This window comes from Chitinophaga niastensis (genome assembly GCF_003014755.1).
GTDB classification, from domain to species: Bacteria; Bacteroidota; Bacteroidia; order Chitinophagales; family Chitinophagaceae; genus Chitinophaga; species Chitinophaga niastensis.
In genome coordinates this window covers 1,268,771-1,326,441 of sequence record NZ_PYAW01000001.1, presented here as the reverse complement: position 1 = coordinate 1,326,441, position 57,671 = coordinate 1,268,771, and the positions used below count along the sequence as shown (strand labels likewise).

Below are 57,671 nucleotides of genomic sequence, written 5' to 3'. Positions count from 1 at the left end.
GTAATGGCTACGCTGGAAAGTTTGCTGCAACACAACATGCAGGTGAAAATAAATGCAGTGGTAATGGAAAATGTGAATACTGATGAGCTCACCGCTTTTACCGCACTCACACGTGAAAATGCCCTATCAGTAAGGTTTATAGAAGAGATGCCGTTTAACGGACAGGGACATGCCTTTTCAGGCATTACCTGGAACTATCATAAAATCCTGGAAACGATCAGCTCACAATATGCCTTGCAAAAGATCAGTGATGCACCACACTCCACATCACTTAATTACCATATTCCCGGCCACAAAGGCAATATAGGTGTGATTCCTGCCTACAGCCGGACTTTTTGCGGCACCTGCAACCGTCTTCGTATATCCGCCACCGGTAGTATGAAAACATGCCTGTATGGCAATGATGTATTAAATGTGAAAGAGATGATGAGAGATGAATTACATCACAACGAATTACTACCTGCCATACAATCCGCTATACACGCGCGTTTTGCTAACGGCTTTGAAGCCGAGCAACATCATACTGCAAAAAATATGGAGAGCATGTCAGTGATAGGAGGATGAGATAAGCCTTTAGCTATTAGCACTTAGCCATTAGTGCCTAAAAGCTAATAGCTAAATACTAATAGCTATTTCACCAGCATTCTTACCCCTGCATATAAAATCAACACCGCTGTAGCGCCCGCCACCCACCTGGGTTTCAGTACCTTCGCACTGAGACGTGCGCCTATTTGTCCGCCTGCAATAACGGCTATCAGTAACGGCCCTGCAAATGACATATCAAATACAATAGCGTGTTTGGCTGCTTGTCCTAATAAGCCGGCGATAGAATTTACCAGGATAAAAAAGCTGCTCAGTCCTGCGATGTTCTTGGCAGTATCATACTTACCCAAACGCAGTACCGGCGACAGATAGATGCCGCCACCAATACCGGTCATACCGGATAATAATCCAATAGCCCCACCAATTACCCCATACACCAGTCCACTGCCTTTCCTGACAGGATCAGCCTCTTCCTCCCGCTCAAAAAACAGGCGATAACACATTACTACTGCTGCCAGTGTTAAAGCAATGCCCAGCAACAGAAAAAAAGTAGCTTGTTTCAGCGGCAGATAGCTGCCCGCAAAGGCCAGTGGCACACTGATAAGCGATAGCTGCCACGCTTTTTTCATGGGCAGGTGCCCGCTTTTATAAAAATGATAGACACCACCAATCACAACAGCCACATTACACAACAAAGCAGTAGACTTCATCAATTGAAAGTCCACGCTCCACAAAGCCAGTATAGCCAGATAGCTGGACCCGCCACCAAATCCGGCGGCAGAATATGCCAATGCCACCAGGAAAAAAAGGATACAGAGTTCTAAGATCACGGTTAATAGGTTTGCATCTGATCATCTATTACACAGGCCCAGGCATGAATACCACCTTCTACATTATATATCTTATTAAAGCCAAGTTCCGTTAAACGCTGTCCTACAGCGCGGCTCCGCATACCATGATGACAAAGCACCGCAATAGGAACATCCTCCTGCAATGCAGCCACCTGCTGCAATACACGTCCCATGGGGATATGTACGGCCTGTGGTATATGGCATATTTCCCACTCATCATCTTCTCTTACATCGAGCAACATAAAGGGCGTATCTTTTTGCAGCCACTCCTGTAATTCCTTTACTGATAAAGATTTGACGCCTTCCATTTCGCAAACGGTTTGTTGATAGTTTTTCTGCAATGTTTTAATTTGCTGATTGGCCGCCACCGGCTTGATGTTAAAAATCAGGTGGGTATTATTTAAAGTATCGATGGTCATTAACTGATTACTGAGTGGTGTGCCGATGCCCGTAATTACTTTCACGGTTTCGTTGGCCTGGTAACAACCAATAATACCAGGCAATACACCCAACACGCCAATATCGCTACAGTTCAGCATTTCACCGCTTTCGGGTGGCTCAGGAAATATACAACGGTAAGTAGCACCGCCCTGGTAATTGAACACGCTTACCTGTCCTTCATATTTATAAATAGCTCCATATACCAACGGTTTGCCTGCTATTACACAAGCATCATTGATCAGGTAACGGGTGCCAAAATTATCGGAACAATCCACTACTACATCGTAATCACTGATGATCTGCAACGCGTTATCTGTGGTGAGCCATGTATCGTGTATTACCAGTTTCACCTCCGGATTCAGCTGCTGCAGGCGTTTTGCAGCCAGTTGCACTTTTGATTCACCCTGATCTGCAGTGGTATAGAGTACTTGTCTTTGCAGGTTGGTAACGGATACGGTATCATGTTCTGCAATGCCTATTTGCCCGATGCCCATAGCCGTAAGATATTGTAATACAGGTACCCCCAGGCCGCCGGCTCCTACTACCAGTACCTTCGCCTGTTGCAATAAGGCCTGTTTTTCCGGCCCAAATCCTTCGAGTCTGGTCTGACGGTCATATCGCTGCATGATGATTCATTTAAGGCCTTAAAATTAGTCGTATTCCGGAGACTTTTATACAGCAGGTTTTACCCGCTTGTACATGGTTACCAGGTCGGTATAGGTACCATTTCTTTGTATGATGCCCTGTGGTAGCCGTCCGCACTCCATAAAACCGAAGTTACGGTACAGTTGCATCGCCTTTTCATTGGTAGAAAAAACGTTCAGGTAAATAATCTGTAAATCAGGATGATGTTCTGCCCAGCGTAGCATGGCCGTCATCAGGCGGCGACCAATACCCATGTTATTCCATGCGCTTTCAATGGCAATACCCATTTCGCCGGTATGGGATTTTTTGTGATGCCCGCTCTGGTTTAAATTAACCGAGCCTATTATCTTTCCTTGTACAACAGCTACTAACAGCAGCTGATTGGGATGATCCAGGTAGGATTGAATGTAATCTTCCTCTGATTCTACCTCCAGATCCAATGACTCCCCATAGGTAAACAACAGGTAATCTGTTTCCCTGGTCAGGCGCTGAAAACTGGCAAGCAAGCCTGCAGCATCGGTGGGCTCAGGAGAACGAATGATGAGCTCGTCTCCGTTTGGCAAGAAATGCTTCATGGAAGAATTATGAATTGCGGATTATGGATTTTAGCGGAGGGGAAGGCCTTCGGCCTTTGTCTTTTCTTTAGCAGGATTAGACTGATTTAGATGATTACCCTGATTTTATTTTCTTTTAAAAGGTACCTATATCGTTTTATAATATGCTTTAGAAAATTAGTCAGCATATTGATAAGAAAGAAATGAAATCAGAAAAATCATCTAAATCAGTCTAATCCTGCTAAAGAAAAGACAAAGGCCGAAGGCCTTCCCTTCCGCCAAAATCCCTTTATAATCCGCAATTATTTATATCATATGGCTGCCAAAATAGCTCTGCAGCACAGTAGGTATCTGAATACCTTCTGCGGTCTGGTTATTTTCCAGTAAGCAGGCCATAATGCGCGGCAATGCCAAAGAGCTGCCGTTCAGGGAATGCACCAGTTGTGGTTTCCCGTTATTTTCTTTAAAACGTATTTTCATACGGTTAGACTGAAATGTTTCAAAGTTAGTAACAGAGCTCACTTCCAGCCATTTTTGCTGTGCGGCGCTATATACTTCAAAATCGTAAGTAAGTGCAGAAGCAAAGCTCATATCACCGGCGCATAAACGAAGAATGCGATAAGGCAGCTCCAGCTGATTCAACAATCCTTCTACGTGTGCTACCATTTCATCCAACACTTCATAAGATTTGTCGGGATGTACCAGTTGCACCAGCTCCACTTTATCAAACTGGTGCACGCGGTTCAGTCCACGTACATCTTTACCGTAAGATCCTGCTTCACGGCGGAAACAAGGCGTATAGGCAGTCATTTTGATAGGCAGATCTGTATCTTTTACAATCTCATCGCGGTAGATATTGGTTACCGGTACTTCTGCAGTAGGGATGAGGAAGTAGTTATCTTCTGTAGCATGATACATCTGTCCTTCTTTATCCGGCAACTGGCCGGTACCATAGGCAGATGCTTCATTTACCAGGTATGGCGGCGCATATTCCGTATAGCCGTTACTGATATTATAATCCAGGAAATACTGTATCAGCGCACGTTGTAAGCGGGCACCCTTATTTTTAAAAACAGGGAAACCGCTACCGGTAATTTTATTACCCAGCTCAAAGTCAATCAGGTCGTACTGTTTAGCCAGGTCCCAGTGAGGAACCGCACCGTCGTAAAGTGTAGGAATTTTACCACCACCACGTACTTCCAGGTTCTCTTCCGGTGTTTTGCCGGCAGGAACAATGGGAGCAGGCAGGTTAGGTAATTTCACCAATGTATCATGCAGTGCTTTTTCAGTAGCATTCAGTTCCTCATTTACAGGGCCTAAACGATCTTTCAAAGCCGCTACAGCAGCACGTTGTGCCTCACCTTCTTCTTTTTTCCCCTGCGCCATCAGTTTGCCTATTTCTTTAGACAAATTATTTATCTGCGCCTGTGTTTCATCATATTCCAGGGTTAATTTCTTGCGCTTGTCGTCCAGCGCCAGCACTTCTTCTACTACACCTGTCTCTTTAAAATATTTAAAAGCCAGGCGCTCCAATACCAATTCTTTATTTTGACGTATAAACGGTACTTGTAACATGTTGTATGATCAAATTTTAGCAAATATATTAAAATAGCTATTAGCGTTTAGCTTTTAGCCCTTAGTGTTTCAACAAGAAGTCTCTATCGGTAACACTAACAGCTAAACGCTAATAGCTAATAGCTCTAACTTAGATATTTGCCCACTATCGGCACCCGGCGGCCTACACCAAAGGCTTTGGACGATACGCGTATAATGGGACAAAACTGATTTCTCTTGTATTCATTGGTGTTGACCATCTTTAAGGCCCGCGAAACCAAAGCGGAGTCGAAGCCCTGTGCAACAATCTCGCGTGGTCCCTGACGGCGCTCTATATACTGATACAGAATCCTGTCCAGGATAGCGTAATCTGGCAGGCTATCGCTGTCTTTCTGATCCGGCCGTAGCTCTGCTGACGGCGCTTTGTCGATAATATTTACCGGAATAATTTCTTTATCACGGTTGATATACCGGGCCAGAGAATACACCTGCATCTTGTACACATCTCCCAAAACAGATAATCCGCCGGCCATATCACCATAAAGGGTACCGTAGCCGGTAGATAATTCGCTTTTATTAGAGGTATTCAGCAAAATATAGCCGAACTTATTGGATAAGCCCATCAACAGGTTACCACGAATACGGGACTGCGTATTTTCTTCCGCCACGTTAAAGGGCAATCCTTTGAAAAATGGATCCAGCGTGGTTAAGAAGGTTTCATAAATATTATTAATACGAATGATATCGTAAGGGTTATCCAGATTTTTGGATAATGCCACCGCATCATCTACAGAATGTTCAGTAGAGTAGGGAGAAGGCATAAGTATTGCGCGCACATTATCTTTTCCAAGCGCATCGCAGGCAATAGCAAGGGTTACAGCGCTATCAATACCCCCGGAAGAGCCCAGAATGGCTTTGGTAAAGCCCATCTTTCCGAAATAATCACGGATACCCATCACTAATGCATCATATATGCGGTCGATATTATACTCAAAATCCAGTGCTGTTAATGGCGTAAATACTGCTGGCGAAACAGGCTTCAAGTGGCTACCGGTAAGCTTTTCCAACTCCATTCCATCCATCGCTTCTACGAAGTAGGGCAGCTCTTTAACAATATTGCCTGCAGCATCATAAATGAGGGATCCACCATCAAATACAATCTCTGTTTGAGATCCCACCGTATTGCTGTAATACATGGGCAATTTGTACTTCAATACATTTGCGCGGATAATTTCTTTTCTATCTTCATCATGATCATAATCAAAAGGAGAAGCAGAGAGATTGATCATCACATCCGGTTCCTGCGCCATCAGCTTATCCATAGGGCAGATGCGGTACAGCGGGTTATCACCCAGGTTCCAGATATCCTCACAAATGGTTACCGCGAGCTTCTTCCCTTTGAAAGGAATTACATTCCATTCGTAAGCAGGCTCAAAATAACGGTACTCATCAAATACATCGTAGGTTGGCAACAGTGTTTTATGCACTACCTGTTTTACCTCACCTTCGTATAAAAACCAGGCAGCATTAAACAGGTCTTTGCCTTCCCTTTGGGGGTTACGCGCAGGTGCTCCTACCAGTACAGCTATATCTTTTGTATGCGCCTTTATCACATCGATGGCGTGATAGCTCTGCGCAATAAAATCTTCAAATTCCAGAAAATCGCGGGGCGGATATCCACATACACATAATTCCGAAAACACTACCAGGTCTGCTCCCTGCGCCTTCGCAGCTTCAATGCCGGCAATGATCTTTCCAATATTGTGTTCAAAGTTCCCTATATGATAATTCTGTTGTGCCAGTATAATCTTCATAACAAAAGAATAAACAAATAAAAATATAAAGCTTTTAGCGATTAGGCTTTAGTGCTAATAGCTAAATGCTAATAGCTTAAAAATATACACCCAGTCTTAATGCAAAGCTATTCATATTTACTCTGCCATCATTCCATTTGGCATTACGGGTTACATCTACAAAACCATTCTGATAGGTAATACCAATCAGGCCGGTGAGGGTTTCGCCCAGCGGGTATTCCACACCGCCGCCCAGGAGCATACCTACATTAATACGGTTCATTTCCGGTAGTATGTTCACCCTGTCGTAGGTTTGATTCATGGAGATGATATTTGCACGTCCACTCACCGGAAAGTCCAGATAGGTACCAAACTGGCCCCAGTAGCCTATTCCACCATCCGATCGGGTTTTGAGCTTTAATGCTAATGGTATTTCAATGTAGGTGAGCTTCATATTATATTCAGCGGGGTTTTGATTATAACCGCTCAACCCTTTACCCGCATCATATTTCAACTTACTACCACCCAATACTACCTGGAATCCCGAAGCCAGGGCATAATTACCGGTTGGATTCAAATTAAAGTCGGCCATCAGCCCGAAATTCAATCCTGCTTTGGCTCCGGTACGATTCACACCGGATTCCTGCGGTTTCAGCACCGATATCATCGGATTTACCGTGAACCCTAATCTTACCTTATTCCGGAATGTGTTATATCCTCCCTGACCCATGCTAACATTCACGATGCCCATGATTGCCAGCAAAAAGAAAATCCGCTTCATATAAATTATCTTTTTTAAAATACAAGGTATATAATAAATTTACCCTTTCATGAGTTTTTAAGAGCGATGCAAAGTTACATTAATAAATATACCCTGCTGACAAGCTGCCTGATTGCCCTGCTGGGCGCAGCAGCCTGTAAATCCGGTAATAAAGCGCCAGATGTAAGTCATATACCCATGACCGTTAGTCTGTTACGCTTTGACTCCGCCCTGTTTACCATTGATACCAGTAACATGCAACCCGGACTGGAAAAGGTACACGCCGCCTATCCTAAGTTCCTGCCCCTGTATGTGACGGATATTATGAATCTTGGCGCGTATACAGACAGCAGTAAGGAAATTCAGCGGCAGCTCCATATGTTCCTGACTACCCCTGATTTCCGGCAGCTGGAAAAAGCGGTATCCACAAAATATGGCAACAATAACCAGCTAAAAGACCAGCTGGCACAGTGTTTCCGGTATGTCAAATACTACATTCCTGCATTTCAGCCACCCCGGGTAATTACTTTCATTTCCGGTATTGCCAATTATGGTGCCATAACAATGGATTCTACACTGGGTATCGGGCTGGATATGTATATGGGAGAAGACTTTCCACCTTATGCACAAATTCCCGATTATCCGGATTATATGATCCACCGGTTTGCACCGGAATATATTACGACTAATTGTATGCAGGTAATACAGCAGCAGTTGTATCCTACGCCCCGCAGCACGGGTGCTTTGCTGGACCAGGTAATGGAAGCCGGTAAACAACAATATTTCCTGGACAAAGTATTACCTGAAACACCCGATACTATCAAGTTTGGCTATACGAAAGACCAGCTCCAATGGTGCCGGGATAATGAACAGATGGTGTGGCAGTTTTTTGTGCAAAACAACCTGCTGTATTCTACCGACTGGCAACAGATCAATCATTTTATTGGTGATGGGCCCTCTACGCAGGGCATGCCCGAGGGAGCTCCTGGCAAAATCGGCAACTTTGTTGGCTGGCGGATCATAAAAAAATATATGGAAGAGCACCCGGAGGTTTCCCTACAGCAGCTAATGGAATCAAAGGATATGATGGAAATCTTTAAGGCCGCGAAGTATAGGCCTAAATAAAATTACAGGTTAAAACGAAGACAGGCAATTAATTCAACTTAAAGGGAACAACCATCTGGAATTCAGGAATCTTTACCTCGAGTATTTTCTTATCCAGTTGGTTTTCCATTTGATAAGTTCCGTACATCTTGCCTATTTCAGTGCGAAGATTGGATCCCGAGACATACTGATATGTTTCACCGGGGGCCAGCAGCGGCTGTACGCCCACTACGCCTTCGCCTTCCACCTCACGGTGGGTACCGTTGGAATCAATTATATACCAGTGCCGGCGGAGTAATTTAATAGGGAATGTGTTATTATTTTCAATGGTAATACGGTAAGCAAACATGAATTCGCTTCCAATAGGATTTGAATAATCCGGCTGGTAGAATGTTTCCACGCTGATGGTGATGCCCTCTGTTACCTTCTTAACCATAAAATCAACCTTTAGGGTAAAAATAAGAAAAATAAAGCCAGTGGTTGTAAAAAATATGTTATCGTGTACACTTTAACGATTCTTTAGACTATTTCAATATCATCCAACATAGCGGGGTCCTCCTCCGATCCCCTTGCTGCTACTTCAAACCGGTTGTGGTAGTACCCTTTGCGTAAATATTCTAAAAAATATCTCCACAAAAACCCTACGCGCCCATATTGCAGGTATTGTTTTACATGACAGGCCTCATGTCTTACCCAGGCTATATCAGACAAAAAAAATTCGCGGGATGCACCATGCAAATGAATGGTACATCCCACTACCATGGCCACTGATTGCACTCGCATAAAGCGTGCAGCCCTTTTAGCAAGCCAGGAATTTTCGTATATGCGGCATTTTATTTTTTCCAATCTTTTTTCCCGAATAATGTAAATCTACGGGAAATATTGAATCCCCAGCGGAACTGCCCCTGCAGCCAGGAAGAAACCGTTTCAGGAATAAACTGATTTTCCAGAATGGCCGTGGAGTTGGTAAAAGTAATGCTGAATACGTGGCCCCCGGTTTCTATTTCCAGGCCTACTCCCAGCGGGTTGTAGAAGGTAACCCCTTTATTGGCCTTGTAATAATCTTTGCTTTCCTGTGTACGGAATGGGTAATAGTATTCCGCCAGAAGGCCCATCCGGTGCGATAATTTGAGCCTGCCCGCTGCACCCAGTGCAAACATATTGTTCATATCCATATACGCCACATGATTACGATGCACATAGGTAGGCATTAAGGTCAATGATAATTTATCGGCAAATTTTCTTGATACGATGGCCTGCGCTACATACATAATCCTGTCGGAACCATTTGCAAAATGACTGGCAGTAGTTACATCAGGAGTGGAAGGCATACCACTGATCACCATATTACCAAATAACGCCAACGATACAGGAATGTAGTTATCGGTTGTTTGCTGCAAGGGACGGTATTTTATCAACCCCTCATACAACTGCTGCAAAGCCCCGCTGCCTTTGCTGCGGCCAATGCCCACCATCAGGTTATCTGAAATACCATATTCAAATGCAATACGGATATCTGTAGAATTATCTGTACCAAAAAATGTTTTTGATCCGCCAAACTGCCCGCCAGCATCGCCAAAGCGATGTGCTACACGAAAATCCAGCTCATGTTTACGGAGCATTTCTGTGGACTGTCCCTGTACAATACGGGTAGATTTATAAGTATCCAGCACTTTAGTGTGCGTGATGGCTGTAGAGTCAAATATTTTACCCAGGTCCTTTTGTGCCTGGGAGTATGTGCTGATACCGCAGCACAGCAACATGGTTGATATGATCTTCATGTAGTAATAAGATTAATTATTGATAGATATATACGCAGCATTCACTGTTACAGCAACTACTTCTGCCACATTTTGCACTACCAGTGAAGGTATTTTGATGCCGTGATCTGCCACACGCACATTAAATGTTGAACTGACAGTTATTACATTTCCCCTCGTAGTAATGGTGCCTTTTGCCGTGTACATTTTACTGACGCCGTGAATGTTCAGTGCGCCCGTTACCGTTACCGGATAAGTGCCGTCTTTATTGAGTTCCGGCGATTCATTGATTTTCCCCCTGAACTCAGCAAATGGAAATTTATCGCTCTCCAGGTAGTTCTCATTAAAATGTTCCTGCATCAGTTTCTTTCGAAACTGGAACGTATTGATGGCTACCTTAAAGTAAATGTCCCTTGTTTTTTTATTAACAGCGGAGACCCCTTTATCAGTTTTAGCTTCTATATCTTCCAATGGCGATGAGGAAAAGAAGGATAAATGTGTACTCCGGCAGGAGTAAACATCCTGCGCATATATACTGACGCCTAACAGTAAAGCCCCAACGAAAACCAGGAAAAATTTCATGTGTCTCATTTTTAGATTATTGATCCGGCAATCCATGCGCAATCCAGCAGGCAATAGAGTCTTTCATTCCCTGGCTAAGTGGCGGCAGCTGTTGCGACTGCGGCATATCTGCCTGTGCACTGGTAACGCGCAATTCAAAAATGGCCCGTTTAGTATTGATGTACGCCTTCAGTTTATCGGGTGTGGAAAAGTCGGCCACAGTAGGTGAGTTCCCTCCGGGATGACAATTGCGGCTGGTACAATTTGCCTGAATGGCAGCAAATACATATGCTGTACTAATTTTGGCCACATCGCAATTGACGCCACCACTAGTAGGAGCGGGTGCTTTGTCATTTTTGCAGGCAGTTATCAGGAAACATCCCAATAAAAAAAGCGTGATTTTCTTCATAGGTTCTTCAATATTATTTGATTGCTAATAGCGATTACGAGGGTGCAAGGGATTTGGTTGCTTTAAAACGCAGATAAAATTCGTTTATATTACATTATTAACCGCTTATTTTTGCAACAAACATTATTGACTGTGAATATTGAACAACTATATAGCATCTACCAGCAACATCGCTCGGTACAAACGGATACACGTAAGCTGAAAACCAATGATATTTTCTTTGCGCTGAAAGGAGATAACTTCAATGGTAATGAGTTCGCAGCCAAAGCATTGGAAATGGGTGCAGCATTCGCAGTAGTAGATGAGGCAGCTTATTATACCATTCCGGAAAAAATGATGCTCGTAGCTGATGCGTTAGAAGCCTTGCAGCAACTGGCTTTGTGGCATCGTCAGCAATTACATATTCCTATACTCGCCATAACCGGTACTAACGGTAAAACCACTACGAAAGAACTGGTAAATGCTGCATTGTCTGCCGGCTTCAAAACATACGCCACGGTTGGCAATCTTAATAATCATATTGGTGTCCCTCTCACTATTTTAAGTATACTCCCTGATGTGGAAATAGCTGTTATAGAAATGGGGGCCAACCATCAACAGGAAATAGCCAGCTATTGCCGGATAGCATTGCCTACACACGGTATTATCACCAATATCGGGAAAGCGCACCTGGAAGGCTTTGGCAGTGAAGAAGGTGTAAAGAAAGCCAAAGGAGAATTGTACGATTTTTTACGCGCCAACAACGGAACTGTGTTTGTATGTAATGATTACGGCTACCTGGTGGAAATGCTCAAAAGCATTCCCCACATCATTACCTATGGCAGCAAAAAAGCAGACTATATTGGCGAATCCATAGCAGATACAGCTTTCCTGGCAGTAGCGCTAAGAGGTAGCAGCCAGGTAGGATTTATACAAACACAATTAGTGGGTGCCTATAATTTCCCGAATGTGATGGCAGCCGTTGCGGTAGCCAGTCACTTTAAAGTACCTGAAAATAAAATAGCACCGGCCATTGCCGCTTATACACCTTCTAATAATCGCTCGCAGGTAATACAACAAGATAACAATACCATCATTATGGATGCGTATAATGCCAACCCTTCCAGCATGAGAGCAGCTATCGAAAACTTTGCAGGCATCCTCGCTCCCAATAAAGTGTTGCTGCTGGGTGCTATGATGGAACTGGGAGCAGATAGCGTGAAAGAACACCAGGCACTGGTAAACTTACTGGAACGTAACCATTGGGACGCAGTAGTATTGGTGGGCGGCGATTTTAAAAAGATCAACCATCCCTATATTTTCATGGAAGATGCCACAGCAGCAGGTAAATGGCTAAAACAGCAACAATTCCAAAATACTTATATACTGATCAAAGGCTCCAGAAGCACGGGTATGGAGCGGGTACTCGCTTAATTAAACATGCAATTCAGATGGTATAATATATTTGACAAAATATATTTGTTAACGATTTCATAATTGTATTATTTTTAATACTTCATTCTGTCATTTGATCTTTACCAAAATCTGAATTGCATGCACAAAAAAATTTGGTGTTATCTCCTTTGTATGCTCTGTAGCATACTATTAATCCCTACTGTAATGTTTGCCCAGGAAACCACCGCTGATATAGCGGGTATTGTTGGCAGCAAAGAGGGACCTGTACCCGGTGCCAGCATAGTGGTTACCCATCAGCCTACCGGAACTAAGTACGCAACCGTTTCCCGCAAGGACGGCCGTTTTAATTTACCGAATCTGCGCGTAGGTGGTCCGTACACATTAACGATCTCCTACATTGGTTTTAAAGATGAGAAAAGAGAAAACATTTTTCTGTCGTTAGGCCAGGAGTTCAAAGCAGACGCCAATCTGCAGCCAAGTACCAGCACATTAACGGAGGTAGTAGTTACCTCCCTCAGTCAGAGCAAAGTAATTAACAGGGCCCGTACAGGCAGCCAGGAAGTAATTACCCGCGCTCAAATGGATAGATTGCCTACTGTTAGCAGATCTATGCAGGACTTCACCAAACTTACACCTTCCGCAAATGGATTGAACATTGGTGGCAGAAGCAACCAATACAATAACATCACAGTAGATGGTGCCAACTTCAACAACTCATTTGGTTTACAGCCTACACTTGGCTCTCAGACAGCTTCTCAGCCAATCAGCCTGGAAGCACTGGAGCAAATTCAGGTAAACGTATCGCCGTATGATGTAAGACAAGGCGGCTTTTCCGGCGCCGGTATCAATAGCGTTACTAAAAGCGGTAGCAACACTTTTAAAGCAACTGTATACACCTATATTCAAACACCGGGTTTACAAGGCTTGAAAGTAGGCACCACTACGGTTCCTAAGCCTGATTTTAATTACAACCTCCGTGGTTTCTCTGCAGGTGGTGCTATTGTACGTAACAAAGTATTCTTCTTTATAAGTGCAGAACAGGAAAGAATTAAAGCACCTGCTACCAGTCTTGTTGCCAACACACCAGGCGGTGTAGCTGGTCCTAACGTATCTCAGGCGGTAGCAGATACATTGAATCAGCTGAAGAAATTCCTGATGGATAAATACGGGTATAATCCGGGTGATTATCAGAACTACACTTATCGTACACAAAGTGATAAAGTAACTGCTAAAATAGACTGGAATGTAAATGAACACAACACGTTTACTTTCAAGTACAGCTACCTGAAATCATTTAAAGATATTCCTGCCAGCAATAGTGGAGCGCCAGGTGGTGGATCTGTTGGAAGTGGCCGTCAGCCAAGTTCCACAGGCCTTCCTTTTAGTGGAAGCGGTTATACCATCAACAATAATTTCAACATTTTTATTGCAGAGCTGAACACCCGCATTGGTAATCGTGCCTCCAATAAATTGCAGATCGGTTACTCTGCCATGCGCGATTTCAGATCGTCCTTATCAGGCGCAAATTTCCCGCTGGTAGACATCATGAACGGACAACAAAAGGCCAGCTATACAGCATTTGGTTATGAGCCTTTTACTTACAACAATAAGCTCAACACCAATGTATATCAGCTGTCTGATATCTTCACCCTGTATAAGGGCAAGCATGAAATAACGTTAGGTACCCAAAACTATTATAAAACTTTCCTGAATGGTTTTGCACCTAACTACAATGGCAACTACCGTTTCAACACACTGACAGATTTTTATGCCAGTGCTAATACCGGTGCATTAACTACCGCCCGTTATGCCGTGTCATACAGTACTACAAAGGATGGATCATTCCCGTATGCTAAAATAAACATGCTGGAACTGGGTCTTTTTGTACAGGATAAATGGAGTGTTACCAACAACTTTACCTTTACCTATGGTTTACGTATAGACGTTCCTGTTATAGGCAGTACATTTACCAGAAATGATTCGCTCACAGCATTAACATTCAGAGATGGTATACAGGTAGATGTAGGTCGTGCGCCTAAAACATCTCCCCTGTTTTCGCCACGTGTAGGCTTTAACTGGGATATAACACATGATGGTAAAACACAACTCCGTGGTGGAGCAGGTTTATTCTCCGGTCCGCCACCAGCAGTATGGTTGAGTAACCAGGCAGGCAACAACGGCGTACAATTTGGCTCTTTTGTGGCAACAGCCAGCAATGCTTCTACTATACCTTATCCGTTTAATCCGGATCCAAATGCTTACAAAAATACTTCCGGACAATTATCTTCTCAATATAATATAGCCGTTACCGATAAGAACTTCAAATATCCGCAGGTAATGAAAGTAACGCTGGCAGTAGATCGCCAATTGCCGTGGGGTATCATTGGTACATTGGAAGCAAATTATTCAAAAGATATCAATGCCGTTTACTTCCAGAACATTAACCTGCCAACAACAGGTTTTCAACTGGACAGTACACCGGATCACCGCACCCGTTACAGCGCTTCACAGATCTACGGTCCGGGTAACAATAGCCTGAGTCATCCCAACATCAGCGATGCTATCCTGATGCGCAATGCCAGCAAAGGATATTCTTACTTTGCTACTTTACAGTTACAAAAAAATCTGCCTAACCTCTACCTCAGTGCAGCTTATACTTACAGCAAATCACGCAGCATTAATGATGGTGGTAGTATTGCACAAAGCAACTGGCGTGACCGTCCTGTAAGTGGCGACCCCAATGCTGCGGTATTAGGTTATTCCAACTTCTATTTACCACACCGTATTATTGCTGCCGCTACCTATAAATTTACCTGGGCTAAAAACTTTGCTACCTCAGTAGGTATGGTATATGAAGCTGCTGCTAATGGTACTACTTCCTATACTTACAACGGAGATGTAAACAATGATGGCTCCAATGGTAATAACGACCTGATATTTATCCCCGCCAGCAAAGACCAGATCAAACTGGTGCCGGTAGGTTATGGTGATAAAACCTTTGATCCTAACAACCCTACTGATAAACGTTCAGCAGGCGTAGTGTGGAACCAGGTAGATAATTTTATTAAACAGGATGATTACCTGAGCCGCCACAGAGGCCAGTATGCAGAGCGTAATGCAGTAGTGTTGCCCTTCTTTAAACGTATGGACCTGAATATTACACAGGACATTTTTGTTTACAGTGGCAAGGAAAAAACAAAACACACCCTGCGTATCACGTTTGACATCATCAACTTTGGTAATTTCTTAAACAGAAGATGGGGTACCTACAAATTATCCAACGTACCTTCTTTCCTGAAGTATGAAGGCCAGTTCCGTGATGCTAATGGAAAAGCAACCAATGAAGCAGCGTTCTCTTTCCCTTACCTGGATGCAGATAACCAGATTCCGGTTACCAATTCCTGGAAAGATAACACCGGTACTATTTCCCGTTGGCAGGGCCAGTTGGGCATTCGTTACCTGTTCAACTAAAACTGTGATTTTTATGATTTGTATGATGATCCTGATGCGCGGAGATATGAGCGAATGCTGATGCTTAATTTTACCTATCATGATATCAGAAAAATAAAAAAGAGAAAGTCCGGATAATCCGGGCTTTCTCTTTTTATATAATAAACTTAAATATCAAACAACATAACACCCATCAGGGTAATCCAGTCAATCCCTTAATCCTGGTTCAGACAATCTCCGCTTATATCTCCACACATCAGGATCATCATACAAATCATAAAAATCACAGTTCCGGACAATTTATCCAATATCCACCGCGTTAATACAAAAAAGAATAGTAGCCTGTACCATCCAGATGTAGTAACTCCCCCGAAAATGTTTTGAAGATTATTCCCTTTTTACCGAAGAAAGCAGCGCAAAAAAAAGACCTGCAAGCTAAAAAACCCGCAGGTGTTCATAACCTATGCCAACTTTAGAGTAATCGTTAAAACTTAAATGTATACAGTATAAAATTTAAGTTTTGTAATATTTTGAGTGCTGTATTTTCTTGTTTTGTGTATGTATTATAGAGATAACGTAATGGAAAATGTATTTGTTCAAAAATTTGTAAAATAATTTTGGGCTTCATTTTTTTTGTCCGCTTTTCGGGCTGTTCCATAGTTATTTACGAATACCTATTTCCTTTGGATTGCTAAAATGGAAAAAAAATTAAAAAAAATATTATTATTTACTTTTAATATATGTAAGTAAATGCTTACTTGATATCCTGACAAATTTCAATCAAAACACCATTGGTATTTTTTGGGTGGAGGAAACAAATCAATTTATTATCAGCACCTTTTTTGGGGGTTTCCTGTAATAAAACAAAGCCTTCCGACTGTAATCGTTTCATTTCTGCATAAATATCCGCCACTTCAAAAGCGATGTGGTGCATCCCTTCTCCCTTTTTATCCAGAAATTTTGCGATGGCACTTCCCGGACCTGTGGCTTCCAATAATTCAATCTTGGTATCGCCTTGTTGGAAAAATGCGGTTTGTACCTGTTCGCTTTCAACTCCCTCTGTTTTATAACAAGGCGTGTTCAATAATTTCTCAAACAATGGAATGGAAACAGATAAAGAGTTCACTGCTATGCCAATATGTTCTACTTTGAGCATGTTTAATCGTTTAACCGGCCATAAGAAATGCTATGTCCGTATAGTTTTTTACAATGAGCTTAACCCGGTAAAAATAGAACTTATGTCGTAAATTTGTTTTGTTTCCATTTTAATATAAATAGAAAGAGAGATATGTTAAAACTCCCTGTTTACCTGGATAATAATGCCACTACGCCCTGCGACCCCAGAGTAGTAGAAGCCATGTTGCCATACTTCACAGAAGTATATGGTAATGCAGCCAGCCGCAGCCATCCATTTGGTTGGGCAGCAGAGGAGGCCGTAGATTACGCCCGCGAGCAGGTGGCTAAACTGATTGGAGCAGATCCTAAAGAAATCATCTTTACCTCAGGCGCCACAGAAGCCGATAACCTGGCCATTAAAGGCGTATATGAAATGTACGCTGCTAAAGGAAATCATATTATCACCACAGAAATAGAACATAAAGCCGTATTAGATACCTGCAAACACCTGGAAAAGCAAGGTGCACTGGTAACTTATCTCAAAGTAAATAAAGAAGGTGCTATTGACCTGAAAGAACTGGAAGCGGCTATCACGCCACAAACCATACTGGTGGCTATTATGTACGCCAATAATGAAATTGGTGTGATCAACCCTATACGGGAAATCAGTACCATCGCAAAAAGACATGGCGTACTGGTAATGACAGATGCCTCTCAGGCTGCAGGAAAAATTCCGGTAGATGTGAATGCAGATGGCATTGACCTGATGGCTTTCAGTGCCCATAAAATGTACGGCCCCAAAGGTGTTGGCGCTTTGTATGTACGCCGCAAATCACCCCGCGTAAAAGTAACAGCACAAATAGATGGCGGCGGCCACGAAAGAGGCATGCGCTCCGGGACCCTCAATGTACCGGGTATTGTTGGCTTTGGTAAAGCCTGTGAATTGTGTCAGCTGGAAATGGAAGAAGATGCAAAACGTATCGCTCCCATGAGAGACCGGCTGGAAAAGGCTTTGTTGCAACTGGAGGAATCCTACGTGAACGGCTCTACGACAAATCGTTTACCACAAACCTCCAATATCTCTTTTAAATATGTAGAAGGAGAAGGACTGATGATGGGCTTCAATAAAACCATAGCTCTTTCTTCCGGATCTGCCTGTACCTCCGCTTCGCTGGAGCCCAGCTACGTATTAAAGGCACTGGGCCTGGGCGATGACCTGGCTCACTCTTCCATCCGTTTTGGGCTGGGACGTTATACTACAGATGAACAAATAGATTATACTATCCAATGTGTAACCGATACCGTAAATAAATTAAGAGACATGAGCCCGCTATGGGAGATGTTTAAAGACGGCGTGGATTTGGATACGATAGAATGGGAACACCACTAGCAAATTCCTAAAAAAAATATGGCTTATTCAGAAAAAGTACTCGACCATTACAACAATCCTAAAAATGTGGGCACGCTGGACAAAAGCAAATCCACCGTGGGGACCGGTTTGGTGGGGGCGCCTGAATACGGCGATGTGATGCGGTTGCAGATAGAAGTAGATCCTGTTACACAGCTGATCAGAGATGCCAGGTTCAAAACATTTGGTTGCGGTTCTGCCATCGCCTCTTCTTCTTTGGCTACTGTATGGCTGAAAGGTAAAAGCATCGACGAAGCCATACAAATCCATAATATGGATATTGTGGAAGAACTGAACCTGCCTCCCGTAAAACTACATTGCTCTGTACTGGTCGAAGAGGCCATCAGGGCTGCCATTAATGACTATCGTCAGAAAAATGGCCTTGCACTATTACACTTTGAAGCTCACAATAATTAAGTGTCAGCAATTAGCGGTAAACTGTTAGTCCAATTATAAAAAGACTAACAGCTAACCGCTAATTGCTAAAAGCTTATATATTTGTGTCTTTACTTATCCTAATCCTTACAACACTGTTCATGCTTGCCATCTTTAAGAAAGAGATAAACCAGTTTTTCAGCAGTATTACAGGCTATGTTGCCATCATTTTGTTTTTGCTGGCAAACGGATTATTGCTTTTTGTTTTTCCGGATACCAGTCTGCTCGATACCGGTTACGCTAACCTTGACCCGCTGTTTAATCTGGCGCCATTCATTTATCTCCTGCTGATTCCGGCAATTACCATGCGTTGTTTTGCCGACGAATTTAAAACGGGCACCATGGAATTACTTAGCACCAAACCACTTACAGGGTGGCAGATAGTAATGGGGAAATTCTGGAGCAGCCTGCTCATTGTAGCCATTTCATTGCTTCCTACTATCATATATTATTTTGCTATCCGGCAGTTGAGTGTAGATGCACATCAGTTGGACAATGGCGGTATACTGGGTTCCTACACCGGCTTATTCCTGCTGGGGGCAGTTTTTACAGCTATCGGTATCTGGGCTTCTTCTTTAACTGCCAATGCCATGATCGCATTTTTGATTGCGCTTTTTACCTGCTTTATATTTTATAATGGCTTTGATGCCATCAGTAAAATACCTGCTTTCAGTGGCGGCGCAGATTATTATTTGCAAATGGCCGGCATTAAATTCCACTACCTATCTATCAGCCGCGGTGTGATTGATAGTCGTGATGTGATCTATTTCATCAGCATAATAGGACTGATGCTCTATCTCACTAAATTATCCCTGCAAAGAAAACTCTGGCAAAACGCATAATATTCCGGCATTTTTTTTATTCAGATATGCAGCTATTTTGTTTTAATGAGAAACCTGTTCCGGAAGCAAAATATCTACCTAAAAAAATAAGAAAATAACCACATCTCTAAATGATATGGCTACACGAAAAAAATATATACAACGTGCAATAGCAGTAATACTGGTACTCACGGGCATTAACATAGCAGCTGCTCACTTTCATGGCAGATGGGATCTGACATCAGAAAAAAGATATACGCTGACAGAAAATACGCGGCACATGCTGCGTACCCTGAACAGCCCTGTAGAAATTGAGGTTTTCCTGAAAGGCGATTATCCCGCCAGCTTCCGTCAGCTGGCTCAGGCTACCAGCGAGTTGCTGGAAGAGTTCAGGGAATATGGCAAACAAAATCTCCGCTTTACTTTCATCAGTCCGGGTCAGGGTATGACAGATTCCGCACGCATGAAGTTCATGGGAGAACTGACCGCACAAGGCATTATGCCTTTTAATATGAAAGTACAACAGGAAGCCAACGATGGTTTTGCGGAAAAACTCATTTTCCCTGGTGCACTACTACATTATAAAGGCAAAACAATAGGCGTAAACCTGTTGAAAAACCAGGGCGGGCAAGATCCGATGCAAACTATGAATAACTCAGAAGCCTTGCTGGAGTATCAGTTTGCCAATGCTATCCATAAACTGGTGGAAGATAAAAAACCATTAGTGGGTTATATGCTGGGGCACGGCGAATCATTAGGTGTAGAAGTATACGACGCACTCAATACCTTACAAAGCAATTACGGACTGGATACACTCACCTTACAAGCCACGCCATATATTCCACATGATTTTGATGTGATCCTCTTTGCCAAGCCAGCAGGCGCTTTCAGCGATGTGGATAAACTAAAGATAGATCAATACGTGATGAATGGCGGTAAAGTATTGTGGTTTATCGACGAGTCCAATGCATCCATGGATAGTTTGCATCAACATCCTGATTTTTTTGCATTTGATCGCGGTCTGAACCTGGAAGATATCCTGTTCCGTTATGGGGTGCGCATTAACCAGGATCTGATCATGGACATGCAAAGTGATGTAGTACCACTGGTGGTGGGCAATGTAGGCAACCGGCCACAGATACAGCCGGTGCCATTTCCTTATTTCCCGCTGCTGATGCCCACCAAAGCACATCCTATTGTAAAAAATCTGGATATGGTGCTGAGTCGTTTTGTGAGTTCTATGGACACTATCAAAAACGATGCAATCAAAAAAACGATCCTGCTCACATCTTCCCGTAACAGTCGTACTATAAGGATCCCCGCACAAGTAAGCTGGGAAACTGTAAAAACACAACCCAATCCCCGCGAATACCGGCAACAGTTCCTGCCGGCAGCAGTTTTGCTGGAAGGACATTTTACCTCGCTGTTTCATAACCGTCAGGATCCCGAAGCAGTGACCAACCTGCAACGCGCTTCCGGCAAACGTTTCAAGGACGCCACAGACACCATCAACAAGATGATTGTGGTGAGCGATGGCGACCTGATCGCTAACGCAGTATCCCGTAAGGAAGGTCCGCTACAGATGGGTATTAATGAGTTTAATCCGGGTTTTGCCTTTGCCAATAAGGAATTTTTCCTTAACTGCCTGGAATACCTGAGCGGTAATAATGGTGTGATGGAAGCAAGAAACAAGGAACTAACGCTGCGTTTGCTGGATGCAGAAAAAATAAAACAAGAAAAAACAAAATGGCAGGTAATCTGTTTCCTGGTTCCAATAGGGCTGGTACTGCTGTTTGCCATGGTTTTCCAGTTCGTTCGCCAGCGTAGATTTACAGAATAGCTTGCGGTTCAATGGTTTGTTTGCAACGGACCCTTGATCGAATTTCATATCTTTGCTCCTCATAAAAAAAAATTGGTTGAAATGGAGCATACCCAGTTGACATATCTCATTTTTGGAATTGTGATAGTCCTGGCGCTGATTTTCGACCTGGGTTTGCTCAGTAAAAAGAATGAACAGATTTCTATCAGAAAGGCATTGTTTCAAACCTGTTTTTGGGTAGGACTGTCACTGCTCTTTTTTGGATTTTTATGGTATGGGGAAGGATCTGTAACGGCGGTTAGCTATCTCAGTGCTTACCTCATGGAATGGTCTTTATCAATTGACAATATTTTCGTATTTATCCTCATCCTCGGCTTCTTCAAGGTAAAAGAAGAAAACTATGCCCGGGTATTGCTGATTGGTATCCTGATGGCCATTATATTCAGGGCTATCTTTATCACCATAGGCGTGGCGCTGATCAGTCAGTTTGAGTGGATATTATACATTTTCGGGGCTTTTCTCATCTACACCGGTTACAAAATGTTTACCGCAAAGGAAGATGATACATTTAACCCGGAAGAAAATGTTGCCTATCGTTTTATGAACAAATATATGCGGGTAACGGCAGAAGAGCCAAAAGGGCGATTTGTTATTCGTAAAGATAATAAGACGTATCTCACTACGTTATCAATAGTAGTGGTGATGCTGGCTGTTACTGATATTATATTCGCGCTGGATTCAATTCCGGCTGTATTTGCCATATCACAGCAACCGCTGGTGGTGTATACCTCCAACATATTTGCGGTATTAGGACTCAGGTCCTTGTTCTTTTTGTTGAGGGGTGCAGTAGATAAATTTGCCTATCTGCCACAGGGTATTGCTATTGTACTTATTTTCATAGGACTAAAAATGCTCGCTGAGTATTTTTTGAAGATGTATACCATACATATGCCGGTTTATGTATCATTAATCGTAATTGTGCTATGCCTTGGAGGTTCTATCCTCTATTCCCTCTACCATCAGAAAAAAGAATTACCGGAAGCAGAAGTGAAGTAAAAAGCAGCTGAGAACAATGTTTTGTAGCTGCTAAGTGATTATTCAAACCTGATAAACGTGTATAACGCAGCAAGTATCAACAAGACTTTGAAAGGGGAATTGTTGCAAGAGACCGGATTTACTGAAATTGACCATCTCTTATTGGACAGCCGGAAGCTCAGCTTCCCGGAAACATCGTTGTTCATATCTTTGGTAAGCCCACGGCGCAATGCGCATCAATACATAGAAGAGTTGTACCGCAAAGGTGTCAGCAATTTTGTGGTGAGTGAGCCTGTACCACTCGAAAAATATCCAAAAGCCAATTTCATCCTGGTAAAAGATACGTTGCAAGCCCTGCATGCGCTGGTGGCTTCGCACCGGCATCAGTTTCACATACCTGTTATCGGGGTAACCGGCAGCAATGGTAAAACCATTGTAAAAGAATGGCTGTATCAGCTGCTGGAAAAGGATTACAACATTGTACGCAGTCCTAAAAGCTATAACTCACAGATAGGTGTACCCTTATCTGTTTGGCAAATGAAGCCGGAACACCAACTGGCGATCTTTGAAGCCGGCATTTCACAACCAGGTGAAATGGTGAACCTGGAAAAGATCATCCGTCCTACTATCGGCATTTTCACCAATATCGGTGAGGCTCATAGTGAAGGTTTTTTAAATATCAGGCAGAAGATCAACGAGAAGCTCGTATTATTTGCCAAGAGTGATATCCTCATTTATTGTAAAGATTACCTGGCACTGAATGAGTGTGTGCTGGCCTTTCACAGCCAGGTAGGGAAAAAAGAAAACCAGGAAGGCGGACCGGAATTGTTTTCATGGTCCAGGAAAACAGATGCTGATCTACGCGTCATCGGTGTTGATAAAAATGATAACCATAGCCGCATAGATGCCCTGTACAAACAAGAACCACTGCATATCAACATCCCGTTTGTGGATGAAGGCTCTATTGAAAATGCGATTCATTGCTGGGCGCTCATGTTATACCTGGGCACGGAGCAGGCAGTTATACAACAGCGCATGAATCAGCTGAGCAACATTGCCATGCGACTGGAACTGAAGCAGGGTATCAATAATTGTTCTGTCATCAACGACAGTTACAGCCTGGATCTGGGCTCCTTAACCATTGCACTGGATTTTCTGCAACAACAACAGCAGCACGCCACCCGCACAGTTATACTCAGTGATATCTTACAGAGTGGTAAAAGTGATGCTACCTTATATGAAGAAGTAGCGGACCTCCTGCAGAAAAAAGGCATCAACAGGCTATTGGCTATTGGTAAAAATATCAGCAGGGAAAAGAAATGTTTTCAACAAATTGAAGGATTAAAAACACAATTCTTTAATACCACAGATGAATATATTCAGCAGTTCAACGCAGATGATTTTCAGAATGAAACCATACTGGTAAAGGGTGCCCGCATATTTCAATTTGAACGAATCGGCAAACTGCTGGAGCAGAAAGCACATCAAACCATCCTCGAAATCAATCTCACAGCTATTGCGCATAATGTAAAGCTGTATCAGTCGCTCTTAAAACCCGATACCAAGGTAATGGCCATGGTAAAGGCTTTCTCTTATGGAAGTGGTAGTTTTGAAATTGCGAACCTGCTGCAGTTCCATGGTGTAGATTACCTGGCAGTAGCTTATGCAGATGAAGGCGTGGAGCTGAGAAGAGCTGGTATCACCATGCCTATTATGGTGATGAACCCTGAACCGGCCAGTTTTGACGCCATTCTTCACTGGAACCTTGAGCCGGAAATATATTCCATGCAGATATTACTGCAGTTTTTGGAAGAAGTGACCGCAGCGGGTAAAACAGATTTCCCGATCCATATTAAACTGGATACCGGCATGCATCGCCTGGGTTTTGTGAAAAGTGAAATTGCAGAACTGGCGCAGATGCTGACCGCCAGTCCATTAATGAAAGTACAATCTATCTTTAGTCACCTCGCTGCCAGCGAAGACCCTGCAAAGGATGCACTGACCCAGCAACAAGGCAGACTATTTTATGATATGAGCCATGAGCTGCAAAAGGCACTGGGCTATACCGTAATCCGTCATATTGCCAACAGTGCTGCTATCAGCCGCCATCCTGAATTACACCTGGATATGGTGCGTTTGGGCATAGGCATGTATGGTATCGATAGTAGTAATGGTATTCAGGATCAATTGCGTAATGTGAGTACACTCAAAACCACAGTAGCGCAGCTGAAGCACCTGGAAGCCGGTGATACCGTGGGTTACGGCGCAAAGTGGGAAGCTAAAGGACCAGCAGTAACGGCCACCGTGCGTATCGGTTATGCCGATGGCTACCCAAGGAGATTAAGCCAGGGTGTGGGCAAAATGCTGATTCGTGGTAAGCTGGCACCTGTTGCAGGTACCGTTGCCATGGATATGCTGATGCTGGATGTTACAAATATTCCTGATATCATGGAAGGGGATGAAGTGATAGTATTTGGGCAGGATTTGCCCGTGCAGGACCTTTCCGACTGGGCTGAGACCATTCCTTATGAAATATTAACAGGAATTTCACAACGTGTAAAAAGAGTATATTTCCAGGAATAATGATATTGCAGGCTTCCGACTTTGAAATAAACTATTATTTTTGATAAAATTTTAATATCAATTGAAATATCGTCACGTTGTATTTATCGTTATCCTAATCCTGGCAATAGACCAGGCGCTGAAATTCTGGATTAAGACCCATATGTTCATGCAGCAGGAGTTTGTGATCCTTCCCAACTGGTTCCGCATCCATTTTATAGAAAATGAAGGAATGGCCTACGGGCTCAAGTTTGGTGGCGACTTTGGTAAGATCTTACTCACCATGTTCCGCTTAGTGGCTGTGGTAGTGGGTTTTGTGTATATGAAGAAACTCATCAAAGAAAAATACAGTACCGGGTTACTGATTTGCGGCTCCCTGATTTTGGCAGGTGCTGCCGGCAATCTGATAGACAGTATGTTCTACGGTCTTATTTTCACTGATAGCATCGGTTATGAAGCAGCTAAGTTTTTGCCTGCAGGCGGCGGCTATGGCAGCTTTTTACACGGTCGCGTAGTGGACATGCTGTATTTCCCTATTTATGAAGGGTATTTGCCTAAGTGGATCCCTTTTAAAGGAGGCGATTACTTTGTGTTCTTCCGCCCGGTGTTTAATGTGGCTGATGCCGCAATATCTACCGGCGTAGTAGCTATCCTGTTGTTTCAGAAAAGGTTCTTTGGTAAGCATATGCATCCAAAAACAGCCGATCAGGCAGTAATGAAAGATCATGTAGCTTAATAAATAATAAACATATTATAGAAAAGCGTTCGCCGGAAAGTGAACGCTTTTTTTATTTTTATATCCTCGCTACACCGTTAATCCTATCATTCCCAGCTCATTAAAACATCAACTGCGGCTCATTTTCAGCTGCTGCCGTTCCTTTTTTTCAATAATTACAGTCATTTGCTTTGAAATGAAAAATACCCTTTTTATATTTGTCTACTAATTCTATAGACTATATGATAATAAGCGTTACAAATTACCTGTTTTCAAACCGATGTTGAGGCACGACAACGGCTTTCCATCCCCTTCAAACGATCAATTTATCTTTCCAGCATCTATAACGTTGACAACACTATGCAAAAGTTCTTACCTATACTGGCTAAATACCTCCTTATAATATTGGTATTTAGTCCGGTACTAGTACAGGCACAGCTCAATGGCTCTTATGTAATACAGGGAAAAATTACAGACGACCACGGCAACGGGCTTCCGGGTGCTTCCGTACAAATTAAAGGCACCTCATTTGGCGGGCAAACAGATACCACCGGCCATTTTGATGTGACCACCAACTCTAAATTTCCGCTGAAACTCATTATCAGACTGATTGGCTATCAGGCCCAGGAATTTGAAGTAAAAAGCAGCAGCAGCAAACTGGCCATCCAGTTATTTACACAATCCCTGCTGGTAAATGAAGTGGTGGTATCCGCTTCCAGGCAGCAGGAAAAACTTCTTCGCTCACCGGTAGCCATCGAAAAACTGGATATCCGGGCACTGAAAGAAACGCCTTCCTCTACCTTTTATGATGCATTGGGCAACCTGAAAGGAGTACAAATGACCACCGCAGGTCTTACTTTCAAAGTATTTAATACCCGCGGATTTAATGTGCCCAACAACTTCCGCTTCATGCAACTGGTAGACGGTGTGGATAACCAGGCCGCTACGCTGGGTGTACCCCTGGGTAACGCTATCGGACCTACGGAGTTAGATATCTCCAGTGTGGAAGTAACGCCAGGTGCCTCTTCCGCCCTGTATGGTATGAATGCCATCAATGGTATGTCTAACCTCATCACTAAAAATCCTTTTCAATACCAGGGTGTAAGTGTATACCAGAAAATAGCGGTGAACCATGTAGGCGATGCCGGTGGCGCAAAACCACTAACTGAAACGGCTATACGCTATGCCCAGTCGTATGCTCCCTGGTTTGCCTGGAAAATCAATTTAAGCTACATGCAGGGAACCGACTGGTACGCGGACAGTCACAACGACTTTAACCCGCAACCCAAAGCCAATCCCGACTTCCCACAGCTGAGCGGTGCTAATAATATCGCAAATGATGCCTGGAATAAATACGGAGATAACAGTAACCTGCAGGTCATTGATAAAGATGGCCGCGCTTACAATGTACACCGTACCGGCTATTGGGAAAAAGACCTGGTAGGTGATTTCACCGTAAAAAATAAAAAGGCAGATGTCTCCTTTAATTTCCGTTTACCACATAAACTGGAATTATCCTACTCCTACCGCTATGGTCAGATGGATGGTTTCTTTCAGCGTGGCAACCGTATTGGCCTGAGAGGAGTAACTGTACAGAATCATAAAATAGAACTGGTACATCCGGACTTCACCCTCCGCTCTTACATCTCTATCGAAAATACCGGCGACTCTTACAATATGAATCCGCTGGCGGATAACCTGGAGAAATCTTTTAAACCTGATAAAACATGGCTGAAAGATTATACTACAGGTTTAAACAATGCCTTAACAGGCGGAGACGACCTGGTGGCTGCACATCAGGCTGCACGCGCCTTTGCGGACGCAGGCAGATGGACTCCCGGCACACCGGCCTTTGATGCACAGGTGGCAAAAATAAAAAGTATAAATGACTGGGACATCTATCCTACTTCTAAAAATCCCAATAATACAAGTGGTGGCGCTGCCCTTTTACAAAGGAGCCGCTTCTATCATACAGAAGGTACCTGGAACCTGCGTAAGTACATCCACTTCGCTGATGTACTGGTAGGTGCCGACTATCGCACATATGAAATTATTCCGGATGGCAACAACTTTGTTGACTTCTCTTTACCGGCAGACAAACGTAACCAACCCGGTGGAAAGCACATCTGGTACGGCAAAACAGGCGGCTTTGCACAAATCAGCAAAACTTTTTTTAGCGATGCGTTGAAGCTCACCGGCTCATTGCGTTACGATAAGAACGAACAATTTGATGCTAAAGTGAATCCACGTATTGCGGCTGTATACAGCATCAAAGACAAACACAACTTCCGTGTTTCCTGGCAAAATGGCTTCCGCTTCCCTTCATTATTTGAAGCGTATTCCTTCGTAAACAACGGCCAGGTAAGACGCGTAGGTGGTCTGGCATTTATTGAGCAGGGATTGGGATACTTTAAAAATTCCTATCTCACTACTACCGTGGATGCTTTTGGTATAGCCGTAAATAAAACCATCAATGCGGAGCATATCTCCAAAGATGCCGCTGCAGCCAAAAATGCAGGTATACTGAAAGTAGCTAACCTGGATCCGATTGTTCCGGAACAGATCACCTCCTTTGAAGCAGGCTACAAAGGCGTGCTGCTGGACAATAAACTGTTCATCGACATAGATGGTTATTACAGTGCCTACAAACATTTCATTGGCCAGATAGAAGCTGTAGTGCCTACCTCCGGCGACGTAAACAAACCGGATCAATCTGTACTGAACCAAATGCTGGATAAGAGTTTACAGAACAGATACCGGGTATGGACCAATAGCAAATCTACTGTCAACAACTATGGCTTTGCAGTAGCTGCTACTTACGATATCTATAAAAGTTTTACGGTAAGTGGTAATGCTAACTTCAACAAGCTTGCACAGGATAAAACAAAAGATGATGCTTTGATTCCTGGTTTTAATACGCCGGAATGGTTTACCAATGTAAGTATCGGTAACCGTAACCTGTTCAAAAATATTGGATTCAATGTGGTATGGCACTGGCAGGATACTTTCTACTGGCAAAACCTCTTTGGCAATGGCGATGTACCTGCTTACAGCACAGTAGATGCACAGATCACTTATCGTGTTCCGAAGATCAAGACTTCATTTAAACTGGGTGCCTCCAACATATTGAATAGTTCGTACTTCCAGTATGTGGGTGGTCCAACTATCCGTGGATTATACTATTTCACGGTAACGTATGATAATGTGTTTCAGCGTAAATAAGGGTCCGGCTTCGCCGGGAAATTATCTTACTCAGGATTAAACTGATTATGATGATTACCCTGATTTTATTGACTAAGATAGATTTAAAAAGATTAGCGAAGATTAAAACGGACATAACCGCTTTGATCTTCGCTAATCTTTTTAAATCAAAAAAATATAATCGGGGTAATCATCATAATCAGTTTAATCCTGAGTAAGATAATTTCCCGGCAAAGCCGGACTACCCATTATTTGATTTCTCCTACCATGTGCGCAGGCACTACCCATTCGTCGAATTCAGCGGGTGTAACATAACCCAGCTTCACTGCCATTTCTTTCAGTGTAGTTCCTTCTTTATGCGCTTTCTGCGCAATCTCTGCTGCTTTGTAGTAGCCGATCCTGGTGTTCAGCGCTGTTACCAGCATCAGGGAATTTTCTACGTGCTTTCTGATATTAGCTTCGATAGGTTCAATGCCTTCGGCACATTTATCGTTGAAGCTTACACAGCCATCACCAATGAGGCGGGCAGAATGCAGGAAGTTGAAGATCATTACAGGTTTAAATACGTTCAGCTCAAAGTGGCCGTTAGAACCACCAATGCTGATCGTAACATCGTTACCCATCACCTGTGCAGCAATCATGGTGAGTGCTTCACACTGTGTAGGATTCACTTTGCCAGGCATGATAGAAGAACCCGGTTCATTGTCCGGAATATGAATTTCACCGATACCTGCGCGTGGGCCGGAGCTCAGCATACGAATATCGTTTGCTATCTTCATTAAACTTACCGCTACAGTTTTTAAAGCGCCGTGGGCTTCTACGATAGCATCGTGTGCTGCCAGTGCTTCAAATTTATTTTCAGCAGTAATGAAAGGTAAACCGGTTAATATGGCGATGTTTTTCGCTACATTTTCGGAATAACCTTTTGGCGTATTAATACCGGTACCTACGGCAGTGCCGCCCAGTGCCAGTTCGCTCAGATGCGCCAATGTATTGTTGATGGCTTTTAAACCATGGTCCAGCTGCGATACATAGCCGCTGATTTCCTGTCCGAGTGTAAGTGGCGTAGCATCCATGAAGTGAGTACGACCAATTTTCACTACATTTTTATATGCTTCCGCTTTTTGTGCCAGCGTATTACGCAGCTTTTTAATGCCGGGAACAGTTACTTCTGCCAGCATTTTATAAGCTGCAATATGCATTGCAGTAGGGAAGGTATCGTTAGATGATTGTGATTTATTTACATCATCGTTCGGATGAATGAATTTTTCTTTGTCTGTCAGCTGACCACCATGAATAACGTGTGCGCGGTAGGCTACTACTTCATTCACGTTCATGTTGGACTGGGTACCGGAACCTGTTTGCCATACTACCAGTGGAAACTGCTCGTCCAGCTTACCTTCGAGGATTTCGTCACATACCTGGCCGATCAGATCACTTTTTTCTTTTGGCAATACACCTGCTTCCAGGTTGGTTAAAGCCGCCGCTTTTTTCAGATAAGCAAATGCCTTGATAATTTCTTTCGGCATTTTGTTGATATCCTGTGCGATCTTGAAATTTTCAATGGAGCGCTGTGTTTGAGCGCCGTAATAGGCATTTACAGGCACTTTCACCTCGCCCATCGTGTCTTTCTCTATTCTGAATTCCATATAGCGTAAGCTTTTATGATTAAGGGTACAAAAGTAAAGAATTACGAATTACGAATGGCGAATTACGGACAGAAGCGAGTGATATAAGTGTATAATCTTTATTTATACCACTCGCTTCTGTCCGTAATTCGCCATTCGTAATTCGTAATTCTTTGTTTATTCTCCTGTAAAATTCGCTTGTCTTTTTTGCGTAAAGGCCGCAGCCCCTTCCTGTAAATCTTTTGTAGCAAAGCAGGCCCCAAATTCTTTTAATTCCAGCTCAAAGCCGTCCTGGTTTTTATCCAGGGCTGCATTGGCACATTTTACCACGCGGGCAATAGCCAGCGGTGCTTTCGTTTGAATTTTCTGTAAGATGGATATCGCTTTGGGCAGCAGTTCTTCCTGTTTCACCACGTGGTTCACCAGGCCCCATGACTGGGCTTCGGCAGCGGTGAGCATATCGCCGGTCATCATCAGTTCCAGTGCTTTGCCTTTTCCTACCAGCTGTGTGAGGCGTTGGGTGCCGCCATAGCCAGGAATAAGGCCCAGGCTCACTTCCGGCTGACCAAATTTAGCGTTTTCGCTGGCTATACGAAAATGGCAGGCCATGGCCAGCTCGCAGCCACCGCCGAGCGCAAAACCATTCACTGCAGCGATAATTGGCTTTGGACTGCTTTCTATACGCTGAAAAATGACATGTCCTTTTTTCGCCAGCTCTTCGCCCTGTTTGGCTGATAACGTGAGAAACTCACTAATATCTGCTCCGGCTACAAATGCTTTTTCTCCGGAGCCGGTGATGATGGCGCCTTTGATGTTTTGGTTGCCATATATTTCATCTACCGCCAGCGCCAGTTCCGACAACACCTGCTGGTTGAGGGCATTCATTTTTTCCGGGCGGTTGATACTAATAGTCAGGATATTATTTTCAAGTTGTGTGCTTAACGTCTGATACATGGACCGTATTTTAGTTTATCAATATTAAGCAATATTCAATAACCTAACGAATCAGTCCGATAGCGGCTTCCAGCTGCAAATCGCGGCCGGCATCAAATGCAGCCTGATTGTATTTCACTTCTATATCCGGCGGAAAACCAATGCCTTCATATATTTTCCCATCCCTGTATTTCAGCATCAGGGAAGAAGTATACACCAGGTTGATGTAATCTGTAGAAAACTGTCCTCCGTTATAATTTTTGTTATCCGTAAGCGGGCCATTGGCTCCCCAGGTGCGCTCTCCTACAAAATGTCCGTTGGGTAAGGATTTCACAGCCATCGTTGTTATTTCCGACATACTTACGGACCAGGCATCTGCCAGCATGATAATAGGCGCGGTAATATTGCGGGCACCCGGCTGTGGTGTAACAAAGGCAGGGGCCCAGGGAGAATAATCCAGGCGGCCATTGCCTTGCTTGGAACGGGTGTAGCCAAAATCAAGCTGCTTACCGATCATCTGCCCGATCAGGAAATTCAGATCAGCCAAACTACCACCACCATTGCCACGCACATCTATAATAATACCGGTGATATTGGGTGTGTTTTTTAGTTTATCGAAAAAATACTGCTCTACTCTTTTCACCCCGTTGGCAGTATCCGTATTAAACAGATTTTTCAGATTAAATGCGCTGAAAAAGAAGTACAACGTACTTTGTTTAATGGTACCGGAAACGGCTACATACTGTTTGTCTACATCATTGGTGAACCCCCTTTTCCAACCTGGATCCAGGTAATGATGGGGTATCGTATCGTAAAAATTGAAAATATCAATAGGATTATGATAATCCGGACTGGCCACTTTACGCTGGTAAGCAGGATTAATACTAAAGGAATCCTTTAACCAGGAATCTTTAAACGAAAGATCATAATGTGAATCCACCAATCCGGCGCTCAGCTGCTTAAAATAAGTATATCCTTTTCTTACATCGTTGGAATCGTAGAGATTCAGTTTAGCAAAGAGTGGTTTATACGTTTTGTATACCTGGTCCCAATTAACCGTATCAATATCCCAGAATACATAATTATTATTCATCCCCGTCCAGTAGGAGTCAAATACTTCACCGAAATTTCCGGATATATAATTTCCGGGATCATTGATTTGCGGAATGTCTTTACGGCAGGAAGCCGCCATGAATAACAATATGAGGGCAAAAATATATTTATGTAGATGTCTCATTTTATCTGGCATTAAACTGTTAACAAATTTTATTCAGCAGTCTTAACTTCTTGTTCGTGAGCGTGATGGAAGATGTTTTTGATACTAAACAGGCAACCGGCCTGAATAACATAAGTATCATTATAGCGGGGGATCTGGTTGATCATATAATTTTTCTGCTGATCTGATAATCCGTAATAGTACCGGCCTTCCACAAAAAACCTGTATTTGCAGTGTAACAGATATTCTACACCGGCACCTGCCACCAGCCCGAATTCCATACGGCGATCGCGGCGACTGTCAAATGCATATTTCTCATTATAATTATATGCCTGATTAAACTGGAAATAATTATATACCTGCTGATTATTCGGAAGATCAGGACCGGAATTGAATACATTGGCCATAGCGCCCTTAATGCGGCTATCGGCCCAATAAGCACCATATCCACCCATATTTACAAAACCTCTCAGTTGATGGCCACCAAAGGAGAAGTGTGCCATTAACGGCAGTTGAATATAAGTATTGGTAGTTTTTTGGAAGATGCCATCAAAAAAATGATCGCGGCTTTGCTCATAATTCTTTTGGATGTACGAGGGTTCTGCCTGAATGGCCAACCAGTCGTTAAAGTGATATTGCATGGGAATTCCCACTACAAATCCACTTAATGCATCATACTTCGTAAAAGCGCGGTACCCGGTACTGGTATGCAGATAATTTTTATCGTATCCACCGGATACGCCTATCTCAAACTGGGCTTGTGTTTTTAGGGAAGCTGCATTTAAACACAATAAAAGTGCGGTAAAAAACAATAGTTTATGTTTCATATGAGATCCATTTGGGAGTATTGGCTGATGTAACAAAGGCGAAGTCCCGTAACCAACAAATTAAGTTAGCAACGGGACTTCGAAAATAACATATATCTCTGCTAATAGTTCACCTCAATCTCAGCTTTCCCACTTTTCATCTTCATATAATGCCTTTTTTTCTTCACTTTGAAATAATTTATACCGCTGAAATTGTATCCCAGCGAAACAAATACCAGGTTAGCCTGTAAATTTTTATTGGGATAAATAGTATTGCCTTTATCAGTTGTTTTAAAGTCCTGGTTAAAGAAGTTTTGCGGGTAGTATTGCACTTTCAGTCCGAAGCCGGGATTAATGCGGAATCCGGCAAATAAAGACGGCATCAGCAAAGGAGTGCGATCGCTGAACCACTCGTTGAACTTATGCACTTTGCTGCCATTTAAAAATTGTTTTTCCTTATAGTTGAAGGCCAGATCTATCTCGCCACCAGCAAAGAAAAAGAAGCTGCCACCGGTTACATCCCCAATCTTAATACCTAATGGAACACCCAGCGTATATACCCGCTGTTTCAGTTTCAGTGAATCATTGGGTTTAGAGATAAGGCCTATGTTTTTAATATTAAAACCGGTAAAGAATCCTAAGTTTTTGGACACATCTTTATTAAAATTAGTTCCAACGTTGAAAAAGATGGTAAATCGCGGGATATTGCGCATATGCTCCCCGTTTTCTTTCATAGCAGCAAAAGAGAGCAACGGCCCCTCCCCGCCATGTGTAACGTATATACCTTCCCGGTGCTTGGGATATTTACCAAAAATAAGGGAGAAGCTGGTTTTAAAGTGCGTATCAGTGGTTGTATCGCTGACAGCAGCCTTGGCAGAATCTTTATTTTCCTGTGCCAGCACAACATTACAGGCTACCAACAGTAGCAGGAAAACGGGGTATAACTTACATTTCATAAAAACAGGCATTATGGTTTTTTAGATTTGGTACACTATATCAAACTAAAGACGACCCGGAAAAAGAAATGTTACGACAATTTGAAATTTTTTTAAAAATTTCTGTGACTGGCCACCCAGCCGGTAATATAATCGGAAATATCCCTGGTATGGGTTCCCGGAGGGAATAATTTGCCAACGCCCATTTCCTGGAGTTCCTGCATATCGGCGTCAGGGATGATTCCACCACCGGTAAGCAATACATCATGCATCCCTTTTTCTTTCATCCGGGCTATTATTTTGGGGAATACTGTCATGTGCGCGCCAGACAGGATACTGATACCAATAGCATCTACATCTTCCTGCAGGGCGGCATTCACCACCATTTCAGGAGTTTGACGTAAACCGGTGTAGATAACTTCCATGCCGGCATCCCGCAGTGCCGCTGCTATCACTTTTGCACCACGATCGTGACCATCCAGGCCCACTTTAGCTACTAATACACGAACAGGACGATTTAATGGGTTGACCATACCATTTAATAATTGAGGACGTAAATATAACGATTAGCTGTCAGATCTTAGCTTCCGTAGCTTTGGGCTTTTTCGTACATTTGCCCTCCAAGATAAAAATCATTATGAGCGAAGAAAGATCCCTCAACTTTATAGAACAAATTGTTGAAGATGATATCGCCAACGGCGTAAATGACGGGCGTGTGCTTACACGTTTCCCGCCAGAACCCAATGGCTACCTGCATATTGGCCATGCCAAATCCATTGCCCTGAACTTTGGACTGGCACAGAAATATAACGGCAAAACCAACCTCCGCTTCGATGATACCAATCCTGTTACAGAAGACACAGAATATGTAGATTCTATCAAGGAAGATATCAAGTGGCTGGGCTTTGAATGGGAAAAGGAACTGTATGCATCTGATTATTTTGACCAGCTGTACGCATTTGCGGTAAAGCTGATAGAAAAAGGGCTGGCTTACGTAGAAGATGCCAGCGCTGAACAGATAGCTGCCATGAAAGGCACGCCTACCACTCCCGGCACACCTACACCAGCCAGAAGTCGCTCTGTAGCGGAAAACCTGGACCTTTTTGAGCGGATGCGCAACGGGGAATTCAAAGACGGCGAAAAAACGCTGCGTGCTAAAGTAGACCTGGCATCGCCCAACATGCACATGCGCGACCCCCTCATCTATCGTATTAAACATGCCCATCACCACCGTACCGGTGATAAATGGTGCATTTATCCGATGTATGACTTTGCCCATGGCCAAAGCGATAGTATTGAAAATATTACCCATTCTGTTTGTACGCTGGAGTTCATTCCGCATCGTCCGCTGTACGAATGGTTTATAAAAGAACTGGACATTTTCCCCAGCCGTCAGTATGAGTTTGCCCGTTTAAACCTCAATTATACGGTGATGAGTAAACGAAAACTGAAACAGCTGGTGGAAGAAGGTCATGTAAATGGCTGGGATGATCCGCGCATGCCTACCATCAGTGGTTTGCGCCGCCGTGGCTATACGCCCGCCAGCATCCGCATGCTGTGCGAACGCGTTGGTGTACAGAAACGCGACAACATGATTGAACTGAGCCTGCTGGAATTCTGTATCCGTGAGGAACTGAACAAAACAGCCAATCGTGTGATGGCCGTGTTGGATCCGGTAAAACTGGTCATCACCAACTATCCGGAAGGACAGGTGGAAGAAATGACCGCAGATAATAATCCGGAAGATGAAAGTGCCGGTACCCGTACCCTGCCTTTCAGCAATACCCTCTACATTGAGCGTGAAGACTTCATGGAAAATCCACCAAAAAAGTTCTTCCGGCTGGGCCCCGGTCTGGTTGTGCGTTTGAAGAATGCCTACATCATTAAAGGCGAAAGCTTCGACAAAGATGCAGCTGGTAACATCACTACCATCTACGCTACCTATATGCCTGAAAGCAAAAGTGGTGGCGACCATAGCGGCCTGACCGTGAAAGGCACCATCCACTGGGTGAGCGCTGCACATGCTGCCACCGCAGAAGTACGCATATACGACCGCTTGTTTACCTCTGAAAACCCCAATGCGGAAGATGGAGATTTCAAATCCTTTATCAACCCTGATTCCTTACAGGTAATCAAGGAGGCATATGTAGAACCAGGATTACTCCAGGCCAAGCCAGGTGAGCGCTTCCAGTTCATGCGCAAAGGATATTTTTCAGTAGATCCGGATAGTACACCTGAGAAAGTGGTGTTTAACAGAACCGTGACGCTGAAAGATGCGTGGGCAAAGGAAAGTGCAAAAGGGAAATAGGGCTATTATATTTATATGATTAGTATGATTATCCTGATGTGCGGAGATTGATACGAAAATTAATAAACGGATTATAATAATAAAGGCTAAACGACTCATCATCGTTTAGCCTTTATCATTATATAACTACTAACAATTACTATTTAAATGCTTCTAATCCTTTGGCAATCCTGTTGCGGGTTTCAGCGATACCCAACGTTACAGCAATGTCAAATACAGGAGGACCAAACTTACCGCCGGTAAGCATAATACGGAAAGGCAACTGTACATCACCCATCTTCATATTCTTTTCAGTAACCAGGGCTTTGAAGCTAGCTTCCAGTTCTGCCGCAGGAGCAGCAGCGAGGGTTTCCAGCTGTGCAGACCAGGTAGTAAAGAACGCTTCTTTATCTGCATTCCACTTTGGTTTTACAGCTGCTTCATCATAGGAAGAAGGACTTTGGAAAAAGAAAAATCCATGGTCCCATATCTCATTTATAAAATGACAACGTTCTTTCACCAGACCAGCTACTGTAGCTACATAATCAGGAGCAGCAGTAACACCCTTCTCGTCTAATACAGGCTGGAAGAGGGTTGCCAGGCTTTCGTTGTCTTTATGATGAATGTATTGGTGGTTAAACCATTTTGCTTTTTCGTAATCGAATTTAGCACCTGCTTTATGTACGCGGTCGATAGAAAATTTCTGAATGAGCTCTTCCATAGAGAAGATTTCCTGTTCAGTACCATCATTCCATCCCAGCATCACGAGCATGTTAATGAACGCCTCCGGCAAAAAGCCCAGTTCACGGAATCCTTTGGTCACCTCTTTGGTGGCGGGATCTGTCCAGTTCATAGCGTATACGGGGAAGCCTAAACGATCACCGTCACGTTTGCTGAGCTTACCGTTGCCATCAGGTTTCAGGATCAGCGGTAAATGCGCCCATTGCGGCATATCCGCTTCCCAGCCAAGGTATTTCCAGAGCAGAAGATGTACCGGCGCGGAAGGCAGCCATTCTTCTCCACGGAAAGCGTGTGTGATTTTCATCTGATAATCATCTGCTACCACCGCAAGGTGATAAGTAGGCATACCATCTGCTTTCAACAAAACTTTATCATCTACCTGAGCTGTATGAAAAGTTACCTCACCACGAACCAGGTCCGTAAAAGAAACTTCTTCATTAGCAGGCATATTAATACGGATCACATGTGGTGTGTTTTTCACCAGCAGTTCCTGCACTTCCGCATCGGAGAGGGTGAGGGAGTTGCGCATTTTTTCCCTTACTACATGGTTATATTGCGGAGCAGGGTTCTCCGGACTTTTCAGTCGTTCCCGCATGCTTTCCAGCTCTTCGGGGGTATCAAATGCGTAATAGGCGTGGCCTGATTTCACCAGCTGTTCTGCATACTGACGATAGGAGTCTTTACGCTCGCTCTGACGATAAGGAGCAAAAGGACCACCCACTGCCGGACTTTCATCAGGATTTAATCCACACCAGCGTAAACATTCACTGATGTACTCTTCCGCACCGGGTACATAGCGGGTCTGGTCAGTATCTTCAATACGCAGCACAAAATCGCCTTTATGCTGTTTTGCAAACAAATAGTTAAACAATACAGTGCGTACACCTCCAAGATGTAGGCCACCAGTAGGGCTGGGCGCAAAACGCACTCTTACTTTTTTGTGATCCATAGGTGGCAAAGATAAGCAATTAGCTATTAGTGACTCGCTTTTAGCCAACACATCAATCGCCGGGATTAAAATATTTTAATACACTATATGACTATCACACATTGATTATATTGCAGCCCATGAGCTAATCGCTAAAAGCTAAAAGCCAATATGTTCTATCTTACTAAAACTCCTGGTATATTAAAGGCCTTATACAAAAGCTGCATCTGGAATCTATCAGCAGCCAGCAATACAGTATATCTCACTTTCGATGATGGCCCTCATCCACAGGCCACTCCATTTGTGCTGGAACAACTGGCAAAGTATAATGCCAAAGCCACCTTTTTTTGTATAGGTAAAAATGTAGTGGAGTATCCTGCAATTTATCAGCAGATACTGGAGGCTGGCCATGCTACCGGCAATCATACCCACAATCATCTGAATGGCTGGGAAACCAATACAGATAAGTATCTTGAGAATATACTGGAGGCCAGGAAATATGTTACATCTTCCTTATTCAGACCTCCCTATGGCAGGATCACCCCTTTTCAGATCAGGCAGATAAAGAAAAAGATTCCGGGAGCTAAAATTATTATGTGGGATATACTAAGCGGCGACTTTGATCCCAATATTAACGGGGAAGCCTGTGTGCAGAATGTAGTATTTAAAATACAACCTGGTTCTATCATCGTTTTCCACGACAGTACCAAGGCCTGGGAGCGGTTATCTTATGCGTTGCCCCGTGTGCTGGAATATTGTAAGAAACAAAAGTATGAGATAGCGGCATTGCCACAATGAAAATTGTCTTACTCAGGATTAAACTGATTATGCTGATTACCCTGATTTTATTTTTTTGATTAAGAAAAGATTAGCGAAGATAGAAGCGAATATATCCGCCCCGATCTTCGCTAATCTTTTTTAAATCTTTTCTTAATCAAAAAAATAAAATCAGGGTAATCAGCATAATCAGTTTAATCCTGAATAAGACAATTACAGTTTAATTTCTTTCACTTTATCGCCTATTTTAATGGTTGCAATGGAATCACATTTTCCATCACCATAGTCAATTACACCAGATATATTGTTGAAGTCGATTTTAAGTTGTCCCTGAACGATATGTCCACAGCTCCATCTTTTTATGAGGGATGTCAGTGTAGTAAAAGTAATGACAGTACCTGCAGGAGCTCCTTTCTCGTAAGTGAGGGTAGCAGTACCATCTACGCTGAAACCGGCATTGGACGGGATATCCGGGGTAGCGCCACCTTCAATTTGTTTGAATGTTCTTTTGCTGACATAATCAACGATCAGTGAATCAGAGAAAGATACCCTTCCTCCGGTTACCTCACTGCTGAATTGTATACCATCTGTAGTATTGTAGCTGAGGATCCTGATTGTAACTGTACCTTCTACAGGGATGCCATCTACTTTATAATTACTCAGACTTACCGTAAAAGTGGAACCTGCCTTGCGCAGGGGACCATCCAGGGTAATATTCCAAACGCCGCTGCGATAGGTGCCAAAAGCATCTGCGCAAGACGGGCCAAAATCTACTTTCAGGTGTTTAGGCCATGTATTGCTGGTAATATCTAATTCTGCTGACGGGCACGAGGGATTAGCGGCCATATCCTTAGAGCTGGAGCCCTGACGCGCCACCCCTTGTGAAACAGCTACAGTCGACACCGTTTGAAACAGGTCGCTATAGATGCCACTCACCTTAACTTCATGCGCAGCAGCTGTAAAGGTGGTGTTATCACTTTCGTTGTTGGGGGCAGTATCTGTGGTTACTTGTTTTTTGCAGGCAAAGAAGAGAGTGGCAACTACCACGCTTCCAATTGTCCATGCCAGCACACGGTTTGTACTGAAATAGCTTTTCATAGTTTAGGTTTTTTAGCAATTAGGTTCTTCGGGCTTTACCTTTGTAAAGATAAAGATATCGTTTAAATATTAAAGAAATTACAAATTTAATAAATTTATTATTATGCTTTGGATAGATACCCACGCCCACTTGTATTCTGAAGAATTTGAAGCAGACCGGGAAGAGATGGTGGCACGGGCACTGGCAGCGGGTGTAGATAAACTGTTTTTACCTAATATCGATGAAACCTCTATTGACAGCATGTTACAGCTGGAATTACAGCATCCGGAGCATGTTTATGCCATGATGGGCATCCATCCCTGTTATGTAAAGGAAGATGTAGACGTGCAGCTGGACCTGGTTAAGGCATGGCTGCAACAGCGCCCATTCAAGGCAATCGGGGAGATAGGGCTGGATTTTTACTGGGATAAGACCTTCCTCACACAGCAGTACCTGGCATTCCAGGAACAATTGTTACTGGCAAGAGAATACCAGCTACCTGTAGCTATCCACAGCCGGGAGTCCACACGGGAATGCATCAACGAAGTAAAAGGCTTACAGGACGGCCGTTTAACCGGTGTATTTCACTGTTTTTCGGGCACCCTGGAAGAAGCTAAGGAAATCATTGATCTGGGCTTTTACCTGGGTATAGGCGGCGTGGTAACATTTAAGAAATCCGGCCTCGATAAACTCCTCGAAGAAATTGACATGGCTCATATCGTACTGGAAACAGATGCGCCCTACCTGGCACCGGTTCCTTACCGTGGTAAACGCAATGAAAGTGCATACCTCCCGCTGGCGGGAGAAAAGGTAGCAGATATAAAAAATCTAAAAATAGAAGACGTAGCCGCTATTACAAGCAGTAATGCGCTGAAATTATTTAAAATGCTCTAACTGTTTAGTGGATACCTTTGCAGGCAATGGCTACTAGCACAATGAGTAAGATATTGATTATTTATACGGGCGGTACTGTTGGTATGATCTACGATGATAAAACCAAAGCACTGCGCCCGATAGGCTTTAACGAGATAAGGAATAATTTACCGGAACTGTACCGGATGGGTATCGATTTTTATGTGTATGCATTTAATCCGCCTATTGATTCTTCTGATATGCAACCGGAAATCTGGGTAGAACTGGCCAGTATTATCGAAGACCGGTACGATCGTTATGATGGCTTTGTAATATTGCATGGTTCAGATACCATGGCTTTCACGGCTTCTGCACTGAGCTTTATGCTGGAGAACTTATCCAAACCTGTGATCTTAACAGGCTCTCAGTTGCCCATTGGTAAAATACGTACAGATGCCAAGGAAAACATTATTACCGCTATGGAAATAGCCTGCACCCGGCAAAATAACGGCACGGCTTCCATGGTTCCGGAAGTATGTATCTATTTTGATTTCTCACTATTCAGGGGTAATCGCTCCAAAAAATATAATGCGGAAAAATTTGAGGCGTTTTACACCATGAACTATCCCCAGCTGGCCGAAGCCGGTATTGATATTAAATTCAAAAACCAGTTCATCTTACCACCACCTGCACAACCCCTGAAGGTGCATAAAGAACTGGAAACAAATATCACCGTATTAAAACTATTTCCCGGCATTACACGCAAAGCGGTAGAAGCCACACTGAGTGTATCCGGCTTGAAAGGTGTGATCATGGAGACTTTTGGTAGTGGCAACACCAATACACAACCCTGGTTTATTGAGAGCATCAAAAAGGTAATCGATAACGGTGCACTGGTAGTAGATATTACGCAATGTGATGGTGGTTCTGTGGAACTGGGTAAATATGAAACCAGTCAGCACCTGGTAGAAATAGGCGTGGTAAGCGGCCATGACATGACCTTTGAAGCAGCTGTAACAAAACTGATGTTTGTACTGGGACAGGGATTATCTCCGGAGGAAACCAGGAAACAAATTGAAATGCCACTGCGGGGCGAATTAACACCTATTGAAGTGTATTAGTAGTAGTATATATTTATGCATTAGCGGGAAGTGCTCTAAACGGTGCTTCCCGCTTTTTTTTAATTCAAAATATTTACGGTAAATTTAATTCGTCGTGAGGACCCTATAAATCCTTTTATCTACTCCTAAATCTTTCTATTCATCACAAAAATCTATTCGCTATGACGGTTTCGTTATCACAGAAATGTATTGCAGAATTCTTTGGCACCTTCGTATTGGTATTAATGGGTTGTGGCAGCGCAGTATTAGCTGGTACACATGTAGGCTTTCTGGGTATTGCCTTTGCTTTTGGATTATCGGTACTCGCTATGGTTTACGCAGTAGGCCATATTTCAGGATGCCATATCAATCCGGCAATTACTATTTCTATGCTGTCTACCGGCAAAATTTCAGGTAAGGATGCTGGCGCGTACATTGTGGCGCAGATAGCGGGTGCTATTGCGGCATCTGCGGTCCTCTATTTTATTGCGCAGGGCAAAGCTGATTACAGTCTTGCCGCAAATGGTCTTGGTGCAAATGGTGTAGGAGATCCCGGCTCCCCGGATCATTACTCCCTCATCAGTGGATTAGTAGCCGAAATAGTGTTTACTGCTATCTTCCTGGTAGTGGTACATGGCAGCACCAGCAAAAACAATAAAAACGGGGCGTTTGCAGGCGTAGCCATTGGCTTGGCGCTTACTTTAATTCACATTGTAGGGATACCCGTAACAGGTGTATCTGTGAACCCGGCAAGGAGTATTGGCCCCGCTTTATTTGTAGGTGGTCCGGCTATCGCCAACCTCTGGGTATTTATTGTAGGACCCGTTATTGGTGGCCTTTTAGGTGGTGGTATATGGAAGCTCTATGATAAGAATTAAAATTTTCTTTGAAATTTGAAGTAAAGGATTATCTTTGCAACCCTGAATTGGAAAATCAACTCTTCCTTTTTTATTCAGAAGATAATCACGGAGAAGTGCGGGAGTGGTTGAACCGGCACGCCTGGAAAGTGTGTAAGCTTGAAAGGGCTTCAAGGGTTCGAATCCCTTCTTCTCCGCAGCTTTAAAGGGATGGACGCAAGTCTGTCCCTTTTTTGTTGGTGTAATTCCCTGAATTATCCACGTTGTTATAGCTGACAAATTGGTCTTCCTTCTTGATATTTATGATAAACCTGAGCAAGCAAATATTTCCGATAAGGAATTATCTGAACTCCTTAAACAAATCCGACTATTTTAAATTAATTTCTCTGAGATATATTAATAATTTTGTTCTCTACAGCATAATAATAGTTGTCTGCATTCCTCTATAAATTACGGATCGCCGTTTCTGCCCGGAGATTTCCGCCAATGTTTGAGAGTGGATTTAATATTCCAAAAATATAAATTATTATAGCAGTCAAAAAACAACGGGCTGTTTTGTTGATGATGTTTTGCATGGTATTTTATTCTGGTCTTTTGTTCTTCCTATATTCGGTAGGGCTATAACCACTATGCTTTTTAAACTGCGTACTTAAATGGCTCTCATCTGTAAATCCTAATTCGTCTGCTATCTCACCAATCCTATTATCACTAAAAATAAGTCGTTGTTCTACACTTTTCATCTTATATAATTTGATATAATCCTGCAAACTTTCTCCTGTTATTTTTTTGAAATATTCACCCACATAGTTGGCAGAAAGATTAAATTTTGTCGCCAAATATTTTACTTTTAATTCTTCTTTTTTGTAAATGTTTTGTCTTATGTGTAGTACAATTTTATTGATGAGTGGTTCCTTGTGTTGATTACCTGCAGTGACATGGTTGATGACATTTCTAGATAACAGGTTAAGAATGACTGTAATTAAATGCTGCAAATTGTCTTCAAAATAAGCTTGTTTATGATCAAATTCACTACCAAGACTATCAATTAAATTGGTTATCATTTTGCCATCGTTTTTATTCCTAATCATTACAGGCTGAAAGCGATTGTGCTGATAAAAAATTTGCTCCAATTGATTTAACCATAGGGTAATTCTTTCCCTCATTGAAATACTTTTATAGTCGGTAAGAAAAACTTCGGAAAACCTAATGGAGCAGAATTTGGTAGCTTTAATACTCTTAAACCCTCTACAGTCTAAAGGTGTAAACAAAAATATATCACCTTTTTGATAAGAGAAGTTATTTTCATTTACTACACGTATCCCTTCGCCTTCTAATATTTGTACGATTTCAAAAAAGTGATAAATTAAAGCACGTTCTTCCCACTCTTCAATATCAGAAATGTACAATTCAAATGGCTGGTGTAATTGCTTTTCTTTCATAAACCCGTAAAAGTACAAAGAAAACCTTTCTTTTTAAATGTGTATAAATTTCGTCTACTATAATTTTGTATTCAATAATCAAAAAATATTTCAGGATGATTTTTAAGAAAGGATTAAGAAAGTTTGTTTTGGGTTCGTGTCTGCTTACAAGCGTCAACCTACTCTACGCTCAAAATGTATCAAAGAAAAAAATTACACACATGGAAACATCAGTATCAAATAATCTATCAAAAGAAAATATGCAATTTTTTATAACAGGTGATGGCTGCCGCATAGCTTACCAAATAGATGGCGACAATGATAAGCCCGTATTGGTACTTTCCAACTCTATTGCAACTAACTTTCACATGTGGGATGCACAAATAACCACACTTGGTAAGCACTTTAGAATAATTCGATTTGACACCCGGGGCAGTGGAGCCTCTGATCACCCTTTAGGTGACTATTCCATTGACAGAATGGGGCTTGATGTAATCGAATTACTTGACTATTTAAATATAGCCAAAGTACATTTTTGCGGTCTTTCAATGGGCGGTTTTATCGGACAATGGTTGGGTATTCATACCCCTGAAAGGATTGATAAGCTAATCCTGGTAAATACATCATCCCATCTCGGGCCATTGAGTCAATTTAACAATAATATAAAATCTTTAAGAGAGAATCCGGATATGAATGGATTCGCTGATATGTTTATAAAAAACTGGTTCCCTAAAAAAATGATAGAAGAAAAAGATAGTATTGTGTCTGTTTTTCGTGATATGGTACTCAATACAAACCCTCAAGGTTTAGCCGGGTCATTTGCGGCTGTCCGTGATGCCGATATGCGTAAAACAATTTCATTGATACCTAATAACACGCTTATTATTGCGGGAAAGCACGATTTGGTGACAAAACCCGAAGACAGTCAAAGGATGGCTGCCACAATACCTGATTCAAAATTAATAATTTTACCTTCAGTGCACATGTCGAATGTGGAATATCAGAACGATTTTGAAAAGTCGCTCCTTGCGTTTCTTTTAGTCAGGTAATTATCTTTAATTAAGAACTAAAATGAAATTTCCGGCAAAAGAACAGCTCAAAAACAGGAGCTGTTCTTTTGTTTTAAAGATATTCTCCTACGCCTTCCGTGAATAGCACAAAATATCGGCTATATCTTCACCCTCCTCAGCTATCACTTTCAAATCTTTATCTATTTTAAAATCATTTTTCTCCAAAAGTTTTATAGATTTATCATTACCTGCAAAAGGAAAAGCTGTGATCACTTTCAAACGCATTTCCTCTACACCATAACTGATCACCTTTGCTATAACCTCCTGCATCACTCCTTTTCCCTGAAAGTCAGGATGTAGTTCATACCCAATTTCTGCAAGGTCATCTTCAATTGAAATATTCCAATAACAAATAGTACCCATCAGTTGATTATCATCCTTTGAAGTGATGACCCAGTACAACGATTCGTTGCGGGTTATTGCGTCAATTATTTTTTTTATAAACTGCCGGGCCTCTTCGATAGTGGTTGTTGCTGGTCTGTGAAGAAATTTATTTACGCGTTCATCAGAGCGCAATGCAGCAATTTCATTATCATCTGTTAGTGCAAGTGCCCTTAAAATAAAACGTGCTGTTGTTAATGCAGGAAATGGAGTGAAATTAAGTGCAAGCATATCGTGATGTTTAGTACAGATGATAAAAGGAGGCTTTCTCTTTGAGATGCGATCACGAATTGTGATAACACAGTTTTGTGTGATGGCCTAAGTTCAGTTAGCTCATAGAAATGAAAATTACTGAAAAAAGATGATTATACACGAGAATTTAAATACTTAAACAAAAAAGAGATAGACAATAGTCTATCCCTTTTTTGTTGCACCAGATCATGCTTACATGGGACATGAATTGTCACCCTGGCATTACGGCCAGTAAACAGGGTGCTGCGTAAATAATATAGAAGGAACTTATATAGGCCAGGGGTTCTGATAAACCGAATTATTCAGCTTCATTTCCCGGGTAGACAAGGTTAACTCAATTTGCAGTGGATTCGCATTGGAAGCATTAAACAGCTCCGTATACTCTACGCAATAAGCATCTGTAAACCTCAGCTCTTTGAGCCGCGACATGGAATCACGTCGAAAAAAGGTGATACTCCCATTCTTGGTTTGTGTGTTGGAAATCATCCAGTCGAACAGGCTGGTTTCTCCGGCTGATTCTATCAGCAAATTAATAGTGCCTCCTTTGGGTCGGGCAGCAGGCTTGCCGTTATGGTCCGTGTTTTGGGAAAATGAAAACCTACATTCCAGGATATTCATCTCTTCTCCGTCAATGGTGAATACAGCTTTAAAGGACATAATTGGTTTGGTTAACAGATCTGTTGCAAAGCAAACAGTCAGGCAAAAAATATGGTATACACAATGAAAATACACATTTCTCCTAATATGCGTATAAAATTTCCGGTTATTTTTTCATGATTACTGTCCTTGATTACTTATGCACGCAACATCAGGCTGCTGCCAGGTAAGTATCTTCAGATGAGGTCAAATGCCTGCGCAAAACTAGTTAAGTCGTAGCTGGACTGCGCACCAATCTTGGCTTTAATATTACGCCGGTGAGTAACCGCTGTTTTTTCAGAGATGTGTACTTTATCCGCAATATCGCCGGCACTGAAACCCAGCGCCATCAGTCGCAAAATTTCCTTCTCTCTTTTAGTAAGCGAAGCAAAAACATGCTGATTCCGGCGCAGAAAATTATTCTCTTCCAGCAACCGGTTTACCTTACTGGTAACATGGTGCAGCGAATCAACAGGAATCACGCAGGTGATAACATGTGTAGGCTTACCCGCGGCATCCCTGATAAATACACGGGTAGAACCCAGATGCCACACCCAGTCGCGGGTAGATGCTAACCGTACCTGTTGAAAAAAAGTAACCACAATATTAGCAGTAGCCGGCGCATCCAGCATAGCAATGATTTTAGGCAGATAATCTGCCACATCATGTGGATTAAAGAAAGTTTCATAATACCCCGAACCCATAGCCCGCAGGGCCTCCAGTGTAATACCCAGTTGCCTGCATCCTTGCGGAGACATATATTCCACATAATCACCCAATACGTTCATCACAATCACAACTGCCGGCAACTCCTGGTCTATGGCTTGCAAAGCCTTTAACTTTTCTTCCAGACAGGCTTTATCATTACTTAATACAGCATGCTCAATCATGGACCTGAAATAAATAGTATATAGGAAATATCCTGGATTTTGGTTGATTTTTGTGCTCTTTGTAAGGCAAATGTATACAAAAATAATAAAGGGTCCCATTCACGAAGAAGAGACCCTTTTTTGGGGATAGAAAATACGGTGATTGATAAATCAGGTGGATGACTGTATATCGTAAATGAAGTAAATTCAGATGGCGCTGGCACAAAGGTAAACTAAAGCCAGACGTGATAAAATACCTATTTGTGAGTATTTTTGAAAACTTCCCCCATCTTTGCAATATGAAAACCATTCCTGAAAATCTGCTGACAAGCATCTCCAAGGTAGCGCCCCTCAGCGGGGATCCGCTGGAATTATTCATCAATGCTGCGCAAAAACAAATAGTAAAGAAAGGTGACTATCTGCTACAGGAAGGTAATCGCTGCAATCATATCTGGTTTGTTGAAACCGGTTCCTGTAGGGGGGTCCACGACAATGGCAATAAAGAAATAAATACAGATTTTTACTTCGAAAATACTTTTATTACCAACCTGAAAAGCCTGCGCGGTAATGAACCGTCGGCTTATAATATACAGGCAATGGAAACTAGTATTTTAAGAAGATGGCATAAAGATGAATTACTCGCCTTATACGGACAATCACCGGATATCGCTGCATTTGGCCGGCTATGGCTGGAACAGCTACTGATAGCGCAGGAAGCACATATGCACTGGCTCAAAAAATATACCCCGGAAGAAAGATATCAGTCTGTTTTATCCGACTCTCCCGAATTAATCCAACGTGTAACCCTTACACAACTCAGCTCTTACCTGGGCGTATCCAGGGAAACACTCAGCCGCATTCGCCGCCGCATCCAATAGTCAGTTTATGTGACGTTTGACACAAAAGCCCTTCATCAGGGCAAGTACCTTTGCTGTACAAAACAAACGATCATGACTATTCAGGAACAAAAAGATTTAATTAATACATTTATAACAGAAGTATGGAACCAGGGAAATACGACCCGCCTGGATCACTTCCTGCATCCCCACTTTACCGACCATTCACTGCCGGCACAGTTACCCGCCAATGCTACCGGGTTACAACAATGGGTAGCTATGACACATACCTCCTTTAAACCTGAAACCATTATTGAAGAACACCTGGCAGAAGAGGGTAAAAACATTATAAAGATAGTGATGCGCATGAAACACACCGGCCTGTGGCGAGGTATTACTGCCACCGGACTAACGGTAACAACTAAAGGTTATCGCAGCTTCCGCTTTCAGGATGGCCGCATCATTGAGCATTGGGCACTGATAGATGGAAATGCGCTGGAACAGGGACTCAAAGGAATTGCACACGATTGCAAAATTGCGGAATAGTTTCACGCAAAGGCACAAAGTAGCAAAGATTACTTTTAAATCTTCTTTGCGTCTTTGCTACTTTGTGCCTTTAAGTGAAATCTTCACAACTCATTTCCTGATTCCGTTTTATTACAAACCGCGTTATAATGAAAAGTAAATTGCTGAGGGAAATCACCCCGCTCACACAAAGTGATTGCTTCACACTCTTTTCCAGAGAAAAAAAGGAATTTGATTTTCCATTGCATTATCATGATGAATTTGAGTTGAATTTTATTCAGCATGCGAAAGGGGCCAAGCGCATTATTGGTGATCATATAGAAGATATAGAGGAACCGGAATTGGTGCTGGTAGGTCCCAACCTGCAACACGGCTGGTTTACCAACAAACATGGCGGAGGAACTATCAAAGAAATTACAATTCAGTTTCACCGGGATTTATTTGATGAGAAGTTTTTGCAACGCAATCAAATGAACTTCATCAAAACATACTGTGAATGAGATTGCCTATAAATGTGGGTTCAATAATATCTCCAACTTCAATCGTATCTTCAAAAAGAAAAAAGATTGCACGCCTAAAGAGTTCAGGCTGGCATATACTTCGTCCGGAACAAGAACTTTTATCTGATAAAAAAATTATATATATCAACTTTTTTACTGATAAAATAACAACGTCAAAAAGGTTGTCATAAAATCGTACCTTTGCCGCATGCAAATATCAACTATTTCCTGCCCGGGGACATATTTTACAAATACTCATGTGGGGCTGGATTATAACGGAACAGTGTGCTTTGGAGGTACTGCAGTTAAACTTTCACATCTATACATGCCACGGTTAGTTGGAACTCTCCGGGTCCCTATGTAAACGCAAAAAATGATTTAGCATTGATTCCCGGTAGTCTGCCGGATCAGGGATAGGCGCTTGTCTCCATTCCTTTGAGGTACCACGGTAAGGAAATCTACTCTTACCTAAAGACTACAAACAAAATCATCTGCCTAAAAAGGTTCACAATTCATGCAAACATCCACTTTAGTAAAGTCGAATTATTATATGAGTGACGCAGCTTTTGACTGGCTGTATCCGGAAAGGATACAACAATTGTCAAGACGGCACTGGACACCTCTCAGCATTGCCAAAGCAGCTGCCCGGTTCCTTGCTAATCAGCCCGGTAAAAAGATCCTGGATATTGGTAGTGGTGTTGGCAAATTTTGCCTCGTAGGTGCCCGCTTTTACCCGGAATCGTCTTTTTACGGTATTGAGCAGCGAAAAGAATTATATCATGATGCGCTGGCTGCCAAAGAAGCAACACGATTAGAGAACGTAAATTTCATAAACGGGAACTTCACCCAATTAGATCTGAGCGAATACGACGGTTTTTACTTTTACAATTCCTTCTTTGAAAACCTGGTTGATCAGGATCAAATAGATCATAAAGTAGAATATTCAACTAGTTTATACAATTTCTATTCACGTTATTTATTTAAGGAACTGCAGCGTAAACCAAGTGGAACAAGACTGGTAACCTTTCACAGCCTGGAAGATGAAGTACCGCCGTGTTATCAGATGGTAGATATGTCCGAGGACCTGGTATTAAAAATGTGGATCAGAAGATAGGGAGCATTCAGAAAAATATTATTACCATGGCAACAGCCGATTATGTATTGCAGATGATGGCAGCGTTTAATGCTGCTAAGGATTACACGCAGGTAGACAATATTATAGCAGCTGCAGAAAAGGATAATAATATCCTGTTTAAAGGCTGTCTTATTCAATTGCAGGAGAAAATAGAAGCGCTATCTCCGCTGGATTGCAACAGTTCTCAATGGAGTATTTACCGCTACGCACTGATGTGTTTGCGCAGATCATCAATGATGCATACTGTTTAAAGCAATGCTCAATTTCATTATACCTGGCAGGGAAGTGAAAAAATTCCTGCCGGGTAATTAATGCCTCACGCACTAATCGCCAACTTCTTCTCAATAGCACCTACCAATGCTTCCGGCGAAAATTCTTTTTGAAACCAACTATCAGTAAATTCATACGTGATCTCCAGGGAGGGCGTAACCAGGTATACTGCCGGCACCGGCACATCTTCATTAATACCAGAAACACGGCCCCAAACAGGGTCTGATTCCAGGTAAATACCAGCCTTTTTTGCGATACGATTTTGTGCATCATACACTACGTCAAATGGCAACGGATCCGGGTTAACAACAGTAAACTGTTTTTTCCCTTCACTGGACAACACCAGCAAACGTGCGCCTGCAGCTTCAATAGCAGCATAACTGTTTTTCAGTTGCTCCAGCAATATATCCCCATAACCATTCCAGTTATAAGAATAAAAAGCCACCACCAACGGCTGCGATGTTAACCGGTGCAACGAAGTGCCCAGTTTCACATTATTCAACAAAGCCGCACCATTAATAATATGTTCTTCATCTATAAAAAACTCAGGGAAAAAACTGCCTGCTTTTATCGGATTTATACGCTCCCTGTTCCTGACCGGGCTCGGGAAATTTTCAGGAATTGGTGAAGACAGGTAGTCCGCGTATCTGTATAATGTAGACATAAATATTCTTTTTTAATGGCTGGTAAAACGGCCCCGATTATAGGTTTAGTGAATCTCTATTTGCTTATGCATAACAAATATAGGGAGAATATTTTAATTACCCTACTAATTTTGTAGACTATATATTTTTATTAAAAGTAAACGGTTGATTTTTAAAGAGATAATATTCCGGCATTTTTTATTTACCTTGAAATAAGGACTATCCGCAGACGCAAAATATACTCAAGTATGCTGTTGAAACATAAGCTATCACTCAGGCAGATTTTCTATTTCACCTGGAAGGTAGATTTGATGCTATTACTTTGTTGCACCATCGTATATTTCCTCGATAAATACTGGCTTTCTATGCACATCTCCATACCTGTGGCAGTATCTGCTGTTTTAGGTACGGCCATTGCGTTTTTTATAGGCTTCAATAACAACCAGGCATATGACCGCTGGTGGGAAGCCCGGATCATCTGGGGTGGACTGGTAAACGACTCCCGCTCCTGGGCACGCAGCCTGCTCCACTACAATACGCCTAATGGCAATCCGGAAAGCAAAGCCATCGCCAGACACATGATTTACCGGCACCTCGCTTTTATATATGCCCTCAAATCCGCACTGAGAAAGCGGCCGGAGGATGACTATTATACCCGGTTCCTAACACGGGAAGAAATAGAAGAAGTGCAAAAACAAAGTAATATCCCCAACGCCCTCCTTAATCTGCAATCCCTTGATTTGCAGGCACTCAGCAATGCAGGCACCATAGACGGGTTCCGGTTCATTGAGCTGAACCAGCTGCTGGTAAAGCATTGCGACGGTATGGGCAAATCGGAAAGAATAAAAAACACCATGTTTCCACCCAGCTACGTATACTTCACCCGGCTCTTTATCTGGTTTTATGTAGTTATGAACACACTCATGATGACGGAATCCATTGGCGCCTGGGCCATTCTCTTTGGCTGGATGTTTGGCTTTGTATTCCATGTAACCCATCTCAATGGCATCACCCTCATGAATCCTTTTGAATATACTCCGCTGGCCACGCCGCTGGACAGCATCTCCCGTACCATCGAGATCAATATCATAGAGTTACTGGGTGACGAGCCTGTGCCTTTACCGGTAAAACCAAAAGCAGATGGGCTTTATATCATGTAGGAGGCAATTTTTTACTATTTTTACGGAATGACGTATGACCAATTATGTAATCTATATGCCCAGTCGGTAACACTCAAGATACTACGGGCACGTAGCGCGCCAATGATGCTGTCATTTTTTCATTACACATTCAAGGAAAAAAATCAAACCACCATTTCCAATGTGGAACTGGTAACCCGTTTGTCTGACTACCTTGGCCAAACCGGCTATCAGACCACGGATGACGAAATAGACGCTACCAACCTGCTGGAACACGATGATGTGAAAGCCAGACAATACATTGATCAATGGAGCAACAAAGGCTTCCTGCGTAAATATCCGGACGATGACGGCCTCGATATTCATGAGCTGAGCAGCGACATGGAAAAAGTGATGCACTGGGTATCCACGCTGCAGAAACGTGAGTTTGTAGGCACAGAGAGCCGCTTCAAAGACATCTTCTCCAAACTGAAAGAGCTGATTGACCAGAGTAATAAAGACCCTGAACAAAGGATACAGGAACTGGAGAAAAAGAAATATGAAATAGAGCAGGAAATAAAAGCCATCACCATCACCGGTAAAGTACAGGTGTTTGATGATACGCAGATAAAGGAAAGATTTTACGACGTTAACCGCATGTCGCGCGAACTCCTGAGCGATTTTAAAGAAGTAGAACAAAACTTTGAACAGATCACCCAGGAAATTTATCGCAAACAAAGCGAACGCGATATCGCCAAAGGTGCACTGCTGGCTTATACACTGGATTCCTTTGAAGCCCTGCGCCAAAAAGATCAGGGTAAAAGCTTCTATTCCTTCTGGCAATTCCTGATGGATGAAAACAAGCAGGAAGAAATGCGCGAACTGATAGATAAGCTATACTCCTTGCTGGAAGACCGTAACATCGAATACAAAAACGATCGTTTCCTCAAAAAGCTCAAACAATTCCTGCATGCCTCCGGCAAAAAAGTAATTGATGCCAATAAAAAGCTCAGCGATAAACTCAGCCGCGTACTCAGTGAAAATAATCTCACTGACCACAGAAAGGCCATGGAGCTCATCAACGACATCCGGCAACTGGCATTCCAGTCACTCGATCATCAACCCGGTGAAGAATTTTTTATAGAGATAGAAAGTGATCCGGAAATAGATCTGCTGGACCGCTGGGAGATGGCCGAGGAAAAGAAACCCAACGTACAGGTGGAATTCCCTGAAGGCATGGGTGGGACCGACTTTGGCGACACGGACTTCAATGTATTATTTAACCATTTTAATATAGATCGCACCCTGCTGCTAGACCGCATCTCTACCCAACTGCAAAACAAAAAGCAGGTCAGTCTGAAAGAACTGGTGGAAATTTATGGCGCCGAAAAAGGGCTCACAGAATTGATCACTTATTTCTCCATCGCCAGCCAGTCGTCCAACCACATTATCCTGGAAACACCGGACCCGGTAATGCTGGGCAGCCGCACCATTAACATGCCCATGGTGCTGTTTACAAATTCACAAAACTAAAAGTATGTCCGAGAAAAATATATCTCCCTTTGCACACGTGTTTATGAAACTCATGCAGGGACCCGTATATGAAGAAGATAAATCGTACTGGAAAGACCTGCTGGGATGGCAAACAGAACTAAGCAAATACCTGCAACAGGTAGGCTTACAACTGGTTGTCAGCGAAGCAGACGGATTTGCACGCATTGTACAACCGGATGCCGGCGAAGCTGCAGAAAAACCGCTGCCACGCCTCATGCGCAAAACCCGCCTCACATACGAAGCCACCCTGCTGTGCATTGTACTGCGGGAAGCCCTCGATGAATTTGATATCAAAGGCAATGGCACCCGGCTTTTCCTGACGCAAAAAGAAATCAAGGAAAGACTGGCCCTCTTCTTCAAAGAACGCCATAACAAATCCAAACTGCTCAAAGATCTCAACAAACCTATCAATAGCCTGCTCAACATAGGCGTTTTGAAAACTACCCGGGAAGACGCTGCTAACAAGGAACTGCATCAATACGAGGTAAAAAGGATCATCAAAGCACTGGTCAACAACGAAAAACTGGAAGAAATTAAATCAAAATTAAAACTGCATGTCAACCCTGTTCAATAGTGATTCAAAAGAAAGTGGATTCCGGTTGCAGTATTTCGAAGTATACAACTGGGGCACCTTTCATAATAAAATATATCGCGTAAATACCAACGGCAATACCTCCCTGCTCACCGGCGCTAACGGTAGCGGCAAAACGACGTTGATAGATGCGCTCTTAACCCTGCTGGTACCGGCAGGCAAACGTTTCTATAACCAATCATCCGGAACTGAACAACGCCGCGACAGGGGCGAGGAATCCTACTTCTGGGGCTACTACGGAAAAACATTCTCCGAAGAATCACAGCAATCAAAAACAGATCAGCTGCGCCACAAGGAAAATAATCCTTATTCTGTATTGCTGGCCTACTTCTACAACGCGGCCACCATGCACCAGATCACACTGGCACAGGTAAGGTGGTATTCCGGTGAAATGAAACGTCAATACATCGTATCTCCTCACAAACTGAATATCAACGATCATTTTGGTAACGGTAAATTTGATGTGAAAGGCGACTGGAAAAAGAAGCTGCGCGCAGAGTTCCCGAAAACAGAGATCACGGACAGCTTCAAAGAGTACGCAGCCTTATTCAGCAATATATTCGGACTGAGAAGTGAAAAAGCATTATCGCTCTTTAACCAAACCGTAGGTATAAAAGTATTAGGTGACCTGAACACATTTATCCGTGGGCAGATGCTGGAAGAATCCGAAAGCGAAAACGAATTTCTGAAGCTGCGGGAAAACTACGACAGCTTACTCACCAGTCACCGCGCTATTCAAAAAGATGAAACACAGCTGAAAATGCTGGACCCCATTATTGAAAATCGCGTTGCATGGCAACAGGTGCAGGAAAAAAATCGCGAACTGCAATCGCTGCAGGACATCTTACCAACTTATTTTAATAAACAGGAAAAAGAAATCCTGGAAAAAGAGTTGCAGATACTGCAACAGGAGCTGGAAGTAACTACCAGCACCCTCACTTCAGTAAACGATCACCTGAAATCACTGCACCTGCGCAAAGAAGAACTGATTGCGCAAAAAGCCAACAACAGTGTAGATGAACAGTTGCGTTCCATCGAAAAAACCATTCATTACGAGCAAAAGTCGCTGGAAGCGAAACGTAATAAAATGGAAGAGTACAACAAACTCGCGGAACGCCTGCAATTAGCGACCACACCGGATGAGCAGCAGTTTCATGAAAATATTGCACAGGCCGAAAAACAACTCGGTGGCCTCGACAAACAAATAGAATCTTTACAGGAAGAAATTTTTCATCATAAAAGTAGTCTGGCTGCTGAAAGAGCCGTGGCTACCAAACTGGAAGATGAAATTGATTCCTTCTTAAACCGTAAAAATAACATCCCGTATGAACTCATACGTATCCGGCAACAGCTGGCGGATATGCTGGATGTTGCAGAAGATGACCTGCCTTTTGCCGGTGAACTGATCAAAGTAAAAGACAAGGAAAGCCACTGGGAAAGCGCCATAGAAAAGGTATTACACAACTTCGCATTGCGCTTGCTGGTGCCGGAAGGATATATCACCAGTATCAATCGCTACATCAATGAAAACAACCTGCAAACCAGGTTGGTATATCATAAAATAGAAGAACAATCTTATACCATGCTCCGCATGCCTACGGAGCAGGATAGTTTATTACAGAAGATAGATATCAAGCCAGGCACGGAATTCAAGGAATGGCTGCAACAACAGCTGTTAGATCAGTTTGATTATGTTTGTACAGATGATATGAACGTATTTAACCGGGCCCGCAAAGCGGTCACGGCAAACGGACTAACGCGACAGGCTACACGCCATGAAAAAGATGACCGTCCTAACCGCTCCCAGAAAAATAATTATGTACTGGGATGGAATAATAAAAATAAACTCCGGGGCTTAAAAGAAGAACAGGACGAGTGCAACAGCAACATTGAAACGCTGCAGCATAGCATCTCTCAGCTGGAAACTGCCCGCAAGGGTATTGCCGGCACACATGCTTTACTCACTGCTTTCGGATCGCTGCGCAACTTCACAGAAATCAGCTGGCAGGCACATGCGGAGGTGATTGAAACTTTCGCCAGAGAAAAAAACCAGCTGCTGCAAACCAGCGATAAATACCAGGTGATCTGCGAACAGCTGGACCAAACCGCTGCACTGATTGCCACCAGAGAACAGGAAAAAGAAAAAATACTACAGGGAAAAGGCCGCCTGGATGATAAGGCAGGTGAAAAGCAACGTTACGTGAAGCAGCTCAAAGTAAATAAGCTGGACGATAATGCACTGCACCGTGCCATGGAATACTTATCAGATCTGGCTATTACAGAAACCGCTGAAACAGCTATGCAACTGGCAGCTCATCGCAAAAAAGCAGATGAGAGCCTGAAAACTGCGCTGAATGAGGCCACGCGGCAGTCCACTGAAAAAGAATCTGAAATCACCCGGCAGCTGGCGGCATTTGTAATGCCTCCTAAATCTATTCACGACACCTTTCCTGACTGGCTCGGCGATGTTACTGACCTACAGCCGCATGTGAAGTACTTAGATGAATTTACTGCCCTGTATGAGCGTATCAAATTCCAGCGCCTGATAGAACATAAAGAGCGCTTCCGCAAATATATGGACACCAGCATGCTCAACGCTATTACCAACTACCGGGCATGGATATACGGACAGGAAGATGTGATCCGCGAAGTAATGGAAGACCTGAATGAACCATTACGCAACATCACCTTCAACAAAAATCCGGATACCTACCTGCAGCTGGAATGCCGCCATGTACGTGATGTAGAGATCAGGAATTTTAAAGAGAAGCTGAGCGGCGCCGTACCGGACTCCTACAAAT

Annotated in this window: 53 protein-coding genes and 1 tRNA gene (2 of these 54 running past the window's edge); 29 read left to right on the top strand and 25 right to left on the bottom strand. The window is 42.9% G+C overall.

Going from position 1 to position 57,671, the window contains the following annotated elements; all coding sequences use genetic code 11:
• On the top strand, positions 1 to 564 hold the 3' portion of the coding sequence (gene moaA / locus CLV51_RS05595) for a GTP 3',8-cyclase MoaA (RefSeq protein WP_106527002.1). Its footprint begins 414 nt before the window's first position; 564 of the gene's 978 nt are visible here — the last part of the coding sequence; its start codon lies off the left edge, out of view; it ends in the stop codon at positions 562 to 564.
• 65 nt (positions 565 to 629) lie between these two features.
• Here the strand turns inward: moaA and CLV51_RS05590 are convergent, their stop codons facing one another.
• The 6 genes from CLV51_RS05590 to CLV51_RS05565 all read right to left on the bottom strand — a co-directional run bounded on the left by CLV51_RS05590 (position 630) and on the right by CLV51_RS05565 (position 7,162).
• Positions 630 to 1,373 carry a sulfite exporter TauE/SafE family protein gene (locus tag CLV51_RS05590; RefSeq protein ID WP_106527001.1) on the bottom strand — a complete coding sequence of 248 codons (744 nt, stop codon included), beginning with the start codon at positions 1,371 to 1,373 and terminating at the stop codon, positions 630 to 632.
• A 2-nt stretch (positions 1,374 to 1,375) separates the two neighbouring features.
• Positions 1,376 to 2,461 carry a HesA/MoeB/ThiF family protein gene (locus tag CLV51_RS05585; protein WP_170115320.1) on the bottom strand — a complete coding sequence of 362 codons (1,086 nt, stop codon included), beginning with the start codon at positions 2,459 to 2,461 and terminating at the stop codon, positions 1,376 to 1,378.
• 45 nt (positions 2,462 to 2,506) lie between these two features.
• Positions 2,507 to 3,055, bottom strand: coding sequence for a GNAT family N-acetyltransferase (locus tag CLV51_RS05580; RefSeq protein WP_106526999.1), 549 nt, complete (start codon positions 3,053 to 3,055; stop codon positions 2,507 to 2,509).
• Positions 3,056 to 3,340: 285 nt separating this feature from the next.
• Entirely contained in the window at positions 3,341 to 4,609 is a 1,269-nt protein-coding gene (gene serS, locus CLV51_RS05575) for a serine--tRNA ligase (protein ID WP_106526998.1), read from the bottom strand.
• Between the two features lie 125 nt (positions 4,610 to 4,734).
• Entirely contained in the window at positions 4,735 to 6,402 is a 1,668-nt protein-coding gene (locus CLV51_RS05570) for an NAD+ synthase (protein ID WP_106526997.1), read from the bottom strand.
• A gap of 76 nt (positions 6,403 to 6,478) precedes the next feature.
• Entirely contained in the window at positions 6,479 to 7,162 is a 684-nt protein-coding gene (locus CLV51_RS05565; RefSeq protein ID WP_106526996.1) for a porin family protein, read from the bottom strand.
• Positions 7,163 to 7,228: 66 nt separating this feature from the next.
• Between CLV51_RS05565 and gldB the strand changes: the two genes are divergently transcribed.
• Positions 7,229 to 8,266: a gliding motility lipoprotein GldB gene (gene gldB / locus CLV51_RS05560; protein ID WP_106526995.1), complete on the top strand. Its 1,038-nt coding sequence runs from the start codon at positions 7,229 to 7,231 to the stop codon at positions 8,264 to 8,266.
• Between the two features lie 28 nt (positions 8,267 to 8,294).
• On the opposite strand, the gene apaG is transcribed toward gldB, so the two are convergent.
• The 5 genes from apaG to CLV51_RS05535 all read right to left on the bottom strand — a co-directional run bounded on the left by apaG (position 8,295) and on the right by CLV51_RS05535 (position 10,975).
• Positions 8,295 to 8,681, bottom strand: a complete 387-nt coding sequence (gene apaG / locus CLV51_RS05555) for a Co2+/Mg2+ efflux protein ApaG (protein WP_106526994.1) — start codon at positions 8,679 to 8,681, stop codon at positions 8,295 to 8,297.
• 83 nt (positions 8,682 to 8,764) lie between these two features.
• Positions 8,765 to 9,028, bottom strand: a complete 264-nt coding sequence (locus CLV51_RS05550) for a DUF4157 domain-containing protein (RefSeq protein WP_106527592.1) — start codon at positions 9,026 to 9,028, stop codon at positions 8,765 to 8,767.
• Positions 9,029 to 9,078: 50 nt separating this feature from the next.
• Positions 9,079 to 10,026, bottom strand: a complete 948-nt coding sequence (locus CLV51_RS05545) for a DUF5777 family beta-barrel protein (protein ID WP_106526993.1) — start codon at positions 10,024 to 10,026, stop codon at positions 9,079 to 9,081.
• A gap of 12 nt (positions 10,027 to 10,038) precedes the next feature.
• A complete protein-coding gene (locus CLV51_RS05540) occupies positions 10,039 to 10,587 on the bottom strand; it encodes a YceI family protein (protein WP_106526992.1) in 549 nt (182 codons plus the stop codon).
• Positions 10,588 to 10,603: 16 nt separating this feature from the next.
• Positions 10,604 to 10,975 carry a hypothetical protein gene (locus CLV51_RS05535; protein ID WP_106526991.1) on the bottom strand — a complete coding sequence of 124 codons (372 nt, stop codon included), beginning with the start codon at positions 10,973 to 10,975 and terminating at the stop codon, positions 10,604 to 10,606.
• A 111-nt stretch (positions 10,976 to 11,086) separates the two neighbouring features.
• Between CLV51_RS05535 and CLV51_RS05530 the strand changes: the two genes are divergently transcribed.
• On the top strand, positions 11,087 to 12,388 hold the full coding sequence (locus CLV51_RS05530; RefSeq protein ID WP_245898625.1) for a UDP-N-acetylmuramoyl-tripeptide--D-alanyl-D-alanine ligase: 1,302 nt from the start codon (positions 11,087 to 11,089) through the stop codon (positions 12,386 to 12,388).
• Positions 12,389 to 12,508: 120 nt separating this feature from the next.
• Positions 12,509 to 15,841 carry a TonB-dependent receptor gene (locus tag CLV51_RS05525; RefSeq protein WP_245898624.1) on the top strand — a complete coding sequence of 1,111 codons (3,333 nt, stop codon included), beginning with the start codon at positions 12,509 to 12,511 and terminating at the stop codon, positions 15,839 to 15,841.
• A gap of 733 nt (positions 15,842 to 16,574) precedes the next feature.
• On the opposite strand, the gene mce is transcribed toward CLV51_RS05525, so the two are convergent.
• Positions 16,575 to 16,976, bottom strand: coding sequence for a methylmalonyl-CoA epimerase (mce, locus tag CLV51_RS05520; protein WP_106526988.1), 402 nt, complete (start codon positions 16,974 to 16,976; stop codon positions 16,575 to 16,577).
• Positions 16,977 to 17,108: 132 nt separating this feature from the next.
• Between mce and CLV51_RS05515 the strand changes: the two genes are divergently transcribed.
• The 8 genes from CLV51_RS05515 (at position 17,109) to CLV51_RS05480 (ending at position 28,953) form a co-directional block, all read left to right on the top strand.
• A complete protein-coding gene (locus CLV51_RS05515; protein WP_106526987.1) occupies positions 17,109 to 18,326 on the top strand; it encodes an IscS subfamily cysteine desulfurase in 1,218 nt (405 codons plus the stop codon).
• Between the two features lie 18 nt (positions 18,327 to 18,344).
• Positions 18,345 to 18,761 (top strand): Fe-S cluster assembly scaffold IscU, encoded by a 417-nt coding sequence (gene iscU / locus CLV51_RS05510; protein ID WP_106526986.1) that lies wholly within the window; start codon positions 18,345 to 18,347, stop codon positions 18,759 to 18,761.
• A gap of 83 nt (positions 18,762 to 18,844) precedes the next feature.
• On the top strand, positions 18,845 to 19,621 hold the full coding sequence (gene gldF / locus CLV51_RS05505) for a gliding motility-associated ABC transporter permease subunit GldF (RefSeq protein ID WP_245898623.1): 777 nt from the start codon (positions 18,845 to 18,847) through the stop codon (positions 19,619 to 19,621).
• 115 nt (positions 19,622 to 19,736) lie between these two features.
• Positions 19,737 to 21,440, top strand: a complete 1,704-nt coding sequence (gldG, locus tag CLV51_RS05500) for a gliding motility-associated ABC transporter substrate-binding protein GldG (RefSeq protein WP_106526985.1) — start codon at positions 19,737 to 19,739, stop codon at positions 21,438 to 21,440.
• An 81-nt stretch (positions 21,441 to 21,521) separates the two neighbouring features.
• Positions 21,522 to 22,475, top strand: a complete 954-nt coding sequence (locus CLV51_RS05495; RefSeq protein ID WP_106526984.1) for a TerC/Alx family metal homeostasis membrane protein — start codon at positions 21,522 to 21,524, stop codon at positions 22,473 to 22,475.
• A gap of 57 nt (positions 22,476 to 22,532) precedes the next feature.
• On the top strand, positions 22,533 to 25,037 hold the full coding sequence (locus CLV51_RS05490; protein ID WP_106526983.1) for a bifunctional UDP-N-acetylmuramoyl-tripeptide:D-alanyl-D-alanine ligase/alanine racemase: 2,505 nt from the start codon (positions 22,533 to 22,535) through the stop codon (positions 25,035 to 25,037).
• 61 nt (positions 25,038 to 25,098) lie between these two features.
• On the top strand, positions 25,099 to 25,752 hold the full coding sequence (locus CLV51_RS05485; RefSeq protein WP_106526982.1) for a lipoprotein signal peptidase: 654 nt from the start codon (positions 25,099 to 25,101) through the stop codon (positions 25,750 to 25,752).
• 339 nt (positions 25,753 to 26,091) lie between these two features.
• Positions 26,092 to 28,953 carry a TonB-dependent receptor gene (locus tag CLV51_RS05480; protein WP_106526981.1) on the top strand — a complete coding sequence of 954 codons (2,862 nt, stop codon included), beginning with the start codon at positions 26,092 to 26,094 and terminating at the stop codon, positions 28,951 to 28,953.
• Positions 28,954 to 29,180: 227 nt separating this feature from the next.
• Here the strand turns inward: CLV51_RS05480 and fumC are convergent, their stop codons facing one another.
• The 6 genes from fumC to CLV51_RS05450 all read right to left on the bottom strand — a co-directional run bounded on the left by fumC (position 29,181) and on the right by CLV51_RS05450 (position 34,983).
• The gene (gene fumC, locus CLV51_RS05475) at positions 29,181 to 30,581 is read right to left on the bottom strand and encodes a class II fumarate hydratase (protein WP_106526980.1); all 1,401 of its coding nucleotides are present in this window, start codon (positions 30,579 to 30,581) and stop codon (positions 29,181 to 29,183) included.
• A 156-nt stretch (positions 30,582 to 30,737) separates the two neighbouring features.
• Positions 30,738 to 31,514, bottom strand: a complete 777-nt coding sequence (locus tag CLV51_RS05470) for an enoyl-CoA hydratase/isomerase family protein (RefSeq protein WP_106526979.1) — start codon at positions 31,512 to 31,514, stop codon at positions 30,738 to 30,740.
• A 43-nt stretch (positions 31,515 to 31,557) separates the two neighbouring features.
• A complete protein-coding gene (locus CLV51_RS05465; RefSeq protein ID WP_158266936.1) occupies positions 31,558 to 32,730 on the bottom strand; it encodes a S41 family peptidase in 1,173 nt (390 codons plus the stop codon).
• Positions 32,731 to 32,759: 29 nt separating this feature from the next.
• Positions 32,760 to 33,536, bottom strand: coding sequence for a porin family protein (locus tag CLV51_RS05460; protein WP_106526977.1), 777 nt, complete (start codon positions 33,534 to 33,536; stop codon positions 32,760 to 32,762).
• 101 nt (positions 33,537 to 33,637) lie between these two features.
• Positions 33,638 to 34,471, bottom strand: a complete 834-nt coding sequence (locus tag CLV51_RS05455; RefSeq protein ID WP_106527590.1) for a hypothetical protein — start codon at positions 34,469 to 34,471, stop codon at positions 33,638 to 33,640.
• 92 nt (positions 34,472 to 34,563) lie between these two features.
• Entirely contained in the window at positions 34,564 to 34,983 is a 420-nt protein-coding gene (locus CLV51_RS05450) for a cobalamin B12-binding domain-containing protein (RefSeq protein ID WP_106526976.1), read from the bottom strand.
• A 104-nt stretch (positions 34,984 to 35,087) separates the two neighbouring features.
• On the opposite strand from CLV51_RS05450, the gene CLV51_RS05445 reads away from it, so the two are divergent.
• Positions 35,088 to 36,758: a glutamine--tRNA ligase/YqeY domain fusion protein gene (locus CLV51_RS05445; protein WP_146151226.1), complete on the top strand. Its 1,671-nt coding sequence runs from the start codon at positions 35,088 to 35,090 to the stop codon at positions 36,756 to 36,758.
• Between the two features lie 139 nt (positions 36,759 to 36,897).
• Here CLV51_RS05445 and gltX read toward each other — a convergent pair whose 3' ends face one another.
• Positions 36,898 to 38,427 carry a glutamate--tRNA ligase gene (gltX, locus tag CLV51_RS05440; protein ID WP_106526975.1) on the bottom strand — a complete coding sequence of 510 codons (1,530 nt, stop codon included), beginning with the start codon at positions 38,425 to 38,427 and terminating at the stop codon, positions 36,898 to 36,900.
• 150 nt (positions 38,428 to 38,577) lie between these two features.
• On the opposite strand from gltX, the gene CLV51_RS05435 reads away from it, so the two are divergent.
• Positions 38,578 to 39,204, top strand: a complete 627-nt coding sequence (locus CLV51_RS05435; protein ID WP_106526974.1) for a polysaccharide deacetylase family protein — start codon at positions 38,578 to 38,580, stop codon at positions 39,202 to 39,204.
• A gap of 192 nt (positions 39,205 to 39,396) precedes the next feature.
• Here the strand turns inward: CLV51_RS05435 and CLV51_RS05430 are convergent, their stop codons facing one another.
• Positions 39,397 to 40,281, bottom strand: a complete 885-nt coding sequence (locus tag CLV51_RS05430) for a hypothetical protein (RefSeq protein WP_106526973.1) — start codon at positions 40,279 to 40,281, stop codon at positions 39,397 to 39,399.
• 103 nt (positions 40,282 to 40,384) lie between these two features.
• Here CLV51_RS05430 and CLV51_RS05425 point away from each other — a divergent pair, with 103 nt between their 5' ends.
• From CLV51_RS05425 to CLV51_RS05410, 4 genes are all read left to right on the top strand, one after another.
• Entirely contained in the window at positions 40,385 to 41,155 is a 771-nt protein-coding gene (locus CLV51_RS05425) for a TatD family hydrolase (protein ID WP_106526972.1), read from the top strand.
• 41 nt (positions 41,156 to 41,196) lie between these two features.
• Complete coding sequence (locus CLV51_RS05420) at positions 41,197 to 42,234, top strand: asparaginase (RefSeq protein WP_106527588.1); 1,038 nt, start codon at positions 41,197 to 41,199, stop codon at positions 42,232 to 42,234.
• A gap of 161 nt (positions 42,235 to 42,395) precedes the next feature.
• Entirely contained in the window at positions 42,396 to 43,091 is a 696-nt protein-coding gene (gene aqpZ / locus CLV51_RS05415) for an aquaporin Z (protein WP_106526971.1), read from the top strand.
• Between the two features lie 89 nt (positions 43,092 to 43,180).
• Positions 43,181 to 43,267: transfer RNA gene (locus tag CLV51_RS05410), tRNA-Ser, on the top strand.
• Positions 43,268 to 43,651: 384 nt separating this feature from the next.
• Here CLV51_RS05410 and CLV51_RS05405 read toward each other — a convergent pair.
• Complete coding sequence (locus CLV51_RS05405; protein ID WP_106526970.1) at positions 43,652 to 44,509, bottom strand: AraC family transcriptional regulator; 858 nt, start codon at positions 44,507 to 44,509, stop codon at positions 43,652 to 43,654.
• 200 nt (positions 44,510 to 44,709) lie between these two features.
• On the opposite strand from CLV51_RS05405, the gene CLV51_RS05400 reads away from it, so the two are divergent.
• Positions 44,710 to 45,537, top strand: coding sequence for an alpha/beta fold hydrolase (locus CLV51_RS05400; protein ID WP_106527587.1), 828 nt, complete (start codon positions 44,710 to 44,712; stop codon positions 45,535 to 45,537).
• Between the two features lie 87 nt (positions 45,538 to 45,624).
• On the opposite strand, the gene CLV51_RS05395 is transcribed toward CLV51_RS05400, so the two are convergent.
• From CLV51_RS05395 to CLV51_RS05385, 3 genes are all read right to left on the bottom strand, one after another.
• A complete protein-coding gene (locus CLV51_RS05395; protein ID WP_106526969.1) occupies positions 45,625 to 46,170 on the bottom strand; it encodes a GNAT family N-acetyltransferase in 546 nt (181 codons plus the stop codon).
• A gap of 288 nt (positions 46,171 to 46,458) precedes the next feature.
• The gene (gene tssD / locus CLV51_RS05390) at positions 46,459 to 46,848 is read right to left on the bottom strand and encodes a type VI secretion system tube protein TssD (RefSeq protein ID WP_106526968.1); all 390 of its coding nucleotides are present in this window, start codon (positions 46,846 to 46,848) and stop codon (positions 46,459 to 46,461) included.
• 176 nt (positions 46,849 to 47,024) lie between these two features.
• On the bottom strand, positions 47,025 to 47,717 hold the full coding sequence (locus CLV51_RS05385) for a helix-turn-helix transcriptional regulator (protein ID WP_245898622.1): 693 nt from the start codon (positions 47,715 to 47,717) through the stop codon (positions 47,025 to 47,027).
• Positions 47,718 to 47,995: 278 nt separating this feature from the next.
• Here CLV51_RS05385 and CLV51_RS05380 point away from each other — a divergent pair, with 278 nt between their 5' ends.
• The 6 genes from CLV51_RS05380 to CLV51_RS05360 all read left to right on the top strand — a co-directional run bounded on the left by CLV51_RS05380 (position 47,996) and on the right by CLV51_RS05360 (position 50,943).
• Entirely contained in the window at positions 47,996 to 48,574 is a 579-nt protein-coding gene (locus CLV51_RS05380; RefSeq protein ID WP_106526967.1) for a Crp/Fnr family transcriptional regulator, read from the top strand.
• A 72-nt stretch (positions 48,575 to 48,646) separates the two neighbouring features.
• On the top strand, positions 48,647 to 49,078 hold the full coding sequence (locus tag CLV51_RS05375; RefSeq protein ID WP_106526966.1) for an ester cyclase: 432 nt from the start codon (positions 48,647 to 48,649) through the stop codon (positions 49,076 to 49,078).
• 128 nt (positions 49,079 to 49,206) lie between these two features.
• Positions 49,207 to 49,557 (top strand): cupin domain-containing protein, encoded by a 351-nt coding sequence (locus CLV51_RS05370; RefSeq protein ID WP_211301939.1) that lies wholly within the window; start codon positions 49,207 to 49,209, stop codon positions 49,555 to 49,557.
• Positions 49,550 to 49,684 carry a helix-turn-helix domain-containing protein gene (locus CLV51_RS29890; protein WP_211301938.1) on the top strand — a complete coding sequence of 45 codons (135 nt, stop codon included), beginning with the start codon at positions 49,550 to 49,552 and terminating at the stop codon, positions 49,682 to 49,684. Before CLV51_RS05370 ends, CLV51_RS29890 begins: the two co-directional genes overlap by 8 nt.
• A 387-nt stretch (positions 49,685 to 50,071) precedes the next feature.
• A complete protein-coding gene (locus tag CLV51_RS05365; RefSeq protein ID WP_106526965.1) occupies positions 50,072 to 50,671 on the top strand; it encodes a methyltransferase domain-containing protein in 600 nt (199 codons plus the stop codon).
• Between the two features lie 26 nt (positions 50,672 to 50,697).
• On the top strand, positions 50,698 to 50,943 hold the full coding sequence (locus CLV51_RS05360; RefSeq protein WP_146151225.1) for a hypothetical protein: 246 nt from the start codon (positions 50,698 to 50,700) through the stop codon (positions 50,941 to 50,943).
• A 65-nt stretch (positions 50,944 to 51,008) separates the two neighbouring features.
• Here the strand turns inward: CLV51_RS05360 and CLV51_RS05355 are convergent, their stop codons facing one another.
• The gene (locus CLV51_RS05355; protein WP_106526963.1) at positions 51,009 to 51,626 is read right to left on the bottom strand and encodes a redoxin domain-containing protein; all 618 of its coding nucleotides are present in this window, start codon (positions 51,624 to 51,626) and stop codon (positions 51,009 to 51,011) included.
• Between the two features lie 228 nt (positions 51,627 to 51,854).
• On the opposite strand from CLV51_RS05355, the gene CLV51_RS05350 reads away from it, so the two are divergent.
• The 4 genes in view from CLV51_RS05350 to CLV51_RS05335 are tightly spaced (at most 27 nt apart) and all read left to right on the top strand, a layout consistent with a single transcriptional unit that may run on beyond the window.
• Positions 51,855 to 52,766 (top strand): bestrophin family protein, encoded by a 912-nt coding sequence (locus tag CLV51_RS05350; protein WP_106526962.1) that lies wholly within the window; start codon positions 51,855 to 51,857, stop codon positions 52,764 to 52,766.
• A 27-nt stretch (positions 52,767 to 52,793) separates the two neighbouring features.
• A complete protein-coding gene (locus CLV51_RS05345) occupies positions 52,794 to 54,257 on the top strand; it encodes a DUF3375 domain-containing protein (protein ID WP_106526961.1) in 1,464 nt (487 codons plus the stop codon).
• A 4-nt stretch (positions 54,258 to 54,261) separates the two neighbouring features.
• A complete protein-coding gene (locus CLV51_RS05340) occupies positions 54,262 to 54,852 on the top strand; it encodes a DUF4194 domain-containing protein (protein WP_106526960.1) in 591 nt (196 codons plus the stop codon).
• Positions 54,833 to 57,671 carry the 5' portion of an ATP-binding protein gene (locus tag CLV51_RS05335; protein ID WP_106526959.1) on the top strand. Its footprint extends 551 nt past the window's final position, so only the first 2,839 of its 3,390 coding nucleotides appear in the window; the start codon lies at positions 54,833 to 54,835; its stop codon lies beyond the right edge, outside the window. Before CLV51_RS05340 ends, CLV51_RS05335 begins: the two co-directional genes overlap by 20 nt.

Excerpts from the sequence above, each read along its gene's own strand:
- CLV51_RS05585 (WP_170115320.1), bottom strand. The coding sequence starts at position 2,461 with ATGCAGCGATATGACCGTCAGACCAGACTCGAAGGATTTGGGCCGGAA.
- CLV51_RS05580 (WP_106526999.1), bottom strand. The coding sequence starts at position 3,055 with ATGAAGCATTTCTTGCCAAACGGAGACGAGCTCATCATTCGTTCTCCT.
- serS (WP_106526998.1), bottom strand. The coding sequence starts at position 4,609 with ATGTTACAAGTACCGTTTATACGTCAAAATAAAGAATTGGTATTGGAG.
- CLV51_RS05570 (WP_106526997.1), bottom strand. The coding sequence starts at position 6,402 with ATGAAGATTATACTGGCACAACAGAATTATCATATAGGGAACTTTGAA.
- CLV51_RS05565 (WP_106526996.1), bottom strand. The coding sequence starts at position 7,162 with ATGAAGCGGATTTTCTTTTTGCTGGCAATCATGGGCATCGTGAATGTT.
- gldB (WP_106526995.1), top strand. The coding sequence starts at position 7,229 with ATGCAAAGTTACATTAATAAATATACCCTGCTGACAAGCTGCCTGATT.
- apaG (WP_106526994.1), bottom strand. The coding sequence starts at position 8,681 with ATGGTTAAGAAGGTAACAGAGGGCATCACCATCAGCGTGGAAACATTC.
- CLV51_RS05550 (WP_106527592.1), bottom strand. The coding sequence starts at position 9,028 with ATGCGAGTGCAATCAGTGGCCATGGTAGTGGGATGTACCATTCATTTG.
- CLV51_RS05545 (WP_106526993.1), bottom strand. The coding sequence starts at position 10,026 with ATGAAGATCATATCAACCATGTTGCTGTGCTGCGGTATCAGCACATAC.
- CLV51_RS05540 (WP_106526992.1), bottom strand. The coding sequence starts at position 10,587 with ATGAAATTTTTCCTGGTTTTCGTTGGGGCTTTACTGTTAGGCGTCAGT.
- CLV51_RS05535 (WP_106526991.1), bottom strand. The coding sequence starts at position 10,975 with ATGAAGAAAATCACGCTTTTTTTATTGGGATGTTTCCTGATAACTGCC.
- CLV51_RS05525 (WP_245898624.1), top strand. The coding sequence starts at position 12,509 with ATGCACAAAAAAATTTGGTGTTATCTCCTTTGTATGCTCTGTAGCATA.
- mce (WP_106526988.1), bottom strand. The coding sequence starts at position 16,976 with ATGCTCAAAGTAGAACATATTGGCATAGCAGTGAACTCTTTATCTGTT.
- CLV51_RS05515 (WP_106526987.1), top strand. The coding sequence starts at position 17,109 with ATGTTAAAACTCCCTGTTTACCTGGATAATAATGCCACTACGCCCTGC.
- iscU (WP_106526986.1), top strand. The coding sequence starts at position 18,345 with ATGGCTTATTCAGAAAAAGTACTCGACCATTACAACAATCCTAAAAAT.
- gldG (WP_106526985.1), top strand. The coding sequence starts at position 19,737 with ATGGCTACACGAAAAAAATATATACAACGTGCAATAGCAGTAATACTG.
- CLV51_RS05495 (WP_106526984.1), top strand. The coding sequence starts at position 21,522 with ATGGAGCATACCCAGTTGACATATCTCATTTTTGGAATTGTGATAGTC.
- CLV51_RS05480 (WP_106526981.1), top strand. The coding sequence starts at position 26,092 with ATGCAAAAGTTCTTACCTATACTGGCTAAATACCTCCTTATAATATTG.
- fumC (WP_106526980.1), bottom strand. The coding sequence starts at position 30,581 with ATGGAATTCAGAATAGAGAAAGACACGATGGGCGAGGTGAAAGTGCCT.
- CLV51_RS05470 (WP_106526979.1), bottom strand. The coding sequence starts at position 31,514 with ATGTATCAGACGTTAAGCACACAACTTGAAAATAATATCCTGACTATT.
- CLV51_RS05465 (WP_158266936.1), bottom strand. The coding sequence starts at position 32,730 with ATGAGACATCTACATAAATATATTTTTGCCCTCATATTGTTATTCATG.
- CLV51_RS05460 (WP_106526977.1), bottom strand. The coding sequence starts at position 33,536 with ATGAAACATAAACTATTGTTTTTTACCGCACTTTTATTGTGTTTAAAT.
- CLV51_RS05455 (WP_106527590.1), bottom strand. The coding sequence starts at position 34,471 with ATGAAATGTAAGTTATACCCCGTTTTCCTGCTACTGTTGGTAGCCTGT.
- CLV51_RS05450 (WP_106526976.1), bottom strand. The coding sequence starts at position 34,983 with ATGGTCAACCCATTAAATCGTCCTGTTCGTGTATTAGTAGCTAAAGTG.
- CLV51_RS05445 (WP_146151226.1), top strand. The coding sequence starts at position 35,088 with ATGAGCGAAGAAAGATCCCTCAACTTTATAGAACAAATTGTTGAAGAT.
- gltX (WP_106526975.1), bottom strand. The coding sequence starts at position 38,427 with ATGGATCACAAAAAAGTAAGAGTGCGTTTTGCGCCCAGCCCTACTGGT.
- CLV51_RS05435 (WP_106526974.1), top strand. The coding sequence starts at position 38,578 with ATGTTCTATCTTACTAAAACTCCTGGTATATTAAAGGCCTTATACAAA.
- CLV51_RS05430 (WP_106526973.1), bottom strand. The coding sequence starts at position 40,281 with ATGAAAAGCTATTTCAGTACAAACCGTGTGCTGGCATGGACAATTGGA.
- CLV51_RS05425 (WP_106526972.1), top strand. The coding sequence starts at position 40,385 with ATGCTTTGGATAGATACCCACGCCCACTTGTATTCTGAAGAATTTGAA.
- CLV51_RS05420 (WP_106527588.1), top strand. The coding sequence starts at position 41,197 with ATGAGTAAGATATTGATTATTTATACGGGCGGTACTGTTGGTATGATC.
- aqpZ (WP_106526971.1), top strand. The coding sequence starts at position 42,396 with ATGACGGTTTCGTTATCACAGAAATGTATTGCAGAATTCTTTGGCACC.
- CLV51_RS05405 (WP_106526970.1), bottom strand. The coding sequence starts at position 44,509 with ATGAAAGAAAAGCAATTACACCAGCCATTTGAATTGTACATTTCTGAT.
- CLV51_RS05400 (WP_106527587.1), top strand. The coding sequence starts at position 44,710 with ATGGAAACATCAGTATCAAATAATCTATCAAAAGAAAATATGCAATTT.
- CLV51_RS05395 (WP_106526969.1), bottom strand. The coding sequence starts at position 46,170 with ATGCTTGCACTTAATTTCACTCCATTTCCTGCATTAACAACAGCACGT.
- tssD (WP_106526968.1), bottom strand. The coding sequence starts at position 46,848 with ATGTCCTTTAAAGCTGTATTCACCATTGACGGAGAAGAGATGAATATC.
- CLV51_RS05385 (WP_245898622.1), bottom strand. The coding sequence starts at position 47,717 with ATGATTGAGCATGCTGTATTAAGTAATGATAAAGCCTGTCTGGAAGAA.
- CLV51_RS05380 (WP_106526967.1), top strand. The coding sequence starts at position 47,996 with ATGAAAACCATTCCTGAAAATCTGCTGACAAGCATCTCCAAGGTAGCG.
- CLV51_RS05375 (WP_106526966.1), top strand. The coding sequence starts at position 48,647 with ATGACTATTCAGGAACAAAAAGATTTAATTAATACATTTATAACAGAA.
- CLV51_RS05370 (WP_211301939.1), top strand. The coding sequence starts at position 49,207 with ATGAAAAGTAAATTGCTGAGGGAAATCACCCCGCTCACACAAAGTGAT.
- CLV51_RS05365 (WP_106526965.1), top strand. The coding sequence starts at position 50,072 with ATGCAAACATCCACTTTAGTAAAGTCGAATTATTATATGAGTGACGCA.
- CLV51_RS05360 (WP_146151225.1), top strand. The coding sequence starts at position 50,698 with ATGGCAACAGCCGATTATGTATTGCAGATGATGGCAGCGTTTAATGCT.
- CLV51_RS05355 (WP_106526963.1), bottom strand. The coding sequence starts at position 51,626 with ATGTCTACATTATACAGATACGCGGACTACCTGTCTTCACCAATTCCT.
- CLV51_RS05350 (WP_106526962.1), top strand. The coding sequence starts at position 51,855 with ATGCTGTTGAAACATAAGCTATCACTCAGGCAGATTTTCTATTTCACC.
- CLV51_RS05345 (WP_106526961.1), top strand. The coding sequence starts at position 52,794 with ATGACGTATGACCAATTATGTAATCTATATGCCCAGTCGGTAACACTC.
- CLV51_RS05340 (WP_106526960.1), top strand. The coding sequence starts at position 54,262 with ATGTCCGAGAAAAATATATCTCCCTTTGCACACGTGTTTATGAAACTC.